At 66.8% G+C, this 56929-nt stretch carries 50 protein-coding genes and 1 tRNA gene (2 of these 51 only partly in view); 24 read left to right on the top strand and 27 right to left on the bottom strand.

Annotated features, from left to right (window positions below):
- A protein-coding gene (locus C7H84_RS25070; protein WP_121861275.1) for a LysR family transcriptional regulator crosses the window boundary here: on the top strand, positions 1 to 911 show its 3' portion. It extends 139 nt beyond the left edge of the window; 911 of the gene's 1050 nt are visible here — the last part of the coding sequence; its start codon lies beyond the left edge, outside the window; the stop codon is at positions 909 to 911.
- A gap of 137 nt (positions 912 to 1048) precedes the next feature.
- On the opposite strand, the gene C7H84_RS25065 is transcribed toward C7H84_RS25070, so the two are convergent.
- The 3 genes from C7H84_RS25065 to dprA all read right to left on the bottom strand — a co-directional run bounded on the left by C7H84_RS25065 (position 1049) and on the right by dprA (position 5602).
- The gene (locus C7H84_RS25065) at positions 1049 to 3646 is read right to left on the bottom strand and encodes a DNA topoisomerase III (RefSeq protein WP_121861274.1); all 2598 of its coding nucleotides are present in this window, start codon (positions 3644 to 3646) and stop codon (positions 1049 to 1051) included.
- A gap of 201 nt (positions 3647 to 3847) precedes the next feature.
- Positions 3848 to 4228, bottom strand: a complete 381-nt coding sequence (locus C7H84_RS25060; protein WP_121861273.1) for a thioredoxin family protein — start codon at positions 4226 to 4228, stop codon at positions 3848 to 3850.
- A gap of 36 nt (positions 4229 to 4264) precedes the next feature.
- The gene (gene dprA / locus C7H84_RS25055; RefSeq protein WP_240462089.1) at positions 4265 to 5602 is read right to left on the bottom strand and encodes a DNA-processing protein DprA; all 1338 of its coding nucleotides are present in this window, start codon (positions 5600 to 5602) and stop codon (positions 4265 to 4267) included.
- Positions 5603 to 5787: 185 nt separating this feature from the next.
- Between dprA and def the strand changes: the two genes are divergently transcribed.
- The 14 genes from def (at position 5788) to C7H84_RS24985 (ending at position 18683) form a co-directional block, all read left to right on the top strand.
- The gene (gene def, locus C7H84_RS25050; protein WP_121861271.1) at positions 5788 to 6291 is read left to right on the top strand and encodes a peptide deformylase; all 504 of its coding nucleotides are present in this window, start codon (positions 5788 to 5790) and stop codon (positions 6289 to 6291) included.
- 32 nt (positions 6292 to 6323) lie between these two features.
- Positions 6324 to 7307 carry a methionyl-tRNA formyltransferase gene (gene fmt / locus C7H84_RS25045; RefSeq protein WP_121861270.1) on the top strand — a complete coding sequence of 328 codons (984 nt, stop codon included), beginning with the start codon at positions 6324 to 6326 and terminating at the stop codon, positions 7305 to 7307.
- A gap of 110 nt (positions 7308 to 7417) precedes the next feature.
- Positions 7418 to 8059, top strand: a complete 642-nt coding sequence (locus C7H84_RS25040; RefSeq protein WP_121861269.1) for a LysE family translocator — start codon at positions 7418 to 7420, stop codon at positions 8057 to 8059.
- A gap of 99 nt (positions 8060 to 8158) precedes the next feature.
- Positions 8159 to 9016, top strand: a complete 858-nt coding sequence (gene htpX, locus C7H84_RS25035; protein ID WP_121861268.1) for a zinc metalloprotease HtpX — start codon at positions 8159 to 8161, stop codon at positions 9014 to 9016.
- A gap of 299 nt (positions 9017 to 9315) precedes the next feature.
- The gene (gene rsmB, locus C7H84_RS25030) at positions 9316 to 10704 is read left to right on the top strand and encodes a 16S rRNA (cytosine(967)-C(5))-methyltransferase RsmB (protein ID WP_121861267.1); all 1389 of its coding nucleotides are present in this window, start codon (positions 9316 to 9318) and stop codon (positions 10702 to 10704) included.
- On the top strand, positions 10701 to 11291 hold the full coding sequence (locus tag C7H84_RS25025) for a DUF4390 domain-containing protein (protein ID WP_121861266.1): 591 nt from the start codon (positions 10701 to 10703) through the stop codon (positions 11289 to 11291). The genes rsmB and C7H84_RS25025 overlap by 4 nt, the downstream gene beginning before the upstream one ends.
- Complete coding sequence (gene esaS / locus C7H84_RS25020; protein ID WP_121861265.1) at positions 11281 to 13695, top strand: sensor histidine kinase EsaS; 2415 nt, start codon at positions 11281 to 11283, stop codon at positions 13693 to 13695. The genes C7H84_RS25025 and esaS overlap by 11 nt, the downstream gene beginning before the upstream one ends.
- Complete coding sequence (gene esaR / locus C7H84_RS25015; RefSeq protein WP_121861264.1) at positions 13696 to 14397, top strand: response regulator transcription factor EsaR; 702 nt, start codon at positions 13696 to 13698, stop codon at positions 14395 to 14397.
- A 62-nt stretch (positions 14398 to 14459) separates the two neighbouring features.
- Positions 14460 to 14535 (top strand) — tRNA-Phe (locus tag C7H84_RS25010).
- Between the two features lie 351 nt (positions 14536 to 14886).
- The gene (gene queC, locus C7H84_RS25005; RefSeq protein WP_121861263.1) at positions 14887 to 15621 is read left to right on the top strand and encodes a 7-cyano-7-deazaguanine synthase QueC; all 735 of its coding nucleotides are present in this window, start codon (positions 14887 to 14889) and stop codon (positions 15619 to 15621) included.
- Positions 15622 to 15694: 73 nt separating this feature from the next.
- A complete protein-coding gene (queE, locus tag C7H84_RS25000) occupies positions 15695 to 16327 on the top strand; it encodes a 7-carboxy-7-deazaguanine synthase (protein WP_121861262.1) in 633 nt (210 codons plus the stop codon).
- A gap of 18 nt (positions 16328 to 16345) precedes the next feature.
- Entirely contained in the window at positions 16346 to 16798 is a 453-nt protein-coding gene (queD, locus tag C7H84_RS24995) for a 6-carboxytetrahydropterin synthase QueD (RefSeq protein ID WP_121861261.1), read from the top strand.
- 329 nt (positions 16799 to 17127) lie between these two features.
- Positions 17128 to 17913, top strand: coding sequence for an aldolase/citrate lyase family protein (locus C7H84_RS24990; RefSeq protein ID WP_121861350.1), 786 nt, complete (start codon positions 17128 to 17130; stop codon positions 17911 to 17913).
- Complete coding sequence (locus tag C7H84_RS24985) at positions 17910 to 18683, top strand: tetratricopeptide repeat protein (RefSeq protein ID WP_121861260.1); 774 nt, start codon at positions 17910 to 17912, stop codon at positions 18681 to 18683. Before C7H84_RS24990 ends, C7H84_RS24985 begins: the two co-directional genes overlap by 4 nt.
- A gap of 100 nt (positions 18684 to 18783) precedes the next feature.
- Here the strand turns inward: C7H84_RS24985 and rodA are convergent, their stop codons facing one another.
- The 5 genes from rodA to C7H84_RS24960 form a co-directional block, all read right to left on the bottom strand.
- On the bottom strand, positions 18784 to 19932 hold the full coding sequence (rodA, locus tag C7H84_RS24980) for a rod shape-determining protein RodA (protein ID WP_121861259.1): 1149 nt from the start codon (positions 19930 to 19932) through the stop codon (positions 18784 to 18786).
- Positions 19933 to 19943: 11 nt separating this feature from the next.
- Positions 19944 to 22232: a penicillin-binding protein 2 gene (gene mrdA, locus C7H84_RS24975; protein WP_121861258.1), complete on the bottom strand. Its 2289-nt coding sequence runs from the start codon at positions 22230 to 22232 to the stop codon at positions 19944 to 19946.
- 109 nt (positions 22233 to 22341) lie between these two features.
- Positions 22342 to 22854, bottom strand: coding sequence for a rod shape-determining protein MreD (mreD, locus tag C7H84_RS24970; protein ID WP_009687274.1), 513 nt, complete (start codon positions 22852 to 22854; stop codon positions 22342 to 22344).
- Complete coding sequence (gene mreC, locus C7H84_RS24965; RefSeq protein ID WP_121861257.1) at positions 22851 to 23927, bottom strand: rod shape-determining protein MreC; 1077 nt, start codon at positions 23925 to 23927, stop codon at positions 22851 to 22853. Before mreC ends, mreD begins: the two co-directional genes overlap by 4 nt.
- 139 nt (positions 23928 to 24066) lie before the next feature.
- The gene (locus tag C7H84_RS24960) at positions 24067 to 25110 is read right to left on the bottom strand and encodes a rod shape-determining protein (RefSeq protein WP_004189550.1); all 1044 of its coding nucleotides are present in this window, start codon (positions 25108 to 25110) and stop codon (positions 24067 to 24069) included.
- A gap of 366 nt (positions 25111 to 25476) precedes the next feature.
- On the opposite strand from C7H84_RS24960, the gene gatC reads away from it, so the two are divergent.
- The 5 genes from gatC (at position 25477) to C7H84_RS24935 (ending at position 30606) form a co-directional block, all read left to right on the top strand.
- Positions 25477 to 25776, top strand: coding sequence for an Asp-tRNA(Asn)/Glu-tRNA(Gln) amidotransferase subunit GatC (gene gatC, locus C7H84_RS24955; protein WP_059874754.1), 300 nt, complete (start codon positions 25477 to 25479; stop codon positions 25774 to 25776).
- 69 nt (positions 25777 to 25845) lie between these two features.
- Positions 25846 to 27336 carry an Asp-tRNA(Asn)/Glu-tRNA(Gln) amidotransferase subunit GatA gene (gatA, locus tag C7H84_RS24950; RefSeq protein WP_121861256.1) on the top strand — a complete coding sequence of 497 codons (1491 nt, stop codon included), beginning with the start codon at positions 25846 to 25848 and terminating at the stop codon, positions 27334 to 27336.
- Positions 27337 to 27338: 2 nt separating this feature from the next.
- A complete protein-coding gene (gene gatB, locus C7H84_RS24945; RefSeq protein ID WP_059534941.1) occupies positions 27339 to 28811 on the top strand; it encodes an Asp-tRNA(Asn)/Glu-tRNA(Gln) amidotransferase subunit GatB in 1473 nt (490 codons plus the stop codon).
- 126 nt (positions 28812 to 28937) lie between these two features.
- Positions 28938 to 29777, top strand: a complete 840-nt coding sequence (locus tag C7H84_RS24940; protein ID WP_121861255.1) for a polyphosphate kinase 2 family protein — start codon at positions 28938 to 28940, stop codon at positions 29775 to 29777.
- A gap of 55 nt (positions 29778 to 29832) precedes the next feature.
- A complete protein-coding gene (locus C7H84_RS24935) occupies positions 29833 to 30606 on the top strand; it encodes an exodeoxyribonuclease III (protein WP_121861254.1) in 774 nt (257 codons plus the stop codon).
- A 90-nt stretch (positions 30607 to 30696) separates the two neighbouring features.
- Here the strand turns inward: C7H84_RS24935 and C7H84_RS24930 are convergent, their stop codons facing one another.
- Complete coding sequence (locus C7H84_RS24930; protein WP_121861253.1) at positions 30697 to 31749, bottom strand: NAD(P)-dependent alcohol dehydrogenase; 1053 nt, start codon at positions 31747 to 31749, stop codon at positions 30697 to 30699.
- Positions 31750 to 31977: 228 nt separating this feature from the next.
- Here C7H84_RS24930 and C7H84_RS24925 point away from each other — a divergent pair, with 228 nt between their 5' ends.
- Positions 31978 to 32922, top strand: a complete 945-nt coding sequence (locus C7H84_RS24925) for an AraC family transcriptional regulator (protein WP_121861252.1) — start codon at positions 31978 to 31980, stop codon at positions 32920 to 32922.
- 59 nt (positions 32923 to 32981) lie between these two features.
- Here C7H84_RS24925 and C7H84_RS24920 read toward each other — a convergent pair whose 3' ends face one another.
- The 13 genes from C7H84_RS24920 to argB form a co-directional block, all read right to left on the bottom strand.
- The gene (locus tag C7H84_RS24920) at positions 32982 to 34037 is read right to left on the bottom strand and encodes a M48 family metallopeptidase (RefSeq protein ID WP_121861251.1); all 1056 of its coding nucleotides are present in this window, start codon (positions 34035 to 34037) and stop codon (positions 32982 to 32984) included.
- Positions 34027 to 35448: an AmpG family muropeptide MFS transporter gene (locus C7H84_RS24915; RefSeq protein WP_121861250.1), complete on the bottom strand. Its 1422-nt coding sequence runs from the start codon at positions 35446 to 35448 to the stop codon at positions 34027 to 34029. The genes C7H84_RS24920 and C7H84_RS24915 overlap by 11 nt, the downstream gene beginning before the upstream one ends.
- A gap of 116 nt (positions 35449 to 35564) precedes the next feature.
- Complete coding sequence (gene metW / locus C7H84_RS24910; protein ID WP_021156285.1) at positions 35565 to 36173, bottom strand: methionine biosynthesis protein MetW; 609 nt, start codon at positions 36171 to 36173, stop codon at positions 35565 to 35567.
- Positions 36170 to 37315 (bottom strand): homoserine O-acetyltransferase, encoded by a 1146-nt coding sequence (locus C7H84_RS24905; RefSeq protein ID WP_121861249.1) that lies wholly within the window; start codon positions 37313 to 37315, stop codon positions 36170 to 36172. Before C7H84_RS24905 ends, metW begins: the two co-directional genes overlap by 4 nt.
- Before the next feature lie 272 nt (positions 37316 to 37587).
- Positions 37588 to 40536 carry an autotransporter outer membrane beta-barrel domain-containing protein gene (locus C7H84_RS24895; protein WP_121861248.1) on the bottom strand — a complete coding sequence of 983 codons (2949 nt, stop codon included), beginning with the start codon at positions 40534 to 40536 and terminating at the stop codon, positions 37588 to 37590.
- A 231-nt stretch (positions 40537 to 40767) separates the two neighbouring features.
- A complete protein-coding gene (locus C7H84_RS24890) occupies positions 40768 to 41310 on the bottom strand; it encodes a fimbrial protein (RefSeq protein ID WP_121861247.1) in 543 nt (180 codons plus the stop codon).
- A gap of 243 nt (positions 41311 to 41553) precedes the next feature.
- Positions 41554 to 42612 carry a fimbrial protein gene (locus C7H84_RS24885; RefSeq protein ID WP_121861246.1) on the bottom strand — a complete coding sequence of 353 codons (1059 nt, stop codon included), beginning with the start codon at positions 42610 to 42612 and terminating at the stop codon, positions 41554 to 41556.
- Between the two features lie 27 nt (positions 42613 to 42639).
- Positions 42640 to 45396, bottom strand: coding sequence for a fimbria/pilus outer membrane usher protein (locus C7H84_RS24880; protein WP_240462088.1), 2757 nt, complete (start codon positions 45394 to 45396; stop codon positions 42640 to 42642).
- Between the two features lie 88 nt (positions 45397 to 45484).
- On the bottom strand, positions 45485 to 46249 hold the full coding sequence (locus C7H84_RS24875) for a fimbria/pilus periplasmic chaperone (RefSeq protein ID WP_121861245.1): 765 nt from the start codon (positions 46247 to 46249) through the stop codon (positions 45485 to 45487).
- A 95-nt stretch (positions 46250 to 46344) separates the two neighbouring features.
- Positions 46345 to 46887, bottom strand: a complete 543-nt coding sequence (locus C7H84_RS24870; RefSeq protein ID WP_121861244.1) for a fimbrial protein — start codon at positions 46885 to 46887, stop codon at positions 46345 to 46347.
- 611 nt (positions 46888 to 47498) lie between these two features.
- Positions 47499 to 48161, bottom strand: coding sequence for a nucleoid occlusion factor SlmA (slmA, locus tag C7H84_RS24865; RefSeq protein ID WP_121861243.1), 663 nt, complete (start codon positions 48159 to 48161; stop codon positions 47499 to 47501).
- Positions 48128 to 48919 (bottom strand): pyrimidine 5'-nucleotidase, encoded by a 792-nt coding sequence (locus C7H84_RS24860; protein WP_121861242.1) that lies wholly within the window; start codon positions 48917 to 48919, stop codon positions 48128 to 48130. The genes slmA and C7H84_RS24860 overlap by 34 nt, the downstream gene beginning before the upstream one ends.
- A complete protein-coding gene (argB, locus tag C7H84_RS24855) occupies positions 48916 to 49815 on the bottom strand; it encodes an acetylglutamate kinase (RefSeq protein WP_006490510.1) in 900 nt (299 codons plus the stop codon). The genes C7H84_RS24860 and argB overlap by 4 nt, the downstream gene beginning before the upstream one ends.
- Before the next feature lie 293 nt (positions 49816 to 50108).
- Here argB and C7H84_RS24845 point away from each other — a divergent pair, with 293 nt between their 5' ends.
- From C7H84_RS24845 to C7H84_RS24835, 3 genes are all read left to right on the top strand, one after another.
- Positions 50109 to 50333, top strand: coding sequence for a cysteine-rich CWC family protein (locus C7H84_RS24845; RefSeq protein ID WP_121861241.1), 225 nt, complete (start codon positions 50109 to 50111; stop codon positions 50331 to 50333).
- 117 nt (positions 50334 to 50450) lie between these two features.
- Positions 50451 to 51857 (top strand): ATP-binding protein, encoded by a 1407-nt coding sequence (locus C7H84_RS24840; protein WP_121861240.1) that lies wholly within the window; start codon positions 50451 to 50453, stop codon positions 51855 to 51857.
- Positions 51858 to 51870: 13 nt separating this feature from the next.
- Positions 51871 to 52413, top strand: a complete 543-nt coding sequence (locus C7H84_RS24835) for a response regulator transcription factor (protein ID WP_044847841.1) — start codon at positions 51871 to 51873, stop codon at positions 52411 to 52413.
- An 82-nt stretch (positions 52414 to 52495) separates the two neighbouring features.
- On the opposite strand, the gene hslU is transcribed toward C7H84_RS24835, so the two are convergent.
- The 5 genes from hslU to C7H84_RS24800 all read right to left on the bottom strand — a co-directional run.
- Positions 52496 to 53839, bottom strand: a complete 1344-nt coding sequence (gene hslU / locus C7H84_RS24830; RefSeq protein ID WP_121861239.1) for an ATP-dependent protease ATPase subunit HslU — start codon at positions 53837 to 53839, stop codon at positions 52496 to 52498.
- Positions 53840 to 53849: 10 nt separating this feature from the next.
- Complete coding sequence (hslV, locus tag C7H84_RS24825) at positions 53850 to 54386, bottom strand: ATP-dependent protease subunit HslV (protein ID WP_006760749.1); 537 nt, start codon at positions 54384 to 54386, stop codon at positions 53850 to 53852.
- Between the two features lie 237 nt (positions 54387 to 54623).
- Positions 54624 to 55040 carry an RNA polymerase-binding protein DksA gene (gene dksA / locus C7H84_RS24820; protein WP_006477498.1) on the bottom strand — a complete coding sequence of 139 codons (417 nt, stop codon included), beginning with the start codon at positions 55038 to 55040 and terminating at the stop codon, positions 54624 to 54626.
- 490 nt (positions 55041 to 55530) lie between these two features.
- Positions 55531 to 56610 carry a GTP-binding protein gene (locus C7H84_RS24805; RefSeq protein ID WP_121861238.1) on the bottom strand — a complete coding sequence of 360 codons (1080 nt, stop codon included), beginning with the start codon at positions 56608 to 56610 and terminating at the stop codon, positions 55531 to 55533.
- Between the two features lie 208 nt (positions 56611 to 56818).
- On the bottom strand, positions 56819 to 56929 hold the 3' end of the coding sequence (locus C7H84_RS24800) for a class I SAM-dependent rRNA methyltransferase (protein ID WP_121861237.1). 1104 nt of this gene lie beyond the right edge of the window; the window shows 111 of its 1215 coding nt (coding positions 1105–1215); the start codon falls outside the window, past its right edge; its stop codon occupies positions 56819 to 56821.

The following is a 56929-nucleotide window of genomic DNA, read 5'->3' as shown; positions in this document are numbered from 1 at the left end:
GGTTGCTGAACCGCACCACGCGCAGCCTTTCGCTGACGGAGTCGGGCCAGGTCTATCTGGAGCGGGCGCGCCAGATTCTCGATGAGCTCGAGGATGTCGAACAGATGGTGGTGGCGCGCAATCACGAGCCGGTCGGCACGTTGCGCATCGTCGCGCCCGTCGTGTTCGGCCTGCACAACCTTGCTCCCGTCCTGCAGTCGTACACGGAGAATTTCCCGAAAGTGGTGCCGGATCTGACGCTGGTTGATCGCCAGGTCGATCTCGTCGAGGAAGGTTTCGACGTCGGTATCGTCGTCACGCGCCAGATGCGCAGCGCAAGCATCGTCACGCGGCGCCTGACCACGGGCTGCATGACCGTGTGCGCGACGCCGAGCTATCTGGAAAAGCACGGCGTGCCGACCCACCCGGAACAGCTCGCCGAGCACCCGGCACTGAGCCTGCCGACCGAATACTGGGGCGACGAGCGCGTGTTCACGGGGCCGGACGGCGAAGTGCGCGTGCGCCCGACCAACGTGATCGTCGCGAACAACACCGCGATGCTGCGCCAGTTCGCGCTGCTCGGGATGGGCGTTGCGATCCTGCCGAGCTACCTGATCGGCAGCGACATCGCGCGCGGCGCGCTGGTGCGCCTGCTGCCGGATTTCCGGCTGCCGCAGGTGGAGATCAACATCGCATACCCGAGCCGGCGCCATTTGCCCGCGAAGGTGCGCACGTTCATCGATCACCTCGTCGAGTATTTCAGCCACTCGACCGACGCGATGATCGGCGAACAGTGGGTCGCACAGGGGGCGGCGCCTGCGCCGCTCGGCGTCGAAATGCGGGCCGAGACGCCCGAATCGAGCGACCCGAACCTGCAGCCGCGCCTCGCCCGTTCGGCGCGCCCGCGCGTCGCGGTGCCGTCGCCGCTGTAACGGCGCGGCGGCCGCGCGCCAATCGCGTCGGCACAAATAAAAACGCGGATCGAGTGATCGATCCGCGTTTTTTATTGCCGTTCGGCCAGCGTAGGCCGTGACAGGGAGCGCCGGGGAGCACCCCGGCGCTGGGCGCGTTACGAGCCCGTCTTGCGCGCCGTCGTCTTGCGAGCGGCCGTCTTGCGCGCCGGTGCCGGCTTCTCGTCGGCGCCTTCCGTCACGGTTTCGGCATCCTTCGTCGCCGATTTCGCCGTCTTCTTCGCGGCCGCGGCCTTCGGCTCCTTCTTCTCGAACTCGAAGCCGATCTTGCCGTCCGGCTGCTTCACGAGGAACGCCTTGAAGTTGCGGCCCGTGCGCGACGACTTGAAGCCGGGCAGCAGATCCGTGCGGCCGTCGGCGAGCAGCTTGGCCATTTGCTCGCGCGTGATTTCCTGCTGCAGGATCACCTTGCCCGAGCGGAAGTCGCAGGTCTTCGGATTCGCGACCGAGTGCTCGCACACGTAGCTCATCCCGTGCTCGAACACGCGGCCATTGCACTTCGGGCACGCGCCGACCGGTTCCTGCGCGGAGAAGTCGGGCGCTTCGCCTTCCTCGCCGCCCTGGTCCTGGCCGAAGTCGAACTCGAGCTTGTAGTTCTTCGTTTCGTCGTCGAACGACAGCTTCAGGATCGCCGAGAACGGGCGGCCCATCTTGCTGCGGAAACCGGACAGCGGGCCGATGGTTTTCTCCCGCAGCAATTCCTCGACTTCCGCGATCTCGAACTGCCGGCTGCCCGGGATCTTCGAAATGGAGAACTCGCACTTCGTGCACGCGAAGCGGCGGTAGTTTTCCTTCACCTGGCCGCCGCAGTTCGGGCACGGCGTCTCGAGCGTCGCGTAATCGCCGGGGATCGTGTCGGAATCGTATTCCTTCGCGCGCTTGACGATCTGCTGCGTCATGCGGGCGATTTCCTGCATGAACGCGTCGCGCCCGAGGTTGCCGCGCTCCATCTGCGACAGCTTGTACTCCCATTCGCCGGTGAGTTCGGGCGCGGTCAGTTCCTTCACGCCGAGCCCGCGCAGCAGCGTCATCAGCTGGAATGCCTTCGCGGTCGGGATCAGCTCGCGGCCTTCGCGCACGAGATACTTCTCGCCGAGCAGGCCTTCGATGATCGCCGCGCGCGTGGCCGGCGTGCCGAGCCCCTTCGCGGCCATCGCCTCGCGCAGCTCGTCGTCCTCGACGAGCTTGCCCGCGCCTTCCATCGCGGACAGCAGCGTCGCTTCCGAGTAGCGTGCGGGCGGCTTCGTCACCAGCGCGACGGCGGCGATCTCGTCCGTCTTCACCTTCTCGTCCTTCTGCACCGGCACGAGGTTCGCATCCGCGCCTTCGGCGTCGCGGCCGTACACCTGCAGCCAGCCCGGCTCGACGAGCACCTTGCCTTCGGTCTTGAAGTGATGGCCGGCGACTTCGGTGATCCGCGTCGTGACGCGGAATTCGGCCGCCGGGAAGAACACCGCGAGGAAACGCTTCACGACCAGGTCGTACAGCTTCTGCTCCGGCTCGGACAGCGATTTCGGCGCCTGCAGCGTCGGGATGATTGCAAAGTGGTCGCTGATCTTCGAGTTGTCGAAGATCCGCTTGTTCGGCTTCACCCAGCCCTTGTCGAGCACCTGCTTCGCATGCGGCAGATAGTTGTTGCTCTCCTTGAGCATCTCGAGCGTGGACTCGACCGTCGACAGATAGTCTTCCGGCAGCGCCCGCGCGTCGGTACGCGGGTAGGTCAGCACCTTGTGCTTTTCATACAGCGCCTGGGCGAGGCCGAGCGTGTTCTTCGCGGAGAAGCCGAAGCGGCCGTTCGCCTCGCGCTGCAGGCTGGTCAGGTCGAACAGCAGCGGCGACAGTTGCGTCGACGGCTTCGATTCCTCGGACACCGTGCCGACCTGGTCGCGGCAGGCCGCGACGATCGTTTCGGCGGCCGGCAGGCTCCAGAGGCGCGAGTCGCGCTTTTCCGGATCGAATTCGTCGCGCTTGAATTTCGGGTCGTACCACCGGCCTTCGTAGAAGCCGCCCGCGCATGCGAATTCGGCCTTCACCTCCCAGTAGTCGCGCGGGATGAAGCGGCGGATTTTCTCTTCGCGTTCGACGACGATCGACAGCGTTGGCGTCTGAACACGCCCGACGGTCGTCAGGAAGAAGCCGCCGCCCTTGCTGTTGAACGCGGTCATCGCGCGCGTGCCGTTGATCCCGACGAGCCAGTCGGCTTCCGAGCGGCAGCGGGCGGCGTCGGCGAGCGGCTGCATGTCCGCGTCGCTGCGCAGGTTCGCGAAACCGTCGCGGATCGCCTGCGGCGTCATCGATTGCAGCCACAGCCGCTGGACCGGCTGTTTCGCCTTCGCGTGCTGCGCGATCAGGCGGAAAATCAGCTCGCCTTCGCGCCCCGCGTCACATGCGTTGATCAGGCGGTCGACGTCCTTGCGCTTCATCAGCTTGGTGAGCACCTTGAGGCGCGATTCGCTTTTTGCGATCGGGTTCAGGTCGAAATGCGGGGGGATGACGGGCAGATGAGCGAAGCTCCATTTCCCGCGCTTGACCTCGTACTCTTCCGGGGCGGCGATTTCCAGCAGGTGGCCGACCGCCGACGACAGGACGAATTCGTCGCTTTCGAAGTATTCGTCATGCTTGGTAAAGCCGCCCAAAGCGCGCGCGATGTCGTTCGCGACAGAAGGCTTTTCCGCAATGATCAGAGCTTTGGACATGACAGGTGTGTGTTGGTAGACCGGGTACGCCGGTGTGGGTCCCTTTAACGACGGCTTTATAGCACACGCGGCGGCGACGGCGGCTCGGCGTGCAAAAAAGCGGCCCATCATAGAGGGGGGCTGTCGCGGCGGCAAGCGCCCGGCGCGGCGGCACGCGCAACGGCGCAAAAAGCCGCCCGGGCCGCCCCGGCCGGTGCGCGGTTACGCCTCGACGTTCAGGATGTTGCGCAATTTCGGTGCGTGCGGCGCGCCGGGTACCGCGCTCAGGTCGGACAGCATCCGCTCGACGATCGCCGCGTGCGGCAGCACCGTGCCGAAGAAGCGGGCGGTGTTCGCGTCCTCGATCAGGATCGTCGGGAAATTCTCGACGTCGAGATCGTCGAGCCGGTCGGCGTGGGTTTCGATGTCGATCCACGCGAAGCAGGCGTCGGGATGGGCGTCGGCGAGCTGGTCGAAGGCCGTCCGGTAGTCGCGGCAGGTGCCGCACCAGTCGGCGCACAGGCAGGCGACCAGCAGCGTGGCGGGATCGGCGAGGCGCTCGGCGATCCGATCGGCGTCGGTGTCGAGATTCAGCGCGGGCATGGAATTCCTTGGATATCGTCGGCGGCACGGCCGCTCCTATGCGGGGGAATGTAGCACGCCGGACGAGGGCGGGGTGGCAGCGGCGGGCGACACGTCGAGCCGTGCGAAGCGCCCGCCGGGCACGCTGGCGACGCGGCCGGCCAGTTCCAGTGCGAGGAGCGCGCGGTGCAGCACGTCGTCGGCGAGGCCGCTGTGCTCGGCGAGCCACTCGTACGTCACGGGGCCGTATCCCAGCGCGGCGAGTACGGATCGTTCAGCCGGGCTGTCGGGCGGCGCTCGTTCGGTTCGCGCGGCCTCGCCTGCTGCCGGAATGGCGAAATCCTCCTTCGCAACGTGCTCGCGCGGGCGTTGGCCGGTCGTGCCGGCTGCGTCACCGTTATCGGGGCATGAACGCGGATCCGCGGCGGCGGCGTGGCTGACGTGCCGCGCCGGCTCGTCCAGCCCGTATTCCTCGAGCACGTCGAGCGGCGTCGCGGTGAGCTTCGCGCCGTCGCGGATCAGCGCGTGGCAGCCCTGCGCGAGCGGCGCGTGGATCGAGCCCGGCATCGCGAACACGTCGCGGCCCAGTTCGTTCGCGAGCCGCGCGGTGATCAGCGAGCCGGAGCGCGGCGCGGCTTCGACGACGAGCGCGCCGAGCGCTAGCGCGGCGATCAGCCGGTTGCGCTGCGGGAAATGCGACGCCCGTGCGGGCGTGCCGAGCGGCCATTCCGACACGATCGCGCCGCGTGCGGCGATCTCGTGCGCGAGCGGGCGGTGCCGGGCCGGATAGACGAGGTCGGCACCTGTCGCGATCACCGCGATCGTGCCGGCGCGGCCGTCGAGCCCGCCGCGATGCGCGGCGCCGTCGATACCGAGCGCGAGGCCGGAGACGATCGCGAGCCCCGCGTCGGACAGCGCCTGCGCGAAACGCGTGGCGTCGGCGAGCCCTTGCGGCGTTGCGTGACGGCTGCCGACCACCGCGAGCGCACGGGTATGCAGCAACTCGAGCCTGCCCTTTACATATAGCAGCGGCGGCGGATCGTGCAGGTCGCGCAACCGTGGCGGATAGCACGGATCGGTGAGCGCGACGATCGCGTTGCCGGGCGCATCGAGCCACGCGAGCGCGGCGTCGGTGCGCGCGTCGAGGTCGTCCCGCTCGCTGGCGCGCACCGCCCGTGCGGCGGCAGCGCTGCTCGCCGCGCCGATCGCCTGGTCGGACGCGCGCAGCAGCGCCGCGGGCGAGCCGAATGCGTCGAGCAGCGCGAGCAGCACCGCGGGCGAAAGGCCCGGCGCGTGGGCGAGCTGCAGCCACGCGCGCAGCGCGGAGGGAGTCAGCGCTTGCGGCGACATGAGGTGCCCCTCGAATGCGACGGCCAGCGAAGCGCGTGGCGCCATGATAAAATTTTCATCATCCGAAATACTCGACAGGGCCGCGCGCCAAGGCGTCCGGCCGATTGCAGGAGGCATGACCTGCGGCGTTGACATGCCGCGTGTCCGCCTCATCTTCATTGCATCCCGGCAATGGCGCCAGCCGGCCGGATGGCCGATGCGGCGTGCCGCTCCACCGAATACCGAACACCATGGCTTTGCTGAACATTCTTCATTACCCCGACAAGCGACTGCACAAGGTCGCCAAGCCCGTCGACAAGGTCGACGACCGGATCCGCAAGCTCGTCGCAGACATGGCCGAAACCATGTACGCCGCGCCGGGCATCGGCCTGGCGGCGACGCAGGTCGACGTGCATGAGCGCGTGATCGTGATCGACGTCTCCGAGGAGAAGAACGAGCTGCGCGCGTTCATCAATCCGGAGATCATCTGGTCGAGCGACGAGAAGCAGATCTACGAAGAGGGTTGTCTCTCGGTGCCGGGGATCTACGACGAGGTCGAGCGCCCTGACCACGTCCGCGTGCGTGCGCTCAACGAGCACGGCGAGACCTTCGAGCTCGATTGCGAGGGCCTGCTGGCCGTGTGCGTGCAGCACGAGATGGATCACCTGATGGGGCGCGTGTTCGTCGAATACCTGTCGCCGCTGAAGCAGACCCGCATCAAGACGAAGATGAAGAAACTCGAACGCGCGATGTGACGCGCGTTCGCCAAGCCCTCTCGAACGCTTTCATGACCCATACGTTGCGCGTGATTTTTGCCGGCACGCCGGAATTCGCCGCGGCCGCACTCGCCGCGATCCACGAGGCCGGTTTTCCGGTTCCGCTCGTGCTGACCCAACCCGATCGCCCCGCCGGGCGCGGGATGAAACTGCAGGCGAGCGCCGTGAAGCGCTATGCCGTCGAGCACGGGATGCCCGTTGCGCAGCCGCCGTCGCTGCGCCGCGCGGGCAAGTACCCGGCCGAGGCCGCCGACGCGATCGAGCTGCTGCGCACGACCCCGCACGACGTAATGGTGGTCGCCGCGTACGGCCTGCTGCTGCCGCAGGAAGTGCTCGACATTCCGCGCGCCGGCTGCATCAACATCCATGCGTCGCTGCTGCCGCGCTGGCGCGGCGCGGCGCCGATCCACCGCGCGATCGAGGCCGGCGACGCCGAGACGGGCGTCACGCTGATGCAGATGGACGTCGGCCTCGACACCGGCGCGATGATCGAGGAAGCGCGTCTTGCAATCGCGCCCGACGACACGACCGCGACGCTGCACGACCGGCTGGCCGCCGACGGCGCGCGGCTGATCGTCGACGCGCTGGTGCGGCTCGAGCGCGACGGTACGCTGCCGGCCATCGCGCAGCCGGCCGACGGCGTGACCTATGCGGAAAAGATCGGCAAGCACGAAGCGGCGCTCGACTGGCGCAAGCCGGCCGACGTGCTCGCGCGCCAGGTGCGCGCGTTCGACCCGTTCCCCGGCGGCGTCGCGACGCTCGACGGCGCGGCGATCAAGCTGTGGGCGGCCGAGCCCGTGGCGGCGCGCGGCGATGCGGCGCCCGGGACGATCGTCGAAGCCGCGCCGGAAGGCGTAGTGGTCGCGTGCGGCAGCGGCGCGCTGCGCGTCACGCAGCTGCAGAAGCCGGGCGGCAAGCGGCTGCCCGCGCGCGAATTCCTGGCCGGCTCGCCGCTCGCCGCGGGCCAGCGCTTCGCGTTGCCCGACGCGGCCTGACCGTCATTCGACACGGCATCCGGGCCGCGCGCAATCGGCCGAATGGCCGAGTCGCGCGGCGCGGCAGGCGCGCGTAGAATTTCCCTGCGCTTTCCGGTTTCGAGGTTCTCATGCTTGGCATCACCGATTTCGGCTTCTTCGTGCTCGCGGTCTTTCTGCTGAACGTCACGCCCGGCCCCGATACGGCGTACATCGTCGGCCGCAGCGTCGCGCAGGGCCGTGGCGCGGGGCTGATGTCGGCGCTCGGCATCTCGGCCGGCTGCTGCGTGCATGCGCTCGCGTGCGCGTTCGGGCTGACCGCGTTGCTCGCGGCGTCGGCGGCCGCGTTCACGGTGATCAAGCTGGTCGGCGCCGCCTATCTGATCTACCTCGGCGTGCGCATGCTGCTCACGACGCAGGCCGCCGCGCCGGCGGGTGGCGAGGCGGCGCGGGCCACGGCCGCGAAGCCGCTGCGCCAGTTGTTCATGCAGGGTTTCTGGACCAACGTGCTGAACCCGAAGGTCGTGCTGTTCTTCGTGTCGTTCTTCCCGCAGTTCGTGTCGCCCGACAGCCCGCGCAAGGCGCTGGCGTTCCTGGCCCTCGGATCGGTGTTCGTCGTGATGAGCACGATCTGGACCTGTATCGTCGCGTGGGTCGCGGGCAGCGTCACGCAACGCTTTTCCGGCAAGCCGGGCGTCAAGAAGTGGCTCGATCGCACGGTCGGCAGCGCGTTCGTCGGCCTCGGGCTGCGGCTCGCGGCGGCGCAACGCTGAGATTGAATTTTTCCGGCGAGACCTTATCTAACAGATCGCTTACAATTTTCCGCCGCGCCTGTGACGTGCGGCGGGTCCCCTGACGGATAAGGAGTGGGTATGTTCAATTGGGTCAAAACGGCGATGCTGATGGCCGCGATCACGGCCCTGTTCATCGTGATCGGCGGGATGATCGGCGGGTCGCGCGGCATGACGATCGCGCTGCTGTTCGCGCTCGCCATGAATTTCTTCTCGTACTGGTTCTCCGACAAGATGGTGCTGCGCATGTACAACGCGCAGGAAGTCGACGAGAGCACGGCGCCGCAGTTCTACCGGATGGTGCGCGAGCTCGCCACGCGCGCGAACCTGCCGATGCCGCGCGTCTACCTGATCAACGAGGACGCGCCGAACGCGTTCGCGACGGGCCGCAACCCCGAGCACGCGGCGGTCGCCGCGACGACGGGCATCCTGCGCGTGCTGTCCGAGCGCGAGATGCGCGGGGTGATGGCGCACGAGCTCGCGCACGTTAAGCACCGCGACATCCTGATCTCGACGATCACCGCGACGATGGCCGGCGCGATCTCGGCGCTGGCGAACTTCGCGATGTTCTTCGGCGGGCGTGACGAAAACGGCCGTCCGGCCAACCCGATCGCGGGGATCGCGGTCGCGCTGCTCGCACCGATCGCCGGCGCGCTGATCCAGATGGCGATTTCGCGGGCGCGTGAATTCGAGGCCGACCGCGGCGGCGCGCAGATTTCCGGCGATCCGCAGTCGCTCGCCACCGCGCTCGACAAGATCCATCGCTATGCGGCCGGCATTCCGTTCCAGGCGGCCGAAGCGCATCCGGCCACCGCGCAGATGATGATCATGAACCCGCTGCACGGCGGGGGCCTGCAGAACCTGTTCTCGACGCACCCCGCGACCGAGGAGCGCATTGCGCGCCTGATGGAGATGGCGCGTACCGGCCGCTTCGACTAACGTCGGGCAATCCCGGGCCCGCCGCACGGCCATTGCCGCGCGCGAGTGCCACCCAGCCACCCCGCATGCTTCGCGCTGCGGGGTGTTTCATTTCTGCGCGCGGTAATGCGATAACGCGAAACGCGGCAGCGCGGTAAAGGGGCCAAAGGCGCCGCGTGGCTGCACGCTACAATGCGCGGTTTGGGATCGCGCGGCCTCGCCGCCGCGATCCCATCGTTTGCCGTCTGTGTTTGCAGTGCCCGTTTGTCGCGCCTGTTTGCTGCGCCCGTTTGCCGCGCTTGATTGCCGATCCCGTTCCGATGACACGAACCCGTTCCTCCGCTTCGACTTCCTCCGGCCGCGCTGCGCGCCTGTCCGCGCTGCGTCTCGCGCCCGATTCGCTGGGCTTCGCGCTCGATGCGGCCGCGCAGGCAGTCGATGCGGTGCGGCGCGGCACTGCGTTGCCGGCGGCGCTGGCCGCGGTGTTCGCGCAGATGCCGGTCGGTGCGCAGGCGCTCGCGCGCGGTGCGACGCAGGACGTCGCATACCGGACGATGCGTCGGCTCGGCAGCGCGGACTGGCTGATCGGCCGGCTCGTCGGCAAGGCGCCGCCCGCGCACGTGCACGCGGTGCTCGCCGCCGCGCTCGCGCTGATGCTCGATCCGGAGGAGACGGCCGCGTATCCGGCGTTCACGATCGTCGACCAGGCCGTGACCGTGATCGGCGCGCGGCGCGAATACGCGTTCGCGAAGGGGCTGGTCAACGCGGTGCTGCGCCGTTTCCAGCGTGAGCGCGACGCACTCGTCGCGGCGCTGCAGGACGATCCGGTCGCGCGCTGGAATTACCGCACGTGGTGGGTGGACGCGGTGAAGCGCGCATGGCCCGACGCCTGGCAGGCGATCCTCGCGGCGGGCGACCGGCAGGGGCCGCTGGCGCTGCGCGTGAACGCGCGCCGCGCGAGCGTCGATGCGTATCTCGACACGCTGCGCGAACACGGCATCGACGCGCGCGCGATCGGCCGCCATGCGGTGCGGCTTGCGTCGGCGCTGCCGGTCGATCGCATTCCGGGCTTCGCCGACGGCGTCGTGTCGGTGCAGGATGCCGGCGCGCAGCTCGCGGCCGAATGGCTCGGTGCGCGCGACGGCATGCGCGTGCTCGACGCGTGCGCGGCACCGGGCGGCAAAACCGGCCACATCCTCGAGCTGGCCGACGCGGAAGTGGTTGCGCTCGAAAGCGATGGGGCCCGCGCGGCGCGCATCGGCGAGAACCTCGCGCGGCTGTCGCTCGCGGCGGACGTGCGCGTCGGCGACGCAGGCGCGCCGGACGCGTGGTACGACGGCTGTCCGTTCGATCGCATCCTGGCCGACGTGCCGTGCTCGGCGTCCGGCATCGTGCGTCGCCATCCCGACATCCGCTGGCTGCGCCGCGAAACCGACATCGCCGCGCTCGTCGCGGAACAGCGTCGCATCCTGAGCGCGCTGTGGCCGCTCGTGAAGCCGGGCGGCGAACTGCTCTACGTGACCTGTTCGATCTTCCCCGAAGAAGGCGAATTGCAGGCCCGCTGGTTTGAAGCGGCCTGTGAAGATGCGGTACGATTGGACGCGCCCGGCCAACTGCTGCCGGGCGGCGTGCACGGCGGGGCGGCCGGCGCACTCGACCAGAACACCGATCACGACGGATTTTTCTACGCGCGGTTTCAGAAACGGTGACGATCAAACACCTTTTTCCATTTCGGCTCGCGGTGCTCCTGCTGGTCGCGCTGGCGCTGTGCCTGGCTGTCGTTCGGCCGGCGCGTGCCGAGTCGATCGCCGTGCAGCGCGCATCGCTGCAGGCTGACGGAAGCGGCTGGAGCCTCGATGCGCGCTTCGACTTCGAGCTGAATTCGAACCTCGAGGATGCCGTCAACAAGGGCATCCCGCTTTACTTCACGACGGACTTCGACCTGAGCCGCGCGCGCTGGTACTGGTTCGACGAGCAGCCGGTGTCGGTGTCGCAGACGATCCGCCTGTCGTTCCAGCCGCTCACGCGCGAGTACCGCGTGTCGACGGGCGGGCTGCAACTCGGCTTCCCGTCGCTGAAGGATGCGCTGGCGGTTGTCCGCCACATCACGTCGTGGCACGTGATCGACCGCAATCAGGTGCGCACCGGCGAAACCTATACGGCCTCGGTGCGCATGCAGCTCGACACGGCGCTGATGCCGAAGCCGTTCCAGGTCGACGCGGTGAACAACCGCGACTGGACGCTCGGGTCCGACTGGAAGCGCTTCAACTTCACGGTGACCGAACGTGCTAAATAAAGTACGCCGCGCGGCCAGCGGGAAGAGCCTCCTCATTCGCGTGATCGTCTCGACCGTCGCGATCACCGCATTGCTGCTGCTCGTGCTGCTCGCGGCCGCGAGCGCGAACACCGAATTCTTCGACCGCTACTACTCGTGGCTGTACGCGATGAACATCATCGTCGCGCTCGTGTTCCTGCTGGTGGTGCTCGGGCTGATCGGGATGATCGTCGTGCGCCTGAGGAAGGGCAAGTTCGGCACGCGGCTGCTCGCGAAGCTCGCGGTGTTCTTCGCGCTCGTCGGCGTGGTGCCTGGCGGGATCATCTACATCGTGTCGTACCAGTTCGTGTCGCGCAGTATCGAGTCGTGGTTCGACGTGAACGTCGAGACGGCGCTGACGGCCGGTCTGAACCTCGGCCGCGGGATGCTCGACGCGTCGCTGTCCGACCTCCAGACGAAGGCGCGGATGATGTCCGACCAGCTCGCGAGCGTCGATGTGAACACGAACGGCACGACGCTCACGCTGCTGCGCCTGCGCGACCAGTTCGGCGTGCAGGACGCGACGATCGTCGAGCCGAGCCGCGGCGGCTCCGGCGCGGCACCCGACCTGCACATCGTTGCGCAGGCATCGGGCAATTTCGCTGCGCTGATTCCCGACGACCTGCCGACGCCCTTGATGCTGAGCCAGGCCCGCGAGCACGGCGCATACGCGGCGATCGAGGGCGAAGTGGACGGCGACCCGAGCGCGCACGGTGCGAAGGGCGCGCTACGATTGCGCGTCGTGCGGCCGATTCCCGACGCGACGACGTCGCTGCTGCAGCCGGCGGAGCGATTCCTGCAGCTCACGCAGCCGGTGCCGCCCGCGCTCGCGCACAACGCCGACGCGGTGCAGCGCGCGTATCGCGAGTACCAGGAAAAAGCGCTCGGCCGCACCGGTTTGCGCAAGATGTACATCGGCACGCTGACGCTCGCGCTGTTCCTCGCGACCTTCATCGCGATGATGCTCGCGCTCGCGCTCGGCCAGCAGCTCGCGCGGCCGCTGTTCCTGCTCGCGCAGGGCACGAAGGAAATCACGGAAGGCGACTACACGCCGAAGCGCGAGATCAAGTCGCGCGACGAGCTCGGCTTCCTCACGCAGTCGTTCAACGCGATGACGCGCCAGCTGTCCGAGGCGCGGCTCGCGGTCGAGAAGAACCGGGTCGCGCTCGAGCATTCGAAGACGTATCTCGAGAGCATCCTCGCGAACCTGACTGCCGGCGTGTTCGTGCTCGACCGCCAGTTCCGGCTGACGACGGCCAACCGCGGCGCCGAGCGCATTTTCCGGCAGCCGTTCGGTTCGATGATCGGCACGGCGCTCGACCGGATCGGCGTCGTCGCGGAATTCGGCGCGATGGTGCGCAAGGCGTTCGCCGATCGCGAAGCGGCGTCCGACGGCGGCAGCGGCGATCGCGGCCACTGGCAGCAGCAGTTCGCGGTCGAAGTGCCGGGCGAAGCCGATCCGCTCACGCTGCTCGTGCGCGGCACGCGCCTCGTGTCGACGGTCGAAGGCGAGGCCGACGATCCGCAAACGTCCGGCTACGTCGTCGTGTTCGACGACATCTCCGACGTGATTTCCGCGCAGCGTTCGGTCGCGTGGGGCGAGGTCGCGCGACGGCTCGCGCACGAGATCAAGAATCCGCTGACGCCGATCCAGCTGTCGGCCGAGCGGCTGCAGATGAAGCTCTCCGACAAGCTCGCGCCGAGCGATGCGGACGTGCTCAAGCGCGGCGCGACGATGATCGTCAACCAGGTGGCCGCGATGAAGCGGATGGTCGACGACTTCCGCGAATATGCGCGCACGCCGCCGGCGGTGCTCGCGAACCTGCAGCTGAACGAGCTGGCGAGCGAGGTGCTCGGGCTGTATGGTGTCGGCGAAGGCAAGAGCGCGATCGTCGCGGAACTCGCGCCGTCGCTGCCGGTGATCCGTGGCGACGCGACGCAACTGCGCCAGGTGATTCACAACCTGCTGCAGAACGCGCAGGATTCGGTCGCGGAAGTCGCGCATCCGCGTGTGTTGATCGAAACCAAGACAGTAGAATATGGCGACCCCGACGCCGAGGGCAAAACGCGCGTCGCGGTACGTCTGACCGTGTCCGACAACGGGCCCGGTTTTCCGGCACGCATCCTGACCCGTGCGTTCGAGCCTTACGTGACGACGAAGGCGAAGGGCACGGGGCTCGGGTTGGCCACGGTCAAGAAAATCGTCGACGAGCACGGCGCGCGGATCGATCTGCGCAATCGCATGCACGGCGAGACCGTCGAGGGTGCGCAGGTGTCGATCCTGTTCCTGCAGATGGCGAGCGATACGCCAGGCGCCGAACATGGCGCGCAGGGCGGGACGGCTCCCGCTAAGACAAAAGCAAGTGTGCAGACAAAGGCAGCGTAAATGGCAACCATCCTGGTGGTAGATGATGAAATGGGCATCCGGGAATTGCTCTCGGAAATCCTCAGCGATGAAGGACATGTCGTCGAGGCGGCGGAGAACGCGCAGGCCGCGCGGGAATACCGGCTGAATCAGGCGCCCGATCTCGTGCTGCTCGATATCTGGATGCCCGATACCGACGGCGTCACGCTGCTCAAGGAATGGGCGGCGCAGGGCCTGTTGACGATGCCGGTGATCATGATGTCCGGGCACGCGACGATCGACACGGCCGTCGAGGCAACGAAGATCGGTGCGCTCGACTTCCTCGAAAAGCCGATCGCGCTGCAGAAGCTGCTGAAGTCGGTCGAGCACGGTCTCGCGCGCGGCGCGGCACCGGTGTCCGCCAACGCGGCCGCGAAGGCCGGTGGCGGTCAGGCGTCGGGGCCGGCGGCGGTCGCGTCCGCGGCCGCGCTGCCGACGCTCGGCGACGACATGGCGGCGGCGCTCGGCCTCGCGGGCCAGACGGCCGCGATTCCGTTCGACATTCCGTTGCGCGAAGCGCGCGACGCGTTCGAGCGCGCGTACTTCGAATATCACCTCGCGCGCGAGAACGGCAGCATGACGCGCGTCGCGGAAAAGACGGGCCTCGAGCGCACGCACCTGTATCGCAAGCTCAAGCAGCTGGGCGTCGAGCTCGGCAAGAAGCCGTCGGAAGGCGCCGCATAAAAATATTTCGCCAAAACCCTTGCGCAAGTGTCGATGGGTGGATATACTTTCTCTTCTTCGTTGGCCCGGTAGCTCAGTTGGTAGAGCAGCGGATTGAAAATCCGCGTGTCGATGGTTCGATTCCGTCCCAGGCCACCAGCATTTAAAACCCCAAGAATCGGAAGGTTCTTGGGGTTTTTCGTTTGTGGTGGGTATCGCGTGTCGTGGGCGGCGTGCCCGGCAGCATTCGCCGGGGCATGATAAAATCCGTGCCCGCTCAATGACTTAGCGCATCGCTTCAAGCAGCACGGCTGGCAGCCCGCAGGCGCCGCCGTGACGCGCGGCAACGATGCCGGCGCGATGGGCGGTATAAGCGCGCCGCCGCGTTTGCGGCCGAGCGCGCTGCCTATACTGGTCGAGCCGGCGCAGGCCGGCCGCGTCGGGCCGCCCGGCGGCAGCCGGCCCCGGGGCGCAGTGCGACGCGAGCCTACACATTCACGGAGTATCACGGTGATTCGGACAGACGCTAAAGACGGCGCGCTCGTGTTGTTTTCCGGCGGGCAGGACTCGGCCACGTGCGTGGCCTGGGCCCTGGAACGCTACCAGACGGTCGAGACGCTCGGCTTCGATTACGGCCAGCGCCACCGCGTCGAACTCGAATGTCGCGAAGGCGTGCGCGACGCACTGAAGCATCAATTTCCCGCGTGGGCCGGCCGTCTCGGCGACGATCACATGATCGACCTGTCGGTGCTCGGCGCGATCAGCGATACCGCGATGACGCGCACGATCGAGATCGAGACCACGGCGAACGGCTTGCCGAACACGTTCGTGCCGGGCCGCAACCTGCTGTTCATGACGATCGCGGCCGCGATCGCCTATCGCCGCGGCTTGCGCGTGCTGGTCGGCGGGATGTGCGAGACCGACTTCTCGGGCTACCCCGACTGCCGCGACGATACGATGAAGGCGCTGCAGGTCGCGCTGAACCTCGGGATGGACACGCGCATCGTGCTCGAGACGCCGCTGATGTGGCTCGACAAGGCGCAGACCTGGCAACTCGCCGAGCAGCTCGGCGGCGAGGCGCTCGTCGAGCTGATTCGCGTCGAGACGCATACGTGCTACGTGGGCGAGCGCGCGGAACTGAACGACTGGGGCTTCGGCTGCGGCGAATGCCCGGCCTGCAAGCTGCGCAAGCGCGGCTACGAGGCCTACCTGAAGGGCGAGCGGGTGACCGAAGCGCCGCTGTGACGCGGCTGCCCGGCACGGTGAATGAACAACGGATTCTGATCGACAACGAGCGGCGCGAGCCGGACGAAGCACGATGACTTACGCGGTCAAGGAAATTTTCTACACGTTGCAGGGCGAGGGCGCGAACGCGGGCCGGCCGGCCGTGTTCTGCCGGTTCGCCGGCTGCAATCTGTGGTCGGGCCGCGAAGAGGATCGTGCGGAGGCCGTGTGCCGCTTCTGCGATACCGACTTCGTCGGCACCGACGGCGAGAACGGCGGCAAGTTCAAGGATGCCGAAGCGCTCGTCGCGACGATCGCCGGCCTGTGGCCGGACGGCGAGGCGCACCGCTTCGTCGTCTGCACGGGCGGCGAGCCGATGCTGCAGCTCGACCAGCCGCTCGTCGACGCGCTGCACGCGGCGGGCTTCGAGATCGCGATCGAGACCAACGGCTCGCTGCCGGTGCTCGAGACGATCGACTGGATCTGCGTGAGCCCGAAGGCCGACGCGCCGCTCGTCGTCACGAAAGGCAACGAACTGAAGATCGTGATCCCGCAGGACAACCAGCGGCTCGCCGACTACGCGAAGCTCGATTTCGAGTATTTTCTCGTGCAGCCGATGGACGGCCCGTCGCGCGACCTCAACACGAAGCTCGCGATCGACTGGTGCAAGCGGCATCCGCAGTGGCGGCTGTCGATGCAGACCCACAAATACCTGAACATTCCCTGAGCCCCGGCTTTTGACATCGTGCTGATTACCCGAAAACTCGAATTCGACGCGGGCCACCGCATTCCCGATCACCGCAGCCAGTGCCGCAACCTGCACGGCCATCGCTACGTGCTCGAAGTCACGCTGCGCGGCGATCTCGTCGATACCGAGGGGGCGCCCGACCGCGGCATGGTGATGGATTTCGCCGACGTGAAGGCGCTCGCGGTCGAGCACCTCGTCAACAAGTGGGACCACGCGTTCCTGGTCTACGCGCGCGACGAAGTCGTGCGCTCGTTCCTCGAGCAGATGGCCGACCACAAGACCATCGTGCTCGACCGGATCCCGACCGTCGAGAACCTCGCGGCGATCGCGTTCGACATCCTCTCGAACGTGTACGACGCGCACTACGGCGTGAACCTGCGCCTCGAGCGCGTGCGCCTGTACGAAACGCCGAACTGCTGGGCCGACGTCGAGCGCGACCCGGCTCGCTGACGTTCCGCTGCCGGCCCGCGCGTTCGCGCGGCTGCCGGCCGGCGGTCGCCCGCCATGCGGTGCGCGATCGGGCCCGCGCGGCACCCGCCCGGCACCACTTCCCGCCTGATTCCCCATCCGCTTGTCGCCGCGCTATGATCGTTGCGTGGCACCGGCAAGCGCGCGCGTGCGGCCTCGCGCGGCCCGTGCTGTCAGATCGGTCGTCCAGCGCCGACCAACGTTCCTGGGTGCGGCCCGGCGCAGCCGCCGTGCTGCGCTGCACGACGCGTTGCCGCTTCCGCCTGTTGCTTGTCCCGTTCGATTGCCGTTCCGTCCAGGAGGCCGTATCGATGAGCACGCTCACCAATTCCCTCAAGCAACGTCTGCACGACGGCGATGAGCCGCTGTACGGCCTGTGGCTGTCGCTCGGCTGCGATTCGGCCACGGAAGCGCTCGCGCATGCCGGTTACGACTGGCTCTGCATCGACATGGAGCACGCGCCGAACGACAGTCGCGACGTCGCGTCGCAACTGCGCGCGCTGGCCGCCGCGCATCTGCCGAGCGAGCCCGTCGTGCGCGTGCCGGGGCGCGAGCCGTGGCTCGTGAAGCGCGCGCTCGACGCCGGTGCGCGCACGCTGATGTTCCCGTGCATCGAGACGCCCGACGACGCCGCGCACGCGGTGCGGCTCACGCGCTTTCCGTCGCCGGATTCCCCGGACGGGCTGCGCGGTGTCGCCGGCATGGTGCGCGCGGCGGCGTACGGCATGCGCCGCGATTACCTGCAGACGGCGAACGCGCAGGTCGCGGTGATCGTGCAGATCGAATCGGCGCGCGGTATCGACGAAGTGGAGCGGATCGCCGCGACGCCGGGCGTCGACTGCCTGTTCGTCGGCCCGGGCGATCTGGCGGCGAGCCTCGGGCATCTCGGCGACAGCCGTCACCCGGATGTCGAAACCGCGATGGCGCGCGTGCTCGCGGCCGGCAAGCAGGCCGGCGTTGCCGTCGGCATCTTCGCGAGCGATACGGCCACTGCGCGCCAGTATCGCGAGGCCGGCTACCGGATGATCACGCTGTCGGCCGACGTCAGCTGGCTGCTGCGCGCGACGCGCCAGGCGCTGCAGGAGGTGCGGTCATGAAGGGCGGCGGTGCGGTTTCACGCTCCGCGCGCTGCGTGGCCGGCGCGTGCGGGCGGATCGGCGCGCTGCTCGCGCTGTGGGTCGTGTGTGTCGCGGCGGTCGCGCAGAATGCGCCCCATGCGAAGCCCGATCCGGCGCGCGAGACCCAATCGGCGGTGGCCGACTACAACGCGGGCGATTATCGCGCGGCGCTGGTGCAGTTTCACGACGCGGCCGAGCGCGGCGACCGGCTCGCGCAGTTCAACTACGCGATGATGCTGCTCACCGGCGTCGGCGTGACCGCGAACGTCGACGAAGGGCTGCGCTGGCTGAAGCGGGCCGCCGACGCGAACATGTCGCATGCGCAGTACGTATACGGGCGGATGTTCGACGACGGCGAGTTCGTCGCACGCAATCCGGCCGAAGCGCACCGCTGGTTCCTGCGTGCGGCGAAGCAGGGGCACGTGCAGGCCGAGCTGTCGCTCGCGAACCAGTTCCTCGACGGGCGCGGCACGCCGCGCGACAACCGCCAGGCGTTCACGTGGTACAAGCAGGCGGCCGACGCGGGCGAGCCGACCGCGCAGTACGTGACGGCTTCGTTCTACGAGCGCGGCGGCGACGGCGTCACGCAGAACCTGAACATCGCGCGGGCGTATTACGCGGCCGCGGCCGCGCAGGGCGACGAGACGGCCGGACTGAAATTCAAGGAGCTGAGCGCACGGCTGAAGACGCCGGAGCCGGCATCGGGCGCCGGCGCGAGCCCGGGGAGCCCGCGCGCGACGCCGCAGTGAGCGAGCCGCGCCCGCTGGTGGTTTCCATCGGCTCAATGAAAAACGGCGCCGAGGCGCCGTTGTTCATTGCTGCGACTGCGTGCGATTACGTGCCGCCCGGTCAGCTCTTCATCAGCCGCCGCTGTCGTCCGACGCTCATGATCATGCCGATCGCGACGCCGAGCGTCGCGAGTGCGGTGCCGCCGTAACTCATGAACGGCAACGGCACGCCGACCACCGGCAGCACGCCGCTCACCATCCCGATATTGACGAACGCATAGACGAAGAACGCGAGCGTGAGCGAGCCTGCGAGCAGCCGGCCGAACAGCGTCGCGCCCTGCGCGGCGATGTAGAGCCCGCGTGCGATCAGCGCCATGTACAGCGTCAGCAGCACGAGGCCGCCGGCGAGCCCCCATTCTTCGGAGAACACCGCGAAGATGAAGTCGGTATGTTTCTCCGGAATGAATTCGAGGTGGGCCTGCGTGCCCTTCAGGTAGCCCTTGCCGAGCGCGCCGCCGGAGCCGATCGCGATCACGGCCTGGATCGTGTGGAAGCCCTTGCCGAGCGGGTCGGAAGTCGGGTCGAGCAGCGTGCACACGCGGTGCTTCTGGTAGTCGTGCATCAGCGGCCACTGCACTTCGGGCTGGCAGATGCGCTCTTCGAACACGGCGATCGAGCCCACCGCGATCACGCCCGCGACGAGCACCGGCACGATCAGCTTGAACGACAGGCCGGCGAGATAGATCACGAAGAAGCCGGCTGCGAACACGAGCAGGCCGGTGCCGAGGTCGGGCTGCTTCGCGATCAGGCCGACCGGCACCATCAGGATCCCGAACGCCGCGATGAAGTCGTACCAGCGCAGTCCGCCTTCGCGGCGCTGGTAGTACCACGCGAGCATCAGCGGGGTCGCGATCTTGAGGATTTCCGACGGCTGGATCACGACGCCGACGTTCAGCCAGCGCTTCGCGCCCTTCTTGGTCATCCCGAACAGCGCGACCGCGACCAGCAGCGCGACCCCGAACGTGTAGAGCGGGACCGCGAAGCGCATCAGCGTGGTGGGTGGAATGTTGGCGATCACCCACATCAGCACGAACGTCAGCAGGATGTTGCGCAACTGGTCTTCCACGCGGCCGGGCATGTCGATCGCCGCGCTGTACAGCGTGACGATGCCGACGCACAGCAGCAGGAACACGATGAGGGCGAGCGGGCGGTCGAAGCCCGCGAACATCTGCTTGATCTTGTCGAGCCAGGCGCGCTTGTCGAATTGCATGCCTTTCTCCGTTAATGAATCGTGCCGGCGTTCGCCGCTTTCGCGGGGGCCGACGCACGGAAGTTGTCGTCGCGCGGCGCGGTGGCGAGCGGCTGCGCGTCGCTGGCGGGCCGGCGCGGCCGGTGCGGGCGCCGGATCGGCGGCAGGCTCGCGGCCATCGGCGGCGCGGCGCTCGCGTCGGCCGGCGTGTTTGACGAGATTGCGCTCGCCGTAGCGGGCGCCGACGCAGCCGACGCGGCCGACGCAGCGTCCGCCGCGCTCGCCGCGTTCTGCACGACCGGCTGCGGCAGCGCGGTGAAGCCGGCCGCGACGGCGGCGGGCTTCGACGTGTCACCGACCACCGGCGCGCTGACCGGCTCGGTCGCCGACGCGGCGGCCGCCACGGCCGCGGCCTCGCTCTTCGGGTTCTGGCGTTCGACCAGATAGTAATCGAGCACGCGGCGCGCAATCGGGCCCGCGGCCTGTGCGCCCCAGCCGCCGTTCTCGACGACCAGCGCGACGGCGATCTGCGGATGGTCGACCGGCGCGTACGAAATGAACAGTGCGTGGTCGCGCAGGTGCTCGGCGAGCAGGTGGCCCTTGTAGTTCGAGCCCTGCAGCGAGAACACCTGCGCGGTACCGGTCTTGCCGGCCGCGAGGTACGACGCGCCGCGGAACACGGTGTACGCGGTGCCGGACGGGTTTTCGATCACGTTTTCCATCCCGCGCTTCACGACGTCGATGTCGGACTGCTTGAGCGGGATCACTTCGCTTTCCTTCGGCACCGTCAGGTGGCGCGCGCGCGTGATCGGATCCTCGACTTCCTTCACGAGGTGAGGCTTCATCACGACGCCGTTGTTCGCGAGCGTTGCCGTCGCATGCGCGAGCTGCAGGATCGTGAACGAGTTGTAGCCCTGGCCGATCCCGAGGCTGATCGTCTCGCCGTCGAACCACTTCTGCTGCGCGGCCTTCTTGAACGCCTTCTTCTTCCAGTCGGTCGACGGCAGGATCCCGCGCGCCTCGCCCTGGATGTCGATCCCGGTGATCTGGCCGAAGCCGAACGGCTTCATGAAATTCGCGATCGCATTCACGCCGAGGTCGCGCGCGAGCATGTAGAAGTAGGTGTCGTTCGACACCATGATCGCCTTGTTCATGTCGACCCAGCCCTGGCCCGAGCGCACGTCGTTGCGGAACGTGTGGCCGCCGAACGTGAAGTAGCCGGGATCCTGGAAGCCCCAGCCCGGCGTGCGCTTGCCGAGCGTCAGGCCGGCCAGCGCCATGAACGGCTTGTAGGTCGAGCCGGGCGGGTAGGTGCCGTGCAGCGGGCGGTTCAGGAGCGGCTTGTCGGACGAGTTGTTCAGCTCGTCCCAAGTCTGCTGGTCGATCCCGTCGACGAACGAGTTCGGGTCGAAGCTCGGCGACGACACGAACGCGAGCACGTCGCCCGTCTTCGGCTCGATCGCGACGAGCGCGCCGCGCTTGCCGGCGAACGCTTGTTCGGCCACCTGCTGCAGCCCGATGTCGAGCGACAGCACGAGGTTGTTGCCGGGCGTCGCCTGCGTGCGCGACAGCGTGCGCACCGGCCGGCCGCCGGCCGTCACCTCGACTTCCTCGAAGCCCGTGAGGCCATGCAGCTCGGCTTCGTAGCTCTGCTCGACGCCGATCTTGCCGATGTAGTCGGTGCCCTTGTAGTTGTTCGCGTCGCGGCGCGGATCGTAGTGTTCCTGATCGCTGTCGTTGTCGTCGCTCATCGCGTCGATGCGATCCTGGTCGCGCTTCGAGATCCGGCCGATGTAGCCGATCACGTGCGCGGCCGTCATGCCGAGCGGGTACTGGCGGAACAGCCGCGCGCGCACGTCGACGCCGGGGAAGCGAAAGCGCTGCGCGGTGAAGCGCGCGACTTCCGCGTCGGTCAGGCGCGTGCGGATCGGCAGGCTCTCGAAGTTCTTCGAGTCTTCCTGCAGTTTCTTGAAGCGGCGGCGGTCGCGTGCGTCGATCGGGATGATCTCGGACAGCTTGTCGATCGTGTTGTCGAGCGTGTCATTGAGCTTCGACGGCGTGATCTCGAGCGTGTACGCCGAATAGTTCTTCGCGAGCACCACGCCGTTGCGATCGGTGATGATCCCGCGGTTCGGCACGATCGGCGCGACCGAGATGCGGTTTTCCTCGGCCTGCAGCGCGTATTTGCCGTGCTGCATCAGCTGCAGGTAGAAGAAGCGGCTCGCGAGCAGCCCGAAGCAGACGAACACGAACACGCCCGCCGCCGCGACGCGCAGGCGGAACTTCGAGAGCTGCTGTTGGGTGTCGTTGAATTCGGTCATGCGGTTACGGTCGAGGCCCGTGTGCGTGAACCGCACGCGGGCGAGGGGCCGCCCCGGAGCGCGACGCGCGGCGGGCGTGGGGGCGGCGGGTATTCAAGGTCGGTCCGGCTCAGATGGGGCGCGTATCGTCCGGATCGACCGGGCGGCGTTGCGGCATCAGCAGCAGGTGGCTCGCGATCGGCCACAGCGCGGCTTCGACGAAGCCGTCCACCAGATAGCGCCAGCCGGGAAACGCGGCGCCCATCACGAGGCGGATCACGAACGGCACCAGCTGCGCGACGACCAGCAGCGGCGTGACATACAGCACCTGCACGCCGATCGGCATCCACAGCACGCGACGGTGGATCGTGATCGCACCGTACGACAGCAGCGTATAGGCGAGCGCGTGCTCGCCGAGCAGCCCCGCGTCGTGCACGTCCATCAGGATACCGAGCGCGAACGCGACGCCCATTCCGACCTTGCGCGGCTGGTGGATGTTCCAGAACAGCAGCACGAGCGCGACGAAGTCGGGCACGCCGGGCAGGCGGCCCCACGGCATCAGGTTCAGCAGGAACGCGGCGGCGAGGCTGAAGACGATGAAGTACGGGTTGACCGGCTGCAGGATGTATTGCGGGCGATTCATCGCTGGGCTCCTGATTGGCCGGCCGCGGGCTTCGCGGGCGCGGCGGCCGGCTTGGCCGGGGCGGCGGGCGCAGCCGGTGCCGGCTTCGCGCCGGGCGCGGCCGCGGCGGCCGGCTTCGCGTTCGCGTCGGCCTTGTCGGCTTTTTCGCCCTTTTCGCCCTTCGCCGCGGCCTTCGCGCCTTTCTTGCCCTTCGCGTTCTTGTCGGCGGCCGGGTCGGCCTCGGCCGGACGCGGCGGGACGTCGTTCTGGTAATGCAGCACGAGCATCTGCCGCGCGCCGCGCACGGCGGCGACCGGCGCGCAGGTCACGCGTGCGAACGCGGTATCGGCGAGCTTGTCGACGCGCATGACCTTCGCGACCGGCAGCCCCGGCGGATAGACGCCGTCGAGGCCGCTCGTGACGAGCTCGTCGCCCGCGACGAGATCCGAACTCGTCGGCACGAAGCGCAGGTCGAGCGAATCGCCCTTCGGCGTGCCGTAGATCACGCTGCGCAGGCCGGTGCGCAGCACCTGCACGGGAATCGCGAGGTCGCGGTCGGTGATCAGCGTGACTTCGGCCTGCAGCGGGAACACGCGCGTGACCTGGCCGATCACGCCGTCCTCGCTGACGACCGGCGCGCCGTTCTGGAGGCCCTGTTGCGAACCCTGCCCGATCACGATCTTCTGCGTGAACGGGTCGCTGGTGTCGTACTGGATCTCGACCGGCGTCGATTGCGTCGCGATGTGCTGGCGCAGCTCGAGCACCGCGCGCAGATGCATGTTCTCCTGCGTGAGCACCGCGGCCTGGTTGGCCTGCGTCGACAGCTGCAGGTTGCGCTTGCGCAGCGCGTCGTTCTCATGGCGCAGCGACGCGCCGGTGACGGCGATGTCGGCCGCGCCCATGAACACGTCGCGCGGTACGAGCGCCGCGCGCTGCAGCGGATACAGCACGGTGCCGAGCACGCCGCGGAGGATTTCGAGCGTGCTGAAGCGCGCGTCCGACACGAGAAGCGCGATGGCGAGGGCGACGAAGAAGATGAGCCGCGCGAGCGCGGGCGGACCTTGCTTGAAGAGGGGCGGCGGACTGTATTCCATGGTCGGCGCCGGGCGCGTGGCGATCGGTTAAATAATGCTCAGACGCGCAAACGGCGTGGCGGTTCGTTCTGAACGAGCGATCCGGCCACGCCGCGGGTGCGTCATATCAAACGGGACTGCTTAGGCGATCACTCGTCGATCACTCGTACGAGAAGATGCTGCCCAGCTTATCCATGCGCTCGAGCGCCATGCCCGAACCGCGAACGACGCAGGTCAGCGGATCTTCGGCGACGAGCACCGGCAGGCCGGTTTCTTCGGCGAGCAGGCGATCGAGGTCGCGCAGCAGCGCGCCGCCGCCCGTCAGCATCATCCCGCGCTCGGCGATGTCGGCGCCGAGTTCCGGCGGCGTCTGCTCGAGGGCGATCTTCACCGACGACACGATCTGGTTCAGCGGATCGGTCAGCGCTTCGAGGATTTCGTTGCTGGAGATCGTGAAGCTGCGCGGAATGCCTTCCGACAGGTTGCGGCCCTTCACTTCCATTTCCTTGACTTCGGAGCCCGGGAACGCGGAGCCGATTTCCTTCTTGATCGCTTCGGCGGTTTGCTCGCCGATCAGCATCCCGTAGTTGCGGCGGATGTAGTTGACGATCGCTTCGTCGAACTTGTCGCCGCCGACGCGCACCGAACCCTTGTACACGATGCCGCCGAGCGAGATCACGCCGACTTCCGTCGTGCCGCCGCCGATGTCGACGACCATCGAGCCGGTGGCTTCCGACACCGGCAGGCCTGCGCCGATCGCGGCCGCCATCGGCTCCTCGATCAGGTAGACCTGCGAGGCGCCGGCGCCGTGCGCGGCTTCCTTGATCGCGCGGCGCTCGACCTGGGTCGAGCCGCACGGCACGCAGATGATGATGCGCGGCGACGGCGAGAACATGCGCGACTCGTGAGCCGTCTTGATGAACTGCTTGATCATCTGCTCGGTGACGGTGAAGTCGGCGATCACGCCGTCCTTCATCGGGCGGATCGCCTCGATGTTGCCCGGCACCTTGCCGAGCATCTGCTTGGCTTCCTTGCCGACCGCCTGGATCGTCTTCTTGCCGTTGGGGCCGCCTTCCTGGCGGATCGACACGACCGACGGCTCATCGAGGACGATGCCCTTGCCGCGCATGTAGATCAGGGTGTTTGCGGTGCCGAGGTCGATCGCCAGATCGTTGGAGAAGTAGCTGCGCAAAAAACCGAACATTCAGAATCCTGTTTCGCTCTGGGCCGGCCCTGCATAGCGAGCGCTGAGGGCGGCAGCGGAAAAAATAACAGCCTCGGGAAGCGTGGCGGAAGCGGCCGCCGCGGCGCACGAAGCTGCGAGTGATGTCTACCGGGGATCGCACGAAGCACGCACGGCTTGCCGAAGCGGGGCGAAACGGTGCGGGAAAAGGCTGCCGGGTTTGGGTCGAACGCGTAATGATACCTTATAATTTCACGGTATTTGAATCGAAACGGACGGTATTTTTGCCGCTTCGGCCCCGATTTTTGAGGGTGACAACGCACCCTCCAACCCCCCGCCGCGGCGCGTTTCTGACGTGCCGCGCAGCCTTGTTTTTCCGGTGATCGCATGGCCCTGACCCTGACCGATGTGAAACGCATCGCGCACCTGGCGCGACTCGAAATGGCCGACGCCGACGCCGAGCACACGCTCGGCCAGCTCAATGAATTCTTCGGCCTCGTCGAGCAGATGCAGGCGGTCGACACCGCCGGCATCGCGCCGCTCGCCCACCCGATCGAACAGATCCAGGAAGTCGCGCAGCGCCTGCGCGACGACGCCGTGACGGAAATCGTCAATCGCGACGACAACCAGCGTCCGGCGCCGGCCGTCCAGGACGGCCTCTATCTCGTGCCGAAGGTGATCGAGTAAGCATTCGATGACAAGCGCGCCGGCCGGCCTGCGCCGCGCGCCACCCAGAATTCCCAGGAAAACCACTCAATGCACGCAAAAAGCCTGACCGAACTGCGCGCCGCGCTCGCCGCCAAGGAATGCTCGGCCGTCGAGCTCGCGCAGCTCTACCTGAAACGGATCGATGCGGCCCGCGACCTGAACGCGTTCGTCCACGTCGACGCCGACCTCACCCTCGCGCAGGCGAAGGCCGCCGACGCCGAACTCGCGCGCGGCGCGGGCGGCGCGCTGACCGGCCTGCCGATCGCGCACAAGGACGTGTTCGTCACGCGCGGCTGGCGCTCGACCGCCGGCTCGAAGATGCTCGCGAACTACGAGAGCCCGTTCGACGCGACCGTCGTCGCCCGCCTGCAGGCGGCCGGCATGGTCACGCTCGGCAAGACCAACATGGACGAGTTCGCGATGGGCTCGTCGAACGAGAACTCGGCGTTCGGCGCGGTGAAGAACCCGTGGGACACCAACGCGGTGCCGGGCGGCAGCTCGGGCGGCAGCTCGGCGGCCGTCGCCGCGCGCCTCGCGCCGGCCGCGACCGGCACCGACACCGGCGGCTCGATCCGCCAGCCCGCGTCGTTCGCGGGCGTGACCGGCATCAAGCCGACCTACGGCCGCGTGTCGCGCTACGGGATGATCGCGTTCGCGTCGTCGCTCGACCAGGGCGGCCCGATGGCGCAGAGCGCGTCCGACTGCGCGCTGCTGCTGAACGCGATGGCCGGCTTCGACGAGCGCGACTCGACGAGTCTCGAGCGCGACGATGAAGACTTCACGCGCCACCTCGGCCAGCCGTGGGCGGCCGGCAACGATGCGGGCAAGCCGCTCGCGGGGCTGCGCATCGGTTTGCCGAACGAGTATTTCGGCGAGGGCCTCGCCGACGACGTGCGCGCGTCGATCGACGCGGCGCTCAAGCAATATGAAGCGCTCGGCGCGACGCTCGTGCCGGTCTCGCTGCCCAAGACGGAACTGTCGATCCCCGTGTACTACGTGATCGCGCCGGCCGAGGCGTCGTCGAACCTGTCGCGTTTCGACGGCGTGCGCTTCGGCCACCGCGCCGCGCAGTACGGCGACCTGCTCGACATGTACAAGAAGTCGCGCGCCGAAGGCTTCGGGCCTGAAGTGAAGCGCCGGATTCTCGTCGGCGCGTACGTGCTGTCGCATGGCTACTACGACGCGTACTACCTGCAGGCGCAGAAGATCCGCCGCATCATCGCGAACGATTTCCAGGAAGCGTTCAAGTCCTGCGACGTGATCATGGGCCCGGCGTCGCCGTCGGTCGCATGGGATCTCGGCGCGAAGGGCGACGATCCGGTGCAGATGTATCTCGCGGATATCTACACGCTGTCGGTGAGCCTCGCGGGCCTGCCCGGCATGAGCGTGCCGTGCGGCTTCGGCGCCGGTGCGAACGCGAAGCGCCCGGTCGGTCTGCAGATCATCGGCAACTATTTCAACGAAGCCCGGATGCTGCAGGTCGCCGACGCGTTCCAGCGCGCGACCGACTGGCACAAGCAAGTTCCGGCGGGGGTGTAAGCATGACTCAATGGGAAGTCGTTATCGGTCTCGAGACGCACGCGCAACTGTCGACCGTCTCGAAGATTTTCTCGGGCGCGTCGACGCAGTTCGGCGCGGAGCCGAACACGCAGGCGTGCCCGGTCGACCTGGCGCTGCCGGGCGTGCTGCCGGTGCTGAACCGCGGCGCGGTCGAGCGGGCGATCCGCTTCGGGCTCGCGATCGGCTCGACCATCGCGCCGCGCAGCATCTTCGCGCGCAAGAATTATTTCTACCCCGATCTGCCGAAGGGCTATCAGATCAGCCAGTACGAGATTCCGGTCGTGCAGGGCGGCCAGATCACGATCCAGGTGCCCGCGAACGAAAAGGCCGGCAAGGAAGCGTACGAGAAGACCGTCAACCTGACCCGCGCGCACCTCGAGGAAGATGCAGGCAAGTCGCTGCATGAAGATTTCGCCGGGATGACGGGGATCGACCTGAACCGTGCGGGCACGCCGCTGCTCGAGATCGTCACCGAGCCGGAAATGCGCAGCGCGGCCGAGGCCGTCGCCTATGCGAAGGCGCTGCATGCGCTCGTCGTGTGGCTGGGCATCTGCGACGGCAACATGCAGGAAGGTTCGTTCCGCTGCGACGCGAACGTGTCGGTGCGCCCGGTCGGCCAGGAAAAGTTCGGCACGCGCGCCGAGATCAAGAACCTGAACTCGTTCCGGTTCCTCGAGGAAGCGATCAACTACGAAGTGCGCCGCCAGATCGAGCTGATCGAGGACGGCGGCGAAGTCGTGCAGGAAACGCGCCTATACGATCCGGACAAGCGCGAGACGCGCTCGATGCGCAGCAAGGAAGACGCGCACGATTACCGCTACTTCCCCGACCCCGACCTGATGCCGCTCGTGATCGGCCGGGACTGGGTCGAGCGTGTGCAGGCCGGCATGCCCGAGCTGCCGGCCGCGATGCAGCAGCGCTTCGTCGAGCAGTACGGCGTGTCCGCGTACGACGCGGGCGTGCTGACGTCGAGCAAGGCGATGGCCGCGTACTTCGAGGCCGTGGTCGCGAAGGCCGGCGCGGCGAACGCGAAGATCGCCGCGAACTGGCTGATGGGCGACGTGTCGTCGCAGCTGAACCGCGACGGCATCGAGATCGACGCGATTCCGGTCTCGGCCGCGCAGCTCGCGCTCGTGCTGCAGCGTATCGCCGACGGTACGATCTCGAACAAGATCGCGAAGGAAATCTTCGCGACGATCTGGGACGAGAAGGCCACCGACGAAGGCGCGGCCGACCGCATCATCGACGCGAAGGGCCTGAAGCAGATCTCCGACACCGGCGCGCTGGAAGCGATCATCGACGAAGTGCTCGCGGCGAACGCGAAGTCGGTCGAGGAATTCCGCGCGGGCAAGGAAAAGGCGTTCAACGCGCTGATCGGCCAGGCGATGAAGGCGACCAAGGGCAAGGCCAATCCGCAGCAGGTCAACGAGCTGCTGAAAAAGAAGCTCGGTTGAACATGGCCGCGCGCCTGAACCGCGCCTGAGCACGGGCCGCCGCCGAACCTGTTCGGGGCGGCCCGTCGCTTTGGTGCATGCGTTATCGTGTGCACGTGTGCATTGCACCGTCCAACGGAGGAACGTATGGCGAAACAACCGTCGCTCGATGATTTCCGCGTGCCGTACAGCACGCGCGAGAAGGAAGCTGCCGCATTCAAGCTCGACGCGTTCGATCCGGGCGCGAAGCCGTTTTCGTCGGGGTCGAAGGATGCCGACCGCGAACGGCTCGGCGCCGTGTCGACGGAACTCGACGTGCAGCAGGAGCGCCTGCACACGCAGCAGAAGAAGCGCGTGCTGCTCGTGCTGCAGGGGATGGACACCAGCGGCAAGGACGGTACGGTGCGCGCGGTGTTTCGCGACGTCGATCCGCTCGGCCTGCGGATCGTGCCGTTCAAGGCGCCGACGCCGATCGAGGCCGCGCACGATTTCCTGTGGCGCGTGCATGCGCAGGTGCCGGCCGCGGGCGAACTCGCGATCTTCAACCGCAGCCACTACGAAGACGTGCTCGTGCCGCGCGTGCTCGGCCTGATCGATGGTGACGAATGCGAGCGCCGCTACCGGCAGATCCGCGATTTCGAGACGATGCTCGCGGAGAACGGCACGACGATCGTCAAGTGCTTCCTGCACATCTCGAAGGACGAGCAGCGCGAGCGGCTGCAGGCGCGCATCGACGATCCGACCAAGCACTGGAAATTCGACATCGCCGATCTCGACGCACGCAAGCACTGGGACGCATACCAGTCGGCGTACCGCGACGCGCTCGCCGCGACATCGGCCGAGCATGCGCCGTGGTACGTGATCCCGGCGAACTCTAAGACGCATCGCAACGTGATGATCGCCGAGCTGCTGCTGCGCGCGCTGACCGACATGAAGCTCGAATTCCCGCCGCCGAAGCCGGAGCTCGAAGGCGTGAAGATCCGCTAGGCTGCGATCCGGCAAAATATCTCGAAATGAATCGAACGGAACAACGGAACCCCACATGATGCGAGTGATTACCGCCAACCTGAACGGCATCCGCTCCGCCGCGAAGAAGGGCTTCTTCGAATGGCTCGGCGAACAGAACGCCGACTGCGTGTGCGTGCAGGAAATCAAGGTCTCGGCCGACGACCTGCCGGCCGAATTCGTCGAGCCGCACGGCTTCAGGAGCTATTTCCACCACGCCGAGAAGAAGGGCTACAGCGGCGCGGGCGTGTACAGCCGCCACGAGCCCGATGACGTGATCATCGGCTTCGGCAGCAGCGAATTCGACGCCGAGGGGCGCTATGTCGAGGCGCGCTACGGCAAGCTGTCGGTCGTGTCGGTGTACGTGCCGTCCGGCTCGAGCGGTGAAGAGCGCCAGCAGGCGAAGTACCGTTTCATGGACGAGTTCATGCCGCACCTCGCCGAGCTGAAGAAGAAGCGCGAGGTGATCCTGTGCGGCGACGTGAACATCGTGCACAAGGAAATCGACATCAAGAACTGGAAGAGCAACCAGAAGAATTCGGGCTGCCTGCCCGAAGAGCGCGCGTGGCTCACGCAGTTGTTCGACGACGTCGGCTACGTCGACGTGTTCCGCACGCTCGACCCGCGCCCCGAGCAGTACACGTGGTGGAGCAACCGCGGTCAGGCGTACGCGAAGAACGTCGGGTGGCGGATCGACTACCAGATCGCGACGCCGGGCGTGGCCGGCACCGCGAAAAGCACGTCGATCTTCAAGGACATCAAGTTCAGCGATCACGCGCCGCTGACTGTGGATTACGACTACAAGAAGTAATCGTCGCTGTCGGGCAATCCGGTCGCCGGATGCAGAACGGGCCGCATGTCGAACATGCGGCCCGTTTCGTTTCGGACGCCGCTTGCTGCGTTACTGCTTGATCGACGCCATGTCGATCACGAACCGGTACTTCACGTCGCTCTTCAGCATCCGTTCGTAAGCGGCATTGATCTGCTGCATCGGGATCATCTCGATATCGGACGTAATGCCGTGCTCCGCGCAGAAGTCGAGCATTTCCTGCGTTTCCGCGATCCCGCCGATCAGCGAGCCCGCGAGGCGGCGGCGCTTCAAGATCAGGTTGAACACCTGCGGCGACGGATGGTCGTGCTCCGGCGCGCCGACCAGCGTCATCGTGCCGTCGCGCTTCAGCAGGTGCAGGAACGGGTTCAGGTCGTGCTGCGCGGCGACCGTGTTCAGGATGAAGTCGAAGCTGTTCAGGTGCGCATTTATCTGCGCTTCATCCTTCGAGATCACCACTTCATGCGCGCCGAGCCGCTTGCCGTCCTCGATCTTCGACGGCGACGTCGTGAACAGCACGACGTGCGCGCCCATCGCTCGCGCGAGCTTCACGCCCATGTGGCCGAGCCCGCCGAGGCCGACGATCCCGACCTTCTTGCCGGGGCCGACGTTCCACTGGCGCAGCGGCGAATAGGTCGTGATCCCCGCGCACAGCAGCGGCGCGGCGCCGGCCGGGTCGAGCGTGTCGGGCACGCGCAGCACGAACGCCTCGTCGACCACGAGCTGCGTCGAATAACCGCCGTACGTGATGTCGCCGGTCACGCGATCCTGACCGTTGTAGGTGCCGACGAAGCCGTTCTCGCAATACTGCTCGAGGCCTTCCGCGCAGCTCGGGCAGGTGCGGCACGAATCGACGAGGCAGCCGACGCCGACCAGCTCGCCGACCTTGAAGCGCGACACCTGCGGGCCGGTCGCGGTCACGCGGCCGACGATTTCATGGCCCGGCACGACCGGGTAGATCGTGTTGCGCCATTCGTTGCGGGCCTGGTGCAGGTCCGAGTGGCAGACGCCGCAGTAGAGCACCTCGATCTGGACGTCGAGGTCGCGCAGCGCGCGGCGCTGGAATTCGAACGGGGCGAGCGGCGACTGCGCATCGGTCGCCGCGTAAGCGTAAGTTGTGCTCATGCAGGGGCTCCTTGTCCGGGAAAAACATCCGGCGTGACAGACTGCCGCCGCACCCTGTGGCGATGCGGCGAGACAGGTGCCCATCGTAAGGAGCGGAGCGCGTCGGCGAAATACACGAAGGTCTCGAAGATTTGCCTATTCCTCTCGAATTGCGCGCGAACATCCGTCAAAACGCTTTCAGGGTGCTACATTGCGAGCCAGATTCTCTTGCCGGACAGGATGACGCCGATGAGCTTCCAGCCCCTTTTTGACGACTCGGGCGACCGTGTGCAGCGCCGCATGATCGACCTGCATACGCGCCTTGCGCCGAACGAGGGCGATACGCTGGCGGCGCTCGACGGCGTGCGTTTCATTCGTGTGAGCCGTCCGGTGCCGCGCATGCCGGTGCTGTATGAGCCGAGCATCATCGTCGTATGTCAGGGTCGCAAGCTCGGTTATCTCGGCGATCGCTCGTTCGTGTACGACGCGCAGCAGTATCTGGTGCTGTCCGTGCCGCTGCCGTTCGAATGCGAGACCTTCGCGAGCATGGACGAGCCGTTTCTCGCGATCTCGATCCGCGTCGATCTCGCGGTGATTGCCGAGCTCGCGATCCTGCTCGACGAGACACTCGGCGCGGCGGTCAGCGAGCCGCTCGGCGTCTACTCGACACCGCTCGATGCGCCGCTCGCCGACGCGGTGGTGCGCCTGCTCGAAGCGCTCGCGTCGCCGCACGACACACGCGTGCTCGGCCCGGCGATCATGCGCGAGATCGCGTACCGCGTGCTGACCGGCGCGCAAGGCGACGCGATTCGCGCGGCGCTCGTCCAGCAGCATCATTTCGGCCGCGTCGCGAAGGCGCTGCGACGCATCCATGCGGATCTGAAGGCCGATCTCGACGTCGAGACGCTCGCGCGCGAGGCCGGGATGAGCCTCGCGGTGTTCCACGCGCAGTTCAAGCACGTGACGGCGACGTCGCCGATGCAGTACGTGAAGGCCGCGCGCCTGCACCAGGCACGCCTGATGATGGTGCAGGACGGGGTCGGCGCGGGGGCGGCCGCCGCGCGGGTCGGCTATGCCAGTGCGTCGCAGTTCAGCCGCGAGTTCAAGCGGCTGTTCGGCCGCAGCCCCGGCGATGAAGTGCGCTGGATGCGCGAAAGCGGCAGCCGGCCGGTCGAGGCGGAAGTCGGCGCGTAGCGCGCGGCGTCACGCGCAGGCGCGGGCCGACGAGGAGTGGAGGATGCCGGTTGCGGCGCTCAGCGCCGCACGACCTTGCGCCGCTGCGCGCTGATGCCCGCGTAGTCGGGCAGCGTGTCGACGCGTTTGCCCGTGGCCTTCGCATAGAGCGGCATCAGGTCGGGCAGGCGGTTCAGCAGATCCTGCCGCCGCGCCGCGCTGTACGGGTGCATGTAGATGAAGCCCGACGTCTTGTTCGCGCGCGTTGCCGCCGCGAGCTTGTCCCACAGCGTGATCGCCGCACGCGGATCGAAGCCCGCACGCGCGGCGATGTCGCCGCCGATCACATCGGCTTCGGTTTCGTCGGTCGGGTCGTAGCGCAGCGTTTGCAGGCGATCGCCGAGGTTCAGCGCCTGCGGCAGCGGATCGCCGACGCCGAACAACGGCGGCAGCGTCGCGGCGCGCAGCGACGTTTGCGACGTCGCGCTGAAATTGCTGCGCGCGTGTTCGCGCAGCGCATGCGCGATGCCGTGTGCGATCAGCACGCCGAACTCGTCGTCGTTCAGGCGCACGCGATCGAGCAGCCCGCCGTACACGAGCACCTTGCCGCCCGGTAGGCAATTGATGCGGATGTCGCGCGAGCGGATCGCGTTGACGTCCCACGCCCAGCTTTTCACGCGATCGTTCCACTTCACCGAATACGGCGCGAGCTTCATCACGATCGCGCGCAGCCGCTTCACGCGCGGCTGGTTCGCAGGCAACAGGCGGTCGCTGTCGGCGGCGGCCTGCACGATCTGCGCGTATTCGTTCACCGTGAGTTGTTCGAGCAGCGGCGACGGGATCAGCGTGCGGAACGCGATCGAGTTGCCGTAGCGCACCTGCTGCGACGTCGGCGTATAGCCTTTCGTGGACACGGCGCCGCCGGTCGGCTGCGCGGCTTCGGCGCCGGACGGCGGCACGGACGCCGCAGGCGCTGTCAGCGTGGACGACGACGCCGGTACGGCGGCAAGCGCGAAGCCGGTCGCGGCCGAGCTGGCGTCGGTCGCCTGCGCGTTCGCGACCGCGCCGAGTGCCGCGATGCCGATGCTCAGCGCGGCGGCGACGCGTGCCGCGCGTTGCGGTCGATCATTGCGCACGGCTGGCCTCGCCGTTGCGCGCGACGCCGTTCCACGGCGCGATCTTGAACAGCAGCAGCATGCCGGGGATCGCGAGCGCGGTACACGCGATGAAGTAGTCGAACCAGCCGATCTTCGCGACGATGAAGCCGCTTGCGGCCGATGCGAGCGTGCGCGGCACGGACGCGAGGCTCGTGAACAGCGCGAATTGCGTCGCCGTGTAGCGCGGGTCGGTCGTGCTCGCGATATACGCGACGAACGCGGCCATCGTCAGGCCGGTCGTGAACGTTTCGAAGCCGTAGACGAGCGCGAGCGCGACCGTCATCGGGCTGAATTGCGGTGTGACGGCGAGGCCGAACACCGCCAGCGCCGACGCGATCGCATGGCTCGTCGACACCGTGAACTCGTACAGCATCGCGAGTACCGGCGAGCCGGGGCCGAGCTGCGCGAGCCACGCGAAGCCGAGCGTCGACACCATCTGCAGCGCACCGAAGATCCACAGCCCGCGGCCGATCCCGATTTTCACGAGCCAGACGCCGCCGATGATGCCGCCGGCGACGCTCGCGACGAGCGCGGTGGTTTTCGCGACGATGCCGATCTCGGTGCGCGAGAAGCCGATGTCGAGGAAGAACGACGTCGACAGCGTGGTCGCCATCGTGTCGCCGATCTTGAACAGGAAGATGAATGCGATGACGAGCAGCGCGCCGGCCCAGCCGTCGCGCTGGATGAATTCGCGGAACGGCAGCACGATCGCGTCGCGCAGGTTGCGCGGCGGCGTGCCGACGACTTCGGGCTCGCGCACGACGAGCGTCATCAGGATGCCCGGCAGCATGAACGCGCCGGTGAGCGCGAACACGATGTCCCACGGCAGGTGGTCGGACAGGATCAGCGCGAGCGAGCCGGGGATCAGCGCGGCGAGCTTGTACGCGTTCACGTGCACCGCGTTGCCGAGGCCCTGCTCGGTGTCGCGCAGCAGTTCGCGGCGATACGCGTCGATCACGATGTCGGAGCTCGCGCCGAAGAACGCGACGAGCGTCGTGAGCGCGGCCACCGTCCAGATCGAGTCGCGCGGCGATACGAAGCCGAGCGCGGCGATCGCGCCGGCGACCAGCACCTGCGTGAGCAGCATCCAGCCGCGCCGGCGGCCCGGCCGCCAGCCGGGTAGGCGCGGGATGTAGCGGTCCATCAGCGGCGCCCACAGGAACTTCCACGTATACGGGAACTGGATCAGCGCGAACAGGCCGATTTCCTTCAGGTTCACGCCCTCGGAGCGCAGCCAGGCCTGCACGAGGTAGACGAGCGTGAACAGGGGCAGCCCCGACGTGAAGCCCAGGAACACGCAGATCAGCATGTGCGTGTTCAGATAGGCGCGCCAGCCGGGGTGATCCTCGTGAGCGGTGAGTGCGGGCGCCTCGTGTGGCGTTTTGGACATGGGCTGGAACTGGGTAGCGTTGACTGATTGCGGCGGCAGCGCAGGCGGCGCGAACGGCGCAGGAGGGGCGGCCGCACGCGTGGGCGGGCCGGATCGTCGGTCAACGGCCCCCCGGCTCAGCTGCGCTTGACGCGATAGACAGCAAGACTACCACGCCAGTTCGCCCCCCATCGAATCGGCTGGCCTTCGTGCAGCACGACGCGGTCGAGGATCGTCACGCCCACTTCGGGCGCCAGTGCCTCGAAATCCTTGATCGTGAGTACCCGCACGTTCGGCGTGTTGTGCCACTGGTACGGCAGCGATTTCGACACCGGCATCCGGCCGTGCAGCACCGACAGCCGGTGCGACCAGTAGCCGAAGTTCGGGAACGACACGATGCACTCGCGGCCGACGCGCGCCGTTTCGCGCAGGATCGCGGCCGTCTGGTGAATCGTTTGCAGCGTTTGCGACAGGATGGCGATGTCGAAGCTGTGGTCCTCGAACAGGCGCAGGCCGTCCTCGAGGTTCTGCTGGATCACGTTGATGCCGTTCTTCGCGCTCGCGAGCACGCCCGCGTCGTTCAGTTCGATGCCGTAGCCGGTGACGTCCAGCTCCTCCATCAGCAGCGCGAGCAGCGAGCCGTCGCCGCAGCCGAGATCGAGCACGGTCGAGCGCGGCTCGACCCAGCGCGCGATCGTGCGGAAGTCCGCGCGCGCGGACAGGGAATTCAGCGCTTGCTGGTTCATGCGCCCACCTCGTTGGCGATTCGTTCGTAATACGCGCGGATCAGGTTGTGATAGCGCGCGTCGTCGAGCAGGAAGGCGTCGTGGCCGTGCGGCGCGTCGATTTCCGCGTAGCTGACCGTGCGCTTGTTGTCGAGCAGCGCCTTCACGATCTCGCGCGAACGCGCCGGCGCGAAGCGCCAGTCGGTCGAGAAGCTCGCGATCAGGTATTTCGCCTGCGTGCGCGCGAGCGCGGCCGTCAGGTTGCCGTCGAACGCCTTGGCCGGATCGAAGTAGTCGAGCGCGCGCGTGATCAGCAGGTACGTGTTCGCGTCGAAGTAGTCGGCGAACTTGTCGCCCTGGTAGCGCAGGTACGACTCGACCTCGAACTCGACGTCGAAGCTGAAGTTGTACGCGTCGAGTGCGCCGTCCGCGCGGCGCAGCGCCCGGCCGAATTTCTCGGCCATGTCGTCGTCGGACAGGTACGTGATGTGGCCGATCATCCGCGCGACGCGCAGGCCGCGCCTCGGCTTCACGTCGTGCGCGTAGTAGTCGCCGCCGTGGAAGTCGGGATCGGACAGGATCGCCGAGCGCGCGACCTCGTTGAACGCGATGTTCTGCGCGGACAGCTTCGGCGTCGACGCGATGTCGATGCAGTGCGCGACGCGCTCCGGATACATCAGGCTCCACGCGAGCGCCTGCATCCCGCCGAGGCTGCCGCCCATCACGGCCGCGAAGCGTTCGATGCCGAACGCGTCGGCGACGCGCGCCTGCGCATGCACCCAGTCCTCGACGGTGACCACCGGGAACTTTGCGCCGTACGGCTTGCCGGTCGACGGATCGATGCTCATCGGGCCGGTCGAGCCGAAGCACGAGCCGAGGTTGTTCACGCCGATCACGAAGAAGCGGTTGGTGTCGAGCGGCTTGCCGGGGCCGACCAGGTTGTCCCACCAGCCGGTGCTGCGCGGATCGTCCGCGTAGACGCCGGCGACGTGATGCGACGCGTTCAGCGCGTGGCACACGAGCACCGCGTTCGAGCGCGCGGCGTTGAGCTCGCCGTACGTCTCGACGACGAGCTGATAGTTGCCGATCACGCTGCCGCTTTGCAAGCGCAGCGGTTCGGCGAAGTGCATGGTCTGTGGAGCGACGATGCCGATCGATTCCATTCGTTCCGCCTTATGACTGGGCGGCTAAACGGTGTCGGCGATGCGCGGAGGCGAAGGTGCGCGGCTGACGACCTCTTTAGCCGCATTTGTAGTGAACCGCCGGGACGAACGCGCATCAGCACATCAACGTCCCGGCCGGTTCGCGCGCCCGCAATCGAGTCAGCAAATCGGCGCGCTTCCGACCTGCCGCCAGGGAGGCGGCAGTCGGAAGAGTATAGCGGAATTCCGTCAGGGGCGGATTTCGCGCTTGGCGGCTGCGGGAGCCGCCGGCGTTACCACCGGTACTTCGCCGAGAGCTGGCCTGTCACGACCGAGTAGTCGGAGAAATTCCCTTCGACACCGAGGCTTGCCGAAATCGAGAACTGCCGGCCCAGTTGCCCGGTCGCCCCAACGCGCACGGCCGCCCGATCGCGCGGCACGCTGAACGAGAACGCATTGCGGTCGAGCGTCAGCGAGCGCGAACCCGGGCCGTGCCACCAGTTCGCCTCGATGAATGGCCGAAGTTCGCGGCCGTTCGGCATCGCGGTCACGCCGTGTACGCGCACGCCCAGGCGCGTGAGCACATCGGTCGAGCCCTGGCCGTCGAGACTGCCGCCGGCGGTGCGATGCGCGTCCGCGCGATAGTCGGACACGACGAGCTGCGCTTCCGGCTCGACGAAGAACCGAGTATCGCCGTGCTCGTAGAACCGGAGCGAATAGCCGGTCTCGACCGAGCCCGTCACGGTGCGCGACCGGTACGAATCGGTCGCGAGGCTGCCGCCGACGCTGTTCGCGTACGCGCCGTACATGAACCAGGCATCGACGTAAGGGCCGGTCAGGATGTCACGGTTGCCGTACCAGGTGCCGTACGCGCCGACGTTGTAGCCAGCCACGCTGCCGCGTGCGGTGGCGTCCGTCACGCGGCCTTGGAGCGGATTCCACAGCGGGCGAGTCGACCAGTTCGTCTGGCTGCCGTACATGCCCATCGCGCCGACGCGCACGCTGCCGCCGCGGCCGTCGTCGAAGCGGAACAGGTCGGCGCCCGCATGAATCAGACGACCGTTGCCCGACACGCTGCGGTTGCCGCCCGACATCGACGTCATCTGGCCTTCGGCACGCAGCCACACGGCGCCGTCGAGCGGGCCGGGTGCGGTGGTGCCGGTGCGCAGCGACGCGTCTTCGCGCTGATGCAGCGTATGGATCGCCATCATCGATGCGGCGTCCGCGTTTGCCAGATATGCATCGGGTTCCGGTGCGGCGACGCGCGGCGGCGGCTTGATTTCCTCCGGCCCGACCGGCGGGTCGGGCGGAACGGGCGGCTGGGGCTTGGCTGCGGACACGAGATACCAGTCTTCCGCCTGCCCGCCATCGCCGCCTCGCTTGAGCATGTAGTCGTAGCCGCCGGCCGACAACGTGCCGAAGCCGTTCCGGTAACCGTCCGACGCCGCATCGAGCGTGAAAGCCGTCGCATCGGTCGTGCCGCCATTGCGGGTTTCGACGAGCGGGATGCCGATGGTCGTCGGCGCGCCGTCGCCGCCCGTGCGTTTGACGACGATGCCGGTGTCGCCCGATGCGTGGCCGCCGTCGATCACGAGCCGGTCGGTGGGCGATGCGTCGTCCTTAAGCGTCGTATGGAGGACCAGCTTGCCGTTGCGGGCCGCATAGTCGCCGGTCACGACCAGCGTGCGCGGCGTGGGCGACACGCCGGCCGCCGGTGCGCCGAACGCGATCGTCGAATCGTTCAGCGCGATCGAGCCGACCGACGAGTCACCGGTGACGGTCCAGCGGCTGTTCGTGTCCAGCGACAGCGTGCGGACCGCGTTCGTCGCACCGGCCCACTCGGACGCGTTCGCCAGCGTGACGTCCGTCACCGCATGGGTCGGGCTGCCGTCGTCGGTCGGGTGATTGACGATGTCGCCTTCGGCATCGGAGCGCGTGTCGAGCGCCAGGCGCACCGGCGCGCCCGACTCGGCGTGGACGGACAGCAGCGTGCCGTTGCCGCCGACGGCACGCGTGCCGTTTTGCAGCGTGATCGTCGCATTCGATGCATCGATCGCGCCATGGCGTTCGCTGACGAGCGTGCCGTCGTCGATCGACAGCGTGCCGCCATAGACGCTTGCCGCGTAGGCACCGGCGCCGGTCGTGCGGGCGTCGCTGCGCAGCAGGTCGACCGTGCCGCCGGCACTTGCATACAGCGCGGTGGCATCGTCGCCGTGCGTCTCGACGCTCGTGTCGGTGAGCGACGCGACGGAGTCTGCGCCGGCCGCCAGCACGCCGCGCCCGAGTTCGCCGCTCGTCACGATGCCGCCGCGCGTCACGGCGACCTTGCCGCCGAGCCGGGCGACCACGCCGATCGCGCCCTTGCCGGTGGTCGTCACCTGCGTATCGGTGGCGTCGACGACGGGGGTGTCGGTGTACTCCTTCGATGCGTAAAGGCCGTGCGCGCTGGCGCCGTGCGTGACGACGCTCGTGCGTTCGAGCGTGACGTTGCCCTCGCGCGTATCGATGCCGAGCGCCTTGTATCCGCTGGTTTCGAGATGCGAGTCGCTGAAGGCGACGGTGGATGCGCCAGGCATGTATAGCACCGACGCATAGTCGCCGTCGGTGCGGATATCGGTACGCTTCAGCGTAGCCAGGATACCGCCGTAGCTGATCGACAGGCCCGTTCCGAAGAGGCCGCTGGTGCGGATCAGCGTGTCGGTCACGTCGATGGTGCCGCCGGGAACCAGGATCGTCATGATCCCGGACGCCTCCTTGCCGCGCGTCACGATCACGCTGTCGGAAATCGACAGCCGGCTGTTGGCGCCGTCGATGGATACCCCGTGCCCGTAGTCGCCATCCGTGTCGATCGAGATTCGTTCTGCAGACGCGCTGCCGCCCTGGCGGAGGTCGATACCGGTGCCGGAGCCGCCGCGGGTCCGGATCTCGGTGTCGCGCAGCGCGACGCTCGAGCCGCGGCCCAAGGCTGCGACGCCAGCGGAGCCGTAACCGGATGAGAATACGCGCGTCTTGCCCTTGGTGGTCAGTGTGCCGCCGTTGACTGCGGTCAGCACGGGCTCGCCGGAGTCGGTCGTCGTATATTCGCCGGGCGCGATGTCGAGCGTGACGCCGTCTGCTTTTTGCGCTCCCCCGGAATAGGCTTCGGCAATCAACGGCCAAGGGACGACTGCGCTGGCGAGCAATGCGGAATGGGCGAGACGCCGGCCGCGATGCACGGGATTGAATGGGAACTTGCGCTTCACCTGTTGGCCTCGTTTTTACTTGAACAGGTGAAAAATATTCCAGTCGGGAGAATCGCGAAATTGGACGAGTTCGATTTTTCGCGGCTGAATGAAGCGCGCCGCCAAGGCTCGCCTGTCGAATGCCGAGGCGGGGCGGCGCCGCTTGACGAATCGCGCGGGAAACGCAGTGCGTCCCCGTGCGATCGACGCGCCCGCGCGGCGGCGACGAACCGATGCGCGGGACGCACTACGTTACTGATACATGATCGAGTACATCACGGACGTGTTGACCGTGCCCTGGCCCGCGGCGCCACCGGTTGCGACGTACTGCGCATAGTACGGAAGCTCCGCAGCGCCGTTCGACAGAGCAACCGCCTTCGAATTTTCGTCCGCCTTGCCGAGCCCGATGTTCGACGTATCGCCGTTGAGCAGGCCTACTTCGACGTTCTTCGCCGAACCCGAAGCGTTGATCAGCTGGCCGGTCGTCGAGTTGACCGTCGTGCCCGGTTCGAAGTGCGTGTAGACATTCCCGGTCGCCTGCGAGCAGTTCTTCAGGCCGATCTTGAACGGCGTGCGGCCCGCGGTCGACCCGCCGGACGCGAGCGCCGACGTCGACACCTTGGGCAGCGCGACCGTAAAGTCCTTGCCGCCCGTGCCGTTGCCGTCGATCTGGCAGGTCTGCGTGCCGATATTGCCGTTGATGGTGATGGTGCCGTCGGCGGCGTGCGCGACAGACGGCAGTGCCGCTGCGGCGGCTACGGTCAGGGCGGCGATGCTGGTGAATGCGAGTTTCATGTCAATTCCTCTAGTGCTGCGTGGATAAACGGATTCCGTTGTCCGGTCGTTCTCGTGCCGGGATGGGCAACGAGGGCGCCGTGCAACTTCGTCCGACATCGGCCTTCCGATCCAGTCCATTCGGACTGCGAACAGGAGGCCAGTTTCGGCCACCGATGGAGCGGTGGCTTTCGAAGAACGCCGGCCGTATGTGACGGGCTACCGGGCGTTCATCCGAATGACTGAGCGATGCGTGTCATGCGCTCACTGGTAGCTCATCGTGAACGTCGCGACACCCTTGACCGTTCCGCCGGATACCTTGTCGGTCGCGATGTATTGCGCAGACAACGGGATGCTGGTCGTTGATGCCGACGGGCCGACCAGCCACTGGTTCAGGTTGCCGATTTCGGCCGAATCGGGACCGTAGCCAACCGGTTGACCGTTTTTCAGGATGCGCAGCTTCACGCCTTTCGCCGTCGAGTCCGGCGTCAACGTCAACTGGTTGCCGGTATTGCCTGCATCGGTCAAGTCGGTCAACGTGACATACACGTTCGTCCCCGTTTTGCAGGACAACCCGATGTTGAAGCCGGTGTCGCCCGCAGTTGTACCCACAGTGTTCAATTTGCTGGCGGCAGTCGGCGGCAGGCGCACCGGGACGTTGGGGGTCGTCACAGTGCAGCTTTGGGGCATGTGCGAGATCGATGAGGTGATCCAAGGCACGATCGGCCATCTGAATTGGCCCTCGATACCTGGTGCGTAGGAGTCGAGGGAGTTGTTTATGCTTCTGATGTCTCCAATTCTAAATCCGCTATCGACCCACGATACGTTGTATATAAGGTCATTAATTTTAATTAAATCGACTCTGACTTTCAGTGTCCCGGAAAAGGGGCGGGTGGATGTGGTGCTAGGAGGGCCCCATGGCACCCAACCTTTCTTCAATGCCGATATCACTTGCCCTGACTCGGCATTGATGAGTCGAAGTCCCACGGAGCGATAAAAATCGTTCGTCGCTTTCCAGGGAATTAGCCTAAAAACGCCGGGGAACCCCGTTTCCTCGTAGTCCGCGTCGAATCCGGCAGAGTTGAATTCGAATCTGAATCCACCCGGGCCGAGTATGTTGGCCGGGCAGTTGTACGGAACTTCAATCGTCCCGCTTCCAATGACAGACCCGTTTGCCGCATTGAGCGGGATGCTCACATTGTTAATGGGAACCCACCATTCGGCGCTCCAATGCGTTCCCAGGCAAGCGGAAATGGGAGCGGAATGGGCGGATTTGGCGAGGCCGATCAATATGACAATAATTAATTTATAAATTTTCATCATGTGAATTCTCAATTCCGTTGGCGTCTGTCAGTCGTTTTCCGTAGCATCGATGTTTCGATCAGGACTCATTGTCAGCCGATTTCCAGTCGACGTAGTAACCACGGGGTCCTTTTCAATTGCCGGGGCGCTATTCGCGACCGAACCAGTTTGTTTCGCGTTTGTGCGTGGGCCGTAATTGCAAATCGATTCCAAACGGGAATAGACTTCAGTCTTGCCAATATGAACGGGTAGCTGATAAGAAAACGTGCACGACTCCGTAGAGCGATTGCCCCATTTCGCAATCAGCGTGCCGGAATCCTCCGCGCCGCGCATGAACACGGTGCCACCTTGCCCGACTACGCTTTTCGAATTGCCTTGCGCGTCGGAAATGGTCGCCCCGAATGGAACCGGCGCACCGTTCGGCTGGCGTACAGTGAACAACGCGGCTCGGCCGGTGGTGGTCGCGAATTTGACCTTCACGACCGAATTCGCCCGGGGCGCGACCTGCTGGCTGGTCGACAGCATTTCGACGTCCAGGGGAATCCCCTTCGGATCGAGATCGATGGTGTTCATCTGGTACGGTGTCAAGTACGGGAGCACCGCATAGCCGTGTCGGTCGATCCGGACGTCCGAGCCGTTCGTGATGCGTGCACCCACTGCGTCTTTTGCCTCGATGAGCGCGACCGTGTCGCCGAGATCGTTGGCGAGCGTGATGCCGCCGGCATGCCCGACAAGTGCACCGGATACGCCTGCCGAGACGCTCGAATAGCCGCTACCGCCGCTCGCGCTGCCGGAGAATGTTGCCAGCGGGCTGCGGTACTGCACATTGCCTCCGCCGGACGTTGAGCCGCCGCCAGTGTTGGCATTCACGCCGTACGAGAGCGCATTGGACTTCCCGGCGGTGCCGGTTAGCGACATCTGTCCGGTTGCGCCGCCGCGATTGTCGTGGGCGACACTTGCGCTCAGTGTCTGCGCATACGACCGCCGGCCGAGCGGGAGCGTGATGTTTGCGTACACGCGGTTATTCAGGCTCCCCGTGTAGCCGTCGCGCTGCCGGGAAAGCGACAGGTTGTAGCTGAGGTTCAGCCCACCGACACGGAGGCTGTTGTTGTAGCCGAGCTGGAATTGCGTCGTCGTGCCCTGGCGATTCCAGTAGCTGGCCGTCGAGCCCACCGCGAACAGGCTGCCGCGGCCTTCGCCGAGCGTCTGGTTCAGCGTCAGCTGAACCTGGTTGCGCTGCCGGTATGCGTCGTTCGGATCCGTGCCGGCGGCCGCACGTTCGCGGGCGGACATCGCGTCCCGCATGGTCCAGTAGCCGCGCGACGAATAGCGATACGCGGCGACCGCGATGTTTGTGCCGGTCGACTCCATGGACTTGCTGTAGCTTACGCGGACGCTCTGACCGCTCGTCGCCGATACCCCCGGGATGCGCGCGCTGGCCTGCGTGACGTCGACGGCGAGTGCGCCGATCGGCGTGTTGAACGCCGCGCCGACCTGCGCGGCCAGGTAGTTCTCCGCCGCGATCGCGCCGACATAGCCGGTCAGCAGGTTGGTGATGCCGCGTTGATACGTGGCCTGTGCAAAATTCGGGTGGCGATTCAACCCGGATTCGCGCAGCTGACCCACCGCAAACGCGTAGCGTGCGATGCCGGGGCGCAACGATTGCGCGACAGCCGCGTAAGGCACGGTGAAGCTGTGCTTGCTGCCGTCGGCCTCGGTCACGGTGACGAGCAGGTTGCCGCCGTAGCCGGTCGGGTACAGGTCGTCGATCTGGAACGGACCCGGCGCGACGTTCGTTTCATAGAGCACGCTGCCGTTTTGCGATACCGAGACGTGCGCGTTGCTCGAGGCGATGCCACGCACAACCGGTGCGTAGCCGCGCATCGAGTCTGGCAGCATACGGTCGTCAGTCTCGAGCGTGGCACCGCGCACGCCGACGCTGTCGAACAGCGAGCCGTCGGTGTAGGTTTCGCCGATCTTCAACTGGCTGCGCCACTTGGGCAGATCGCGCTGTACGTAGGTGTTGAGGCTCTGGTAGCGGCTGTCGCCCTGCGATTGCGCGGTATAGGTGCCGTTGTGCCGGAAATGCCAGTTCGCGATGTTGACGCCCGCGTTCAGGCCCAGGTATCCCTGCGTGCTCTCGTAGCCCGAAGACGAACTGCGGAAGACGTTGGTGTTGTACTTGATCGTCGCGCTCGGCACGCCGCCGTCCCACAGTTCCGGGCTGACGTAGCCGCGCGGGTTGCGCTGCAACGCGGCCTGCGGAATGCTCACGTTGAGGCGCAGTTCCCCCATGTCGAATTCATATTTCGCATCGGCAACCAGCTTCTCGACGTCGGTGCATTCACCCGCCTGCACGCGTGCCAGTTCGGCGCGCCCGGCATCGGTCAGCGCGTGGTCGTCGAGCCCGAGCCGCGCCACCAACGCACGATCGAAACATGGCTTTGCATTGACCGTTCCATTGTCGGCAGCGAAACGCACCGCCGTGCGCCCGTTCCACTGCCCGTTGAGGTAAAGATCGACCGTGTAGTCGCCCGGAGAGACCGGGTTGCCTTTTGCGAAGCGGTCGAGATCGAGCCGCTGCCCGCGCGGCTTCATCATCAACGTGTCGTTGAAGTGAACCTGCGCGACCTCGAAATGGTCCGCCGGCGCAGCGGATGCGTCCGCTGCCGCCGCGTCGACCGTCCAGCCGCCGAGCGCCGCCATGACGAACAGGCAGCTCGGCCTGAGCTTGAATTGGGTGGTGGCCTCGGGGGGCCGGGTTTGGTGATTCGCTCGCATGAATTCAATGTATTGATGCCGCATCTGCATATTGCGAGCGACGGTGTACCTGCGCCGATGCGATCGCCGCACCGCCGGTTGGCAACAGTGTTGATTCGGGGACTGTCTGGCGTCAGTGCGCCGACTTCGGCGCGAACTTCCCGTCGACGCCGCCGCCGTAGTCGTTCAAGAACGTGTAGTCGACCTCGAACGGGCCAGAGGGCGGTGACGGCACGTGGCCGACGTCGAACTGCTCCGTGCCGCCGGGCTTGACCATGCCGCCCGTGTCGTTTGTCCACGTCGTGCCGCCGGACTTGACGGTCAGCTTGGTGAACGTCACGTGGTAGGGCGTCGGATTCTTTGCCTGCAGCGTATAGCCGCCGCCGGCCTTCGGCGCGAAATTCCAGATCACTTTTTCGGCCGATTCGTCGGCCTCGCCCTGGAGTGCCGCCGGGCGGAAAAACAGCTTGATGCGCGAGCGGAACGCAAGCTGCAGCAGATTCGGCGCGTCGGGATCGTCCGCCGCTTGTGGCGGGACGTCGAGCACGTTGAGCCAGTACAGCGTTTCCTTATCCTGTGCGAGCGGCTCCTGCGTGTAGATCAGGCGCAGGCTCTGGCCTTTCTTCGGATCGAGGCGGAACAGTGGCGGCGTGAGCATGAACGGCACTTTCGAATCGTCGGGCAACGCGTTGGCGCGACCGTCGTCGATCCACGCATGCACGAGCGATGGCCGGTCGCCTTCGTTGGTCAGTTTCACCGTGACCTCGCGTTCCTTTTCCGGATAGACCACGCGCGTCCCGCCGATCACCACGCTTGCGTCGGCCACACCCGCACCGGCCATCGAAGCAACCAGGATGGCGGCACTTACGCTCGAGCGCCAGTTCGTTGACATTCCCATCGCCGATTTCTCCTTGTAGATAAACAGATATGTGCCGCCGGCCCGACGCGGCCCGCGCCGCTACTGCTGCACGGGCGCGGGCCGCGAGGCCGGATTTACTGGTACGAGACCGAGTACATGACCGACGTGCCGACCTTGCCCGCGCCGGCGGCGCCACCGGTCGCGACGTATTGCGCGTAGTAGTCGAGGGTGGCCGCGCCGCCCGAGATCGGCACGGTTTGCGAGTTCTGCAGTGCCTGGGCAGCGCCGAGCTTGATGTTCGAGCCGTCCTTGTTCGTCAAGCCGACTTCGACGTTCTTCGCGTCGCCCGTGGCGTTGAACAGGTTGCCCGTTTGTGCGTTGACGGTCGTGCCCGGCTCGAAGTACACCGAAGCGTTGCCCGAGTTCGGCGAGCAGTTGGACAGCGCGATGCGGAACGGCTTGCGGCCGGCCGTCGAGCCCGGCGTGACGAGGGCCGAAGTCGACACGTTGGGCAGCGTGACCGTGAAGTCCTTGCCGCCGCCGTCGCCCGAGATCGTGCAGGTCTGGGCCGTGATCTCGCCGGTGATCGTGATCGTGCCGTCGGCTGCCTGGGCCGACGAAGCAACGGCCACGAGGCCCGCTGTCGCCATCAGAATGGGAAGTGCTTTTTTGGACATGAAAGTACCTGTTAGTAAGGAGTCCTGCGTCGTAGGACGACGCACCGACGTTTCCTGAGCGCTGTCTGTCGACGTCGGTGAAACGGAACGGAAACGGCGACAGGAAACAGGTGATATTGTTGGGTTTTAAGGCCGTTGAAAGAATTGGACGATTACTAATCCACTCCGGGACTGTTTCGTTCGAGTACTAAATTCCTTTAAATATCGTCAGGCATACGGGTTCTGCGTACGCCGTCGTAGGATCAGGCTCATGGCGGTGGTGGCGGCGAAGCCGTTCAGCGGAGTGAGGGGGGCGGTCTACGATTGCCCGAGCGAGCAACGTCAGACGCTGAGGAGAGACGCCGGGATGCCGTTTCGTTGACGCACGTCAATAAAAAGGAATCCTGATCGTGTGCGGCAAGCGATCACGCATTGCGCGTGTCGCATCGAATCGGGTGTTTCAGACGAGCGTGCCGGTGGTGCCAACGAAGGACGACACCCAGCCAACCGGCGCGTGCGCGGACTTCGCCCCGATCACGGCCGTTCAGGCGGGAAACGCGCTCGAGCCGGCGACGGAGACCGTTACGTTGCCGTTCCGGATCGAGTGCCGGCCGACGCGCCGGCGGCGCGCCTCACTGCAGGATCAGCCGAAGATGCGCATCGGCCTGCTCACCGGGCGGCTTCTGAAACCCGCCTTTTGCGAACCGATGCCACCTGCCGATCACGTAGCTGACGAGCAGGCTCGCCCGCGCGGCGGGATCGTAATCGGCCGGTAGCGCGAACGGCGCCGCGCCATCGGGCGCCTGCGCCTCGGTGCGCGCGACCCGCAGGCATTGCTTGACGGTCGCCTCGATCCGGTCGAGCAACTGGTTCACGCGCTCAGTGAGCCGCTCGTCCTCGCCGACCAGCGCCTCGCCGGTCAGCACGCGCGTCATCCCCGGGTTCTTCGCGGCGAAATTGAGCATCGTCAGCGCGATCGTGCGCGCCTGCAGCACGCCGTTCGGCTCCTTCGCGACGATCTGGTTGACGAGCCCGAACAGCGCCTGCTCGATGAACTCGATCAGCCCTTCGTACATCTTCGCCTTGCTGGCGAAGTGCCGGTACAGCGCGGCTTCCGACACGTCGAGCCGCGCCGCGAGCGCGGCCGTCGTGATTTTTTCCGGCTTCGGCGCTTCCAGCATCGCGGCGAGCGACTGCAGGATCATCACGCGCCGCTCGCCCGGCTTCGGGCGCGGGCGGGACGGCGTGGCCTGGTTTTCCGTTACGGCTTGGTCCTGCGGGTAAGTCGGCTGCATTTTTGTCGCCCCGATCGTGTGCCCAGTCGCAGCGATTTTAACGAACGAATGCGCTGGTCGACATAATGCGGTCGGCCGATGTTCGGCAGATGGCCCGGCAGGTGGCCGGTGATCCATACGGTGCCGATGCCGAGTCGCTTGTAGCGCTTCAGGTGGCTGCGGGTGTCTTCGACGAGGATCGCGTCGGCCACGCGTGCATGCGAGGCGCGCAACGTGCGGCGCAGCATCGTGTGGTCGGGCTTCGCGCGCCACGCGCGGCGGTCGCGCATGTGCTCGATCGCGATCACGCGCTCGAACAACCGCTCGATGCGCAGTTCGCGCAATACCGCGCGTGCATAGTTCTCCGGCGCGTTGGTCAGCACGAACTTGCGGCCGGGCAGCGAGGCGACGATGCGGGCGAGGCCGCGCTCGGCGCGCAGCATCGCCGGCAAATCGGAAAACGTGTGGACGACCCGCAGGAAGTCGTGCGGATCGATCGGATGATGGCGCGTGAGGCCGAGGAGCGCGGCGCCGTAGCGCTGCGTGTAGCCGGTGCGCAGGCGGTCGGCTTCGGCGCGCTCCACCTGCAGCGCGTCGATGATGTACTGCGTCATCGCACGGTTGATCTCCGGAAAGATCGCGTGCGACGCGTGGTGCAGCGTGTTGTCGAGATCGAACAGCCAGACGGGCGCGCCGGCGCGCGGCCGGCTGCGGGAGATGCGCCGGCGTCGCAATGACGCCGGCAGTTCTGTGCGGGAGGGTTGGCGGCGCGCGCTCAATGCGAGCGGATCATCGTGCCGAACGGCTGCTCGGTCAGGATTTCCAGCAGCACCGAGTGCTCGATGCGGCCGTCGACGATGTGCACCGACTTCACGCCGCTCTTCGCCGCGTCGAGCGCCGATGAGATCTTCGGCAGCATGCCGCCCGAGATCGTGCCGTCCTCGAACAGCGCGTCGATCTCGCGCGCGGACAGGTCGGTCAGCAGGTTGCCGTCCTTGTCCATCACGCCGGGGATGTTGGTCATCATCAGCAGCTTCTCGGCGTTCAGCACCGTCGCGAGCTTGCCCGCGACCAGATCCGCGTTGATGTTGTACGACAGGCCGTCCTCGCCGAAGCCGATCGGCGAGATCACCGGGATAAACGCGTCGTCCTGCAGCGCCTTCACGACCGCCGGGTTGATCGCCTCGACTTCACCGACCTGGCCGATGTCGATGTACTGGCCCGGGTTGTCGCGATCCGGCATCAGCAGCTTGCGTGCGTGGATCAGGCCGCCGTCCTTGCCCGTCAGGCCCACCGCGTGGCCGCCGAAGTGGTTGATCAGCATCACGATGTCCTGCTGCACTTCACCGCCCAGCACCCACTCGACGACTTCCATCGTCTCTTCGTCCGTCACGCGCATGCCCTGGATGAAGGTGCCGGCCTTGCCGATCTTCTTCAGCGCATGATCGATCTGCGGACCGCCGCCGTGGACGATCACCGGATTGATGCCGACCAGTTTCAGCAGGATCACGTCGCGCGCGAAGCCTTGCTTGAGCCGCTCTTCCGTCATCGCGTTGCCGCCGTATTTGATCACCACGGTCTTGCCGTGGTAACGGCGGATGTACGGCAGCGCCTCGGCGAGGATTTCTGCCTTCAGCGTGGGGGCGATCTGCGAGAGGTCGATGGGCTCGGACATGGCGGCGGCTCTGGCTGGGAACGGTTGAAACAGGGCGAATTGTACAGGAGTGGCGCAGCGCAGCATCGGTTTTTGGACTGGCCGGACGGCCGATCTCGCGGGTCGGGCGTCGCGCGCAGCGGGCCGCCGGCTATGGCGCGGGGCGTTGCGGCGACGATCGGGGCGAGGTCGCGACCGGTGCATCCGGCGGTGTCGGCGGCACGCATCGGCCGGACGGCCGACGTGCAAAATCCGTCGGCCGCGCTATGCTAATCGCGTAGGGTGACGTTCACGCCCGCTTTCGCGCTCGAGCCATGACCGATTCCGCCGCCGACGCCCGTTCGACCCCGCACCGCGCGCGGTGCCCGCACTGCGGGCGCGGCTTCGACTGCGGCGCTGGCACGCAGCCATTCGATTGCTGGTGCGCGTCGATGCCGGTCGTGCCCGGCGAAGCGCTGCCGACGGACGGCGCGCGCTGCCTCTGCCCGGAATGCCTCGCCGCCGAGATCGCGCAGCGGATGGCCGGTGCGGCCGGCTGACGGTGTGGACCCATGCAGCGGCCCGCAGGCCGACAGGCCGCCGCGTGCGGCGGCCCGCTCGTCTGCTCCGATCCGGCCCCGTAGAGGCGCCGGGCGCTAAACGGGTAAACTGCGCGGATGCAACGAATCACCACCACCGGGCGCGTCAACCTCGGTCACCTGTTCTGGCTGCGCAATCTCGCGATCATCGGCCAGCTCGCGACGATCGGCGTCGTGCAGACCTATTTCGGCGTGCATCTGCCGTTGCCGGCGATGCTGATGGTCATCGCGCTCGAAATCGTTTTCAACGCGCTGACCTGGGTGCGTGTGCTGCGCGCGCGGCCCGAGACCAATTTCGAGCTGCTCGGCCAGCTGTGGGTCGACCTCGGCGCGCTGTCGGCGCTGCTGTTCCTGTCGGGCGGCACGACGAATCCGTTCGTGTCGCTGTACCTGCCGTCGCTCGCGATCGCGGCGGCCGTGCTGCCGTGGCACCTGATGATCTGGCTCGCGGCGTTCGCGGTCGCGTGCTACGCGGCGCTCGGCTTCGATTCGGTGCCGCTCAACATGGACAATCCGGCGAACCTGTTCGACTACTACCGTACCGGGATGTGGGTGAACTTCATGGTCAGCGTCGGGTTGATCGCATGGTTCGTCGCGCGCATGTCGAATGCGCTGCGCCAGCGCGATGCGGCGCTCGGCGAAGCGCAGGCGCATCTGCTGCGCGACGAGCGGGCGGTTGCGCTCGGCGTGCAGGCCGCCACCGTCGCGCACGAGATGGGCACGCCGCTGTCGACGATCGCGATGCTCGCCGAAGAGCTGCGCGACGCGGCGCGCGCCGATCCTGGGCTCGCGCGCTACGACGCCGACCTGAAGGTGCTGGAAGAACAGATGACGCTCTGCACGTCGGCGCTCGCGCGCCTGCGCAGCCGCGCGAGCGCGCCGGCGAGCCGTCAGCCGGTGGACGACTGGCTCGACACCTTCGTCGAGCACTGGCGGCTGCGGCATCCGCACGTGCAGTTCGAGCTGCTCGGCGCGCGTCCGTCGGGCGTCGCGCTCGACGACACGGTCGCGGCCGGCCAGATCCTGACGATCCTGCTCGACAACGCCGCGCGGGCGAGCCCGCACCGCGTGACGCTGGCCGCGAAGCTCGCGCACGGCGAGCGGGCAGCCGACCAGATCGAATTCGAAGTATGCGACGACGGCCCGGGCATTCCGGCCGCGTTGCGCGAATCGGTCGGCGCGATGCCGGTCGACAGCACGCAGGGCGGGCACGGGGTCGGCCTGTACCTTGCGTTCAGTGCAGCCGTGCGACTCGGCGGCGAGATCGAATTGTCCGATGTCTCGCCACGCGCGCCGGGCGGCAACGGACGCGCGGCCGGTAGCGTCAATGGTCACGCCGCCGCGGCGTCGGGCCGGCGCCCGGCCGAACGAGCGGCGGCTGCGCCGGACACCCGCGCGGCCGGCGCGTCAGGCCGCGGCACGCGTGCGGTGCTGCGCCTGCCGGTGGCGCGCATCACGGCGCCGGCCGCCTCAACCAACACGTAGACGGAGAAACCACATGAGCGAGAACAATTTCCTGGTGATCGACGACAACGAGGTGTTCGCGGGCACGCTCGCGCGCGGCCTCGAGCGCCGCGGGTATGCGGTCCAGCAGGCGCACGACAAGGAGGCGGCGCTGCGGCTCGCGGCCGGCGGCAAGTTCCAGTTCATCACCGTCGACCTGCATCTGGGCGACGATTCGGGCCTGAGCCTGATCGCGCCGCTGTGCGACCTGCAGCCCGACGCGCGCATTCTCGTGCTGACCGGCTACGCGAGCATCGCGACCGCCGTGCAGGCCGTGAAGGAGGGCGCGGACAACTACCTTGCGAAGCCGGCGAACATCGAGTCGATCCTGGCCGCGCTGCAGACCAACGCGAGCGAAGTGCAGGCCGACGAGGCGCTCGAGAACCCGGTCGTGCTGTCGGTCGACCGGCTCGAATGGGAGCACATCCAGCGCGTGCTCGCGGAGAACAACAACAACATTTCGGCCACCGCTCGCGCGCTGAACATGCATCGCCGCACGCTGCAGCGCAAGCTCGCGAAGAAGCCGGTGCGGCAGTAAGCGGCGCGGCGATCGCGGCTGGCGCACCAACGAAAACGGGCAGCCCATCGGGCTGCCCGTTTCGCATTCGACACCGCGCGCGTTACAGCACGTAGCGCGACAGGTCTTCGTCCTGCGCCACTTCGCCGAGCGCACGGTCGACATACTTCGCGTCGATCGTCACGCGCTCGCCGGCGTGGTTGCCGGCCGAGAACGACACTTCCTCGAGCAGCTTCTCGATCACCGTGTAGAGCCGGCGTGCACCGATGTTCTCGGTCTTCTCGTTGACCGAATACGCGATCTCGGCGAGGCGGCGGATGCCGTCTTCGGCGAACTCGAGCTGCACGTCCTCGGTGGCGAGCAGCGCCTGGTACTGCTTGACGAGGCTCGCGTCGGTCGCGACGAGGATCGCCTCGAAGTCGTTCACCGACAGCGAGTCGAGCTCGACGCGGATCGGGAAGCGGCCCTGCAGTTCCGGAATCAGGTCGCTCGGCTTCGCGAGGTGGAACGCGCCGCTCGCGATGAACAGGATGTGATCGGTCTTCACCATCCCGTACTTCGTGTTGACCGTCGTGCCTTCGACGAGCGGCAGCAGGTCGCGCTGCACGCCCTGGCGCGACACTTCGCCGCCGCTGCCTTCGTTGTTGCGCGACGTGATCTTGTCGATCTCGTCGAGGAACACGATGCCGTTCTGCTCGACGTTCTGCACGGCCTTCGTCTTCACTTCCTCGTCGTTGAGCATCTTCGCCGCTTCCTCGTCGGTCAGCAGCTTCAGCGCTTCCTTGATCTTGACCTTGCGGCGCTGCTTCTTGCCGCTGCCGAGGTTCGAGAACATCGAGCGGATCTGCTCGGTCATCTCTTCCATCCCCGGCGGCGCCATGATGTCCATGCCGACCGACGGCTGCTCGAGGTCGAGCTCGATTTCCTTGTCGTCGAGCTGGCCTTCGCGCAGGCGCTTGCGGAAGGTCTGGCGCGTCGCGTTGTTGTCGTCGTTCGCGTGATCGGCGTTGCCGCCGAAGCCCACCGCGCGCGGTTGCGGCAGCAGCAGGTCGAGGATGCGGTCTTCCGCCTGGTCGGTCGCCTTGCTGCGCACCTTGCGCATTTCGGATTCGCGCGTCTGCTTGACCGAGATCTCGATCAGGTCGCGCACGATGCTGTCGACGTCGCGGCCGACGTAGCCGACTTCGGTGAACTTGGTCGCTTCGATCTTGATGAACGGCGCGTCGGCGAGCTTCGCGAGGCGGCGCGCGATTTCGGTCTTGCCGACGCCCGTCGGCCCGATCATCAGGATGTTCTTCGGCGTGATTTCCTGGCGCAGCGGATCGGCGACCTGCTGGCGGCGCCAGCGGTTGCGCAGCGCGACCGCGACGGCCTTCTTCGCGTTGGCCTGGCCGATGATGTGCTTGTCGAGTTCCGAGACGATCTCGGCAGGGGTCATGGTGCTCATGGTGCTGTCCTTACTCGATCGTTTCGATGATGCGGTTATGGTTCGTGTAGATGCACATGTCGCCGGCAATCTCGAGCGATTTCTCGACGATCTCGCGCGGCGACAGCTCGGTGTTCTCCGCGAGCGCGCGGGCCGCGGCCTGCGCATACGCGCCGCCCGAGCCGATCGCGCAGATGCCGCCTTCCGGGTCGAGCACGTCGCCGTTGCCGGTGATCACGAGCGTGGTGGTGGCATCGGCCGTGATCAGCATCGCCTCGAGGCGGCGCAGCATCCGGTCGGTGCGCCAGTCCTTCGCGAGCTCGACGGCCGCGCGGGTCAGGTTGCCCTGGTGCTTCTCGAGCTTCGCCTCGAAGCGATCGAGCAGCGAGAACGCATCGGCGGTGCCGCCCGCGAATCCGACCAGTACCTGGTTGTTGTAGATCCGCCGCACTTTCCGCGCGCCACCCTTCATGACGATGTTGCCGAGGGTTACCTGGCCGTCGCCGCCGAGCGCGACCTTGTCGCCGCGTCGGACCGAAACGATGGTCGTGCCGTGAAATTGCTCCATCTGCGTTCCTTGAGAAAAACGGGGAAGAGTCGGGCGGCGCGGGGCGCCGCCGCATGAATCGCAGTGCGCCGGGGAGCGGCCCGGCGCGCATCCGTTTCATTTTAGGGCGCGCGCCGGGATATCAAGAGGGGGTGGCAAATCGGCCGGCGAACCGGGAACCGGTGCCGGAAAAACAAAAAGCGCGCGGCAGGCCGCGCGCTTTCGGGAAGCAGCGTGTCGGAGCGGAACGCCGCTCGATCAGTCGCCGAACAGCTTCTGGCGCAGCTCGCGGCGCTCTTGCGCCTCGAGCGACAGCGTGGCCGTCGGGCGCGCGAGCAGGCGCGGGATGCCGATCGGTTCGCCGGTTTCCTCGCACCAGCCGTAATCGCCGGAATCGATGCGGGCCAGCGACTGCTGAACCTTCTTGAGGAGCTTGCGTTCGCGATCGCGCGTACGCAGCTCGAGCGCGTGCTCTTCCTCGATCGTCGCGCGGTCGGCGGGATCGGGGACGATCACCGTCTCGCGCAGGTTCTCGGTCGTCTGACCTGCATTCTTGAGGATGTCCGCCTGCAACTGTTCGAGCCGATTTTTGAAGAAGGCGAGCTGATCCTCATTCATGTAATCCTTGTCGCTCATCTTCAGGATTTCGGCTTCGGTCAAGAGTTTCTTCGTCATCTGCTTGCTTCTTCAATGTGCGGCAAATCAGGAGATAGTGCCTGCACTTTGGGATTACCCGCAACGGCGCTTGCAATCATTTGCGTTTTGCCGCGGCGGGGCCGAAAGCCTCTGGAAAACCGGTTCTCAAATACCAGGATAGGCCTGGCGCGGATTTGCGCGCGCGGCGAACCGGTGCTGCGCGGCAGATCGCATCGGCCGCGGCCGGGTGGCGGATGGGCGATCCGGCGCGGTTGCGATGCCCGGGTAATGGTTCTGCAAGAACCGGGCCTGTTATTGCCGTACTCCAGCGGGCACGTATTGTAACTGAATCGCAAGCGGGCGCCGTATCGGGTCGATCCCCGTCGGCTGCGCCAATATCTTGAAAATATAACGCGCAAATCGCGAAAAAGCGATGACGACGAAACCCTGACCGCAAAAGGCGCCTCGCAAGCACGGCGGCCGCCCGTGAAGGCGGCCGCGCTCACGGCGCGCACCGCCGCCCTGACGCTCAGGCGAGGCAGGCGTCGAGGCCGTCGGTGATCAGGTCCTGCGGCAGGTCGACGCCGATGAATACCATCTTGTTGGTCTTCTTTTCTACCGGCAGCCACTTCGCCGCAAGGTCACTGCCCATCATCTGGTGCACGCCCTGGAATACGACCTTGCGATCGACGCCCTTCATGTACAGCACGCCCTTGTAGCGCAACATCCGTTCCCCATAGATCTGCAGAATGCCGCCGAGGAAGTCTTCGAGCTTGTTCGGATCGAACGGGCGATCGTTGCGGTACACGAACGACTTGATCTTGTCGTCGTGGTGCGCGTGGTGGTGATGGCCGTGGTCGTGATCGTGCGCGCACTGACCGTGATCGTGGTCGCAATCCGCATGATCGTGGTCATGGTCATGGTCGTGATCGTGGTGCTGATGCGCGTGGTCGTCCTCGGCGAGGAAGTCCGGGTCGATCTCGAGCTTCGCGTTCAGGTTGAAGCCGCGCAGGTCGAAGATTTCCTTGATGTCGGCTTCGCCGAAATTGACGATCTTGATCGTCGCCTTCGGGTTCATGTGCATCAGGCGGTGCCTGAGCGCCGCGACGGCCTGGTCGTCGACGAGGTCCGACTTCGTGATGAACAGGCGATCGGCGAAGCCGACCTGGCGCTGCACCACTTCGTGTTCGTCGAGCTGCGCGTTCGCGTGCTTCGCGTCGACCAGCGTGATGACCGCGTCGAGCAGGAAGTCGTCGGCGATCTCGCTGTCGATGAAGAAGGTCTGCGCGACGGGGCCGGGGTTCGCGAGGCCGGTCGTCTCGATCACGATGCGGTCGAAGTCGAGCTTGCCTTCGCGCTTCTTCGCGGCCAGATCGCCGAGCGCGCGGGCGAGATCGCCGCGGATCGTGCAGCAGATGCAGCCGTTGCTCATCTGGATGATCTGCTCGTTCGAGTCCTGCACGAGGATCTCGTTGTCGATGTTCTCTTCGCCGAATTCGTTCTCGATCACGGCGATCTTCATGCCGTGCTGTTCGTTCAGGATCCGCTTGAGCAGCGTCGTCTTGCCGCTGCCGAGGAAGCCGGTGAGGATGGTGACGGGAGTGGCCATGTCGGTCGCCTGTGGTTCGTGAATCGGGGTCAAAACCAGGATGTGTGCGTCGCGCCATCGGCTCGCGAGCCGGGGCGCACAACCATCCATTGAAACATACCTGTCAAGCCCTCGCCCGTCGTCCGGACGACAGGGGCGAGCGCTGGTCCGCCAGGCGCTGAAGGGCCTGCAGGCCGGCGGACGCGGGTGTGCGCCTAGATCGGGGCGATCACACGATTTGCAACAGCAGGCCCTTCAGATATTCGCCTTCCGGGAACGCGGCGAGCAGCGGGTGATCGACGCCTGCGCCGAGCCGCTTCAGGATCCGCGCATCGACCTT

Source organism: Burkholderia sp. Nafp2/4-1b, assembly GCF_003635165.1.
GTDB lineage: Bacteria > Pseudomonadota > Gammaproteobacteria > Burkholderiales > Burkholderiaceae > Burkholderia.
Note: the sequence above shows the minus strand (reverse complement) of the source record. Positions and strands in the feature narration are given on the sequence as shown.

Excerpts from the sequence above, each read along its gene's own strand:
- C7H84_RS25065 (WP_121861274.1), bottom strand. The coding sequence starts at position 3,646 with ATGTCCAAAGCTCTGATCATTGCGGAAAAGCCTTCTGTCGCGAACGAC.
- C7H84_RS25060 (WP_121861273.1), bottom strand. The coding sequence starts at position 4,228 with ATGCCCGCGCTGAATCTCGACACCGACGCCGATCGGATCGCCGAGCGC.
- dprA (WP_240462089.1), bottom strand. The coding sequence starts at position 5,602 with ATGGCGCCACGCGCTTCGCTGGCCGTCGCATTCGAGGGGCACCTCATG.
- def (WP_121861271.1), top strand. The coding sequence starts at position 5,788 with ATGGCTTTGCTGAACATTCTTCATTACCCCGACAAGCGACTGCACAAG.
- fmt (WP_121861270.1), top strand. The coding sequence starts at position 6,324 with ATGACCCATACGTTGCGCGTGATTTTTGCCGGCACGCCGGAATTCGCC.
- C7H84_RS25040 (WP_121861269.1), top strand. The coding sequence starts at position 7,418 with ATGCTTGGCATCACCGATTTCGGCTTCTTCGTGCTCGCGGTCTTTCTG.
- htpX (WP_121861268.1), top strand. The coding sequence starts at position 8,159 with ATGTTCAATTGGGTCAAAACGGCGATGCTGATGGCCGCGATCACGGCC.
- rsmB (WP_121861267.1), top strand. The coding sequence starts at position 9,316 with ATGACACGAACCCGTTCCTCCGCTTCGACTTCCTCCGGCCGCGCTGCG.
- esaR (WP_121861264.1), top strand. The coding sequence starts at position 13,696 with ATGGCAACCATCCTGGTGGTAGATGATGAAATGGGCATCCGGGAATTG.
- queE (WP_121861262.1), top strand. The coding sequence starts at position 15,695 with ATGACTTACGCGGTCAAGGAAATTTTCTACACGTTGCAGGGCGAGGGC.
- C7H84_RS24990 (WP_121861350.1), top strand. The coding sequence starts at position 17,128 with ATGAGCACGCTCACCAATTCCCTCAAGCAACGTCTGCACGACGGCGAT.
- C7H84_RS24985 (WP_121861260.1), top strand. The coding sequence starts at position 17,910 with ATGAAGGGCGGCGGTGCGGTTTCACGCTCCGCGCGCTGCGTGGCCGGC.
- rodA (WP_121861259.1), bottom strand. The coding sequence starts at position 19,932 with ATGCAATTCGACAAGCGCGCCTGGCTCGACAAGATCAAGCAGATGTTC.
- mrdA (WP_121861258.1), bottom strand. The coding sequence starts at position 22,232 with ATGACCGAATTCAACGACACCCAACAGCAGCTCTCGAAGTTCCGCCTG.
- mreD (WP_009687274.1), bottom strand. The coding sequence starts at position 22,854 with ATGAATCGCCCGCAATACATCCTGCAGCCGGTCAACCCGTACTTCATC.
- mreC (WP_121861257.1), bottom strand. The coding sequence starts at position 23,927 with ATGGAATACAGTCCGCCGCCCCTCTTCAAGCAAGGTCCGCCCGCGCTC.
- C7H84_RS24960 (WP_004189550.1), bottom strand. The coding sequence starts at position 25,110 with ATGTTCGGTTTTTTGCGCAGCTACTTCTCCAACGATCTGGCGATCGAC.
- gatC (WP_059874754.1), top strand. The coding sequence starts at position 25,477 with ATGGCCCTGACCCTGACCGATGTGAAACGCATCGCGCACCTGGCGCGA.
- gatA (WP_121861256.1), top strand. The coding sequence starts at position 25,846 with ATGCACGCAAAAAGCCTGACCGAACTGCGCGCCGCGCTCGCCGCCAAG.
- gatB (WP_059534941.1), top strand. The coding sequence starts at position 27,339 with ATGACTCAATGGGAAGTCGTTATCGGTCTCGAGACGCACGCGCAACTG.
- C7H84_RS24940 (WP_121861255.1), top strand. The coding sequence starts at position 28,938 with ATGGCGAAACAACCGTCGCTCGATGATTTCCGCGTGCCGTACAGCACG.
- C7H84_RS24935 (WP_121861254.1), top strand. The coding sequence starts at position 29,833 with ATGATGCGAGTGATTACCGCCAACCTGAACGGCATCCGCTCCGCCGCG.
- C7H84_RS24930 (WP_121861253.1), bottom strand. The coding sequence starts at position 31,749 with ATGAGCACAACTTACGCTTACGCGGCGACCGATGCGCAGTCGCCGCTC.
- C7H84_RS24925 (WP_121861252.1), top strand. The coding sequence starts at position 31,978 with ATGAGCTTCCAGCCCCTTTTTGACGACTCGGGCGACCGTGTGCAGCGC.
- C7H84_RS24915 (WP_121861250.1), bottom strand. The coding sequence starts at position 35,448 with ATGTCCAAAACGCCACACGAGGCGCCCGCACTCACCGCTCACGAGGAT.
- metW (WP_021156285.1), bottom strand. The coding sequence starts at position 36,173 with ATGAACCAGCAAGCGCTGAATTCCCTGTCCGCGCGCGCGGACTTCCGC.
- C7H84_RS24905 (WP_121861249.1), bottom strand. The coding sequence starts at position 37,315 with ATGGAATCGATCGGCATCGTCGCTCCACAGACCATGCACTTCGCCGAA.
- C7H84_RS24890 (WP_121861247.1), bottom strand. The coding sequence starts at position 41,310 with ATGAAACTCGCATTCACCAGCATCGCCGCCCTGACCGTAGCCGCCGCA.
- C7H84_RS24885 (WP_121861246.1), bottom strand. The coding sequence starts at position 42,612 with ATGATGAAAATTTATAAATTAATTATTGTCATATTGATCGGCCTCGCC.
- C7H84_RS24880 (WP_240462088.1), bottom strand. The coding sequence starts at position 45,396 with ATGCGGCATCAATACATTGAATTCATGCGAGCGAATCACCAAACCCGG.
- C7H84_RS24875 (WP_121861245.1), bottom strand. The coding sequence starts at position 46,249 with ATGGGAATGTCAACGAACTGGCGCTCGAGCGTAAGTGCCGCCATCCTG.
- C7H84_RS24870 (WP_121861244.1), bottom strand. The coding sequence starts at position 46,887 with ATGTCCAAAAAAGCACTTCCCATTCTGATGGCGACAGCGGGCCTCGTG.
- slmA (WP_121861243.1), bottom strand. The coding sequence starts at position 48,161 with ATGCAGCCGACTTACCCGCAGGACCAAGCCGTAACGGAAAACCAGGCC.
- argB (WP_006490510.1), bottom strand. The coding sequence starts at position 49,815 with ATGTCCGAGCCCATCGACCTCTCGCAGATCGCCCCCACGCTGAAGGCA.
- C7H84_RS24845 (WP_121861241.1), top strand. The coding sequence starts at position 50,109 with ATGACCGATTCCGCCGCCGACGCCCGTTCGACCCCGCACCGCGCGCGG.
- C7H84_RS24840 (WP_121861240.1), top strand. The coding sequence starts at position 50,451 with ATGCAACGAATCACCACCACCGGGCGCGTCAACCTCGGTCACCTGTTC.
- C7H84_RS24835 (WP_044847841.1), top strand. The coding sequence starts at position 51,871 with ATGAGCGAGAACAATTTCCTGGTGATCGACGACAACGAGGTGTTCGCG.
- hslU (WP_121861239.1), bottom strand. The coding sequence starts at position 53,839 with ATGAGCACCATGACCCCTGCCGAGATCGTCTCGGAACTCGACAAGCAC.
- hslV (WP_006760749.1), bottom strand. The coding sequence starts at position 54,386 with ATGGAGCAATTTCACGGCACGACCATCGTTTCGGTCCGACGCGGCGAC.
- dksA (WP_006477498.1), bottom strand. The coding sequence starts at position 55,040 with ATGACGAAGAAACTCTTGACCGAAGCCGAAATCCTGAAGATGAGCGAC.
- C7H84_RS24805 (WP_121861238.1), bottom strand. The coding sequence starts at position 56,610 with ATGGCCACTCCCGTCACCATCCTCACCGGCTTCCTCGGCAGCGGCAAG.